This is a genomic window from Kitasatospora sp. NPDC030952, assembly GCF_055571335.1.
In genome coordinates this window covers 1-56034 of the sequence record NZ_JBVIFM010000006.1, presented here as the reverse complement: position 1 = coordinate 56034, position 56034 = coordinate 1, and the positions used below count along the sequence as shown (strand labels likewise).

The 56034-nt window shown below is 73.8% G+C and carries 49 protein-coding genes (1 of these 49 only partly in view); 25 read left to right on the top strand and 24 right to left on the bottom strand.

The features are described 5' to 3' along the window. The 4 genes from ACZ47G_RS13860 to ACZ47G_RS13845 all read left to right on the top strand — a co-directional run. Positions 1-2866, top strand: the 3' portion of a protein-coding gene (locus ACZ47G_RS13860) for a sensor histidine kinase (RefSeq protein WP_465742183.1). The gene continues 41 nt to the left of window position 1, outside the view; 2866 of the gene's 2907 nt are visible here — the last part of the coding sequence; its start codon lies off the left edge, out of view; the stop codon is at positions 2864-2866. Next, positions 2863-3273, top strand: a complete 411-nt coding sequence (locus tag ACZ47G_RS13855; RefSeq protein WP_465742181.1) for a roadblock/LC7 domain-containing protein — start codon at positions 2863-2865, stop codon at positions 3271-3273. Before ACZ47G_RS13860 ends, ACZ47G_RS13855 begins: the two co-directional genes overlap by 4 nt. A gap of 161 nt (positions 3274-3434) precedes the next feature. Beyond that, positions 3435-3782: a DUF742 domain-containing protein gene (locus tag ACZ47G_RS13850; RefSeq protein ID WP_465742639.1), complete on the top strand. Its 348-nt coding sequence runs from the start codon at positions 3435-3437 to the stop codon at positions 3780-3782. An 85-nt stretch (positions 3783-3867) separates the two neighbouring features. Next, positions 3868-4476, top strand: coding sequence for a GTP-binding protein (locus ACZ47G_RS13845; protein WP_465742179.1), 609 nt, complete (start codon positions 3868-3870; stop codon positions 4474-4476). A gap of 171 nt (positions 4477-4647) precedes the next feature. Here the strand turns inward: ACZ47G_RS13845 and ACZ47G_RS13840 are convergent, their stop codons facing one another. Further along, a complete protein-coding gene (locus ACZ47G_RS13840) occupies positions 4648-5019 on the bottom strand; it encodes a hypothetical protein (RefSeq protein ID WP_465742177.1) in 372 nt (123 codons plus the stop codon). Positions 5020-5247: 228 nt separating this feature from the next. Here ACZ47G_RS13840 and ACZ47G_RS13835 point away from each other — a divergent pair, with 228 nt between their 5' ends. Then, positions 5248-5841, top strand: a complete 594-nt coding sequence (locus tag ACZ47G_RS13835; RefSeq protein ID WP_465742175.1) for an RNA polymerase sigma factor — start codon at positions 5248-5250, stop codon at positions 5839-5841. Between the two features lie 165 nt (positions 5842-6006). Beyond that, the gene (locus ACZ47G_RS13830) at positions 6007-6972 is read left to right on the top strand and encodes a hypothetical protein (protein WP_380450986.1); all 966 of its coding nucleotides are present in this window, start codon (positions 6007-6009) and stop codon (positions 6970-6972) included. A gap of 204 nt (positions 6973-7176) precedes the next feature. Here the strand turns inward: ACZ47G_RS13830 and ACZ47G_RS13825 are convergent, their stop codons facing one another. Then, positions 7177-8586, bottom strand: a complete 1410-nt coding sequence (locus ACZ47G_RS13825) for a cation:dicarboxylate symporter family transporter (RefSeq protein WP_465742173.1) — start codon at positions 8584-8586, stop codon at positions 7177-7179. A 164-nt stretch (positions 8587-8750) separates the two neighbouring features. On the opposite strand from ACZ47G_RS13825, the gene ACZ47G_RS13820 reads away from it, so the two are divergent. The 4 genes from ACZ47G_RS13820 to ACZ47G_RS13805 all read left to right on the top strand — a co-directional run bounded on the left by ACZ47G_RS13820 (position 8751) and on the right by ACZ47G_RS13805 (position 14471). Beyond that, the gene (locus tag ACZ47G_RS13820) at positions 8751-10460 is read left to right on the top strand and encodes an ATP-binding protein (RefSeq protein ID WP_465742171.1); all 1710 of its coding nucleotides are present in this window, start codon (positions 8751-8753) and stop codon (positions 10458-10460) included. Next, on the top strand, positions 10457-11206 hold the full coding sequence (locus tag ACZ47G_RS13815; protein ID WP_465742169.1) for a response regulator: 750 nt from the start codon (positions 10457-10459) through the stop codon (positions 11204-11206). The genes ACZ47G_RS13820 and ACZ47G_RS13815 overlap by 4 nt, the downstream gene beginning before the upstream one ends. Before the next feature lie 284 nt (positions 11207-11490). Then, the gene (locus ACZ47G_RS13810) at positions 11491-12960 is read left to right on the top strand and encodes a diaminobutyrate--2-oxoglutarate transaminase (RefSeq protein ID WP_465742167.1); all 1470 of its coding nucleotides are present in this window, start codon (positions 11491-11493) and stop codon (positions 12958-12960) included. Beyond that, positions 12957-14471, top strand: a complete 1515-nt coding sequence (locus ACZ47G_RS13805; protein ID WP_465742165.1) for a pyridoxal phosphate-dependent decarboxylase family protein — start codon at positions 12957-12959, stop codon at positions 14469-14471. Before ACZ47G_RS13810 ends, ACZ47G_RS13805 begins: the two co-directional genes overlap by 4 nt. A 90-nt stretch (positions 14472-14561) precedes the next feature. Here ACZ47G_RS13805 and ACZ47G_RS13800 read toward each other — a convergent pair whose 3' ends face one another. The 10 genes from ACZ47G_RS13800 to ACZ47G_RS13755 form a co-directional block, all read right to left on the bottom strand. After that, complete coding sequence (locus ACZ47G_RS13800; RefSeq protein ID WP_465742637.1) at positions 14562-15359, bottom strand: inositol monophosphatase family protein; 798 nt, start codon at positions 15357-15359, stop codon at positions 14562-14564. A gap of 212 nt (positions 15360-15571) precedes the next feature. Beyond that, a complete protein-coding gene (locus ACZ47G_RS13795) occupies positions 15572-16789 on the bottom strand; it encodes a type III PLP-dependent enzyme (protein ID WP_465742163.1) in 1218 nt (405 codons plus the stop codon). Beyond that, positions 16786-18690, bottom strand: coding sequence for an IucA/IucC family protein (locus ACZ47G_RS13790; RefSeq protein ID WP_465742161.1), 1905 nt, complete (start codon positions 18688-18690; stop codon positions 16786-16788). Before ACZ47G_RS13790 ends, ACZ47G_RS13795 begins: the two co-directional genes overlap by 4 nt. Further along, positions 18687-19874 (bottom strand): MFS transporter, encoded by a 1188-nt coding sequence (locus tag ACZ47G_RS13785; RefSeq protein ID WP_465742159.1) that lies wholly within the window; start codon positions 19872-19874, stop codon positions 18687-18689. The genes ACZ47G_RS13790 and ACZ47G_RS13785 overlap by 4 nt, the downstream gene beginning before the upstream one ends. Then, complete coding sequence (locus ACZ47G_RS13780) at positions 19868-21625, bottom strand: IucA/IucC family protein (protein ID WP_465742157.1); 1758 nt, start codon at positions 21623-21625, stop codon at positions 19868-19870. Before ACZ47G_RS13780 ends, ACZ47G_RS13785 begins: the two co-directional genes overlap by 7 nt. Then, positions 21622-22821 carry an ATP-grasp domain-containing protein gene (locus ACZ47G_RS13775; protein WP_465742155.1) on the bottom strand — a complete coding sequence of 400 codons (1200 nt, stop codon included), beginning with the start codon at positions 22819-22821 and terminating at the stop codon, positions 21622-21624. Before ACZ47G_RS13775 ends, ACZ47G_RS13780 begins: the two co-directional genes overlap by 4 nt. 153 nt (positions 22822-22974) lie before the next feature. Further along, the gene (locus tag ACZ47G_RS13770) at positions 22975-23973 is read right to left on the bottom strand and encodes an ABC transporter substrate-binding protein (protein ID WP_465742153.1); all 999 of its coding nucleotides are present in this window, start codon (positions 23971-23973) and stop codon (positions 22975-22977) included. 51 nt (positions 23974-24024) lie between these two features. After that, a complete protein-coding gene (locus ACZ47G_RS13765) occupies positions 24025-24921 on the bottom strand; it encodes an ABC transporter ATP-binding protein (RefSeq protein WP_465742151.1) in 897 nt (298 codons plus the stop codon). Further along, positions 24921-25955 carry a FecCD family ABC transporter permease gene (locus tag ACZ47G_RS13760; RefSeq protein WP_465742149.1) on the bottom strand — a complete coding sequence of 345 codons (1035 nt, stop codon included), beginning with the start codon at positions 25953-25955 and terminating at the stop codon, positions 24921-24923. Before ACZ47G_RS13760 ends, ACZ47G_RS13765 begins: the two co-directional genes overlap by 1 nt. A gap of 89 nt (positions 25956-26044) precedes the next feature. After that, positions 26045-27076, bottom strand: coding sequence for a FecCD family ABC transporter permease (locus ACZ47G_RS13755; RefSeq protein WP_465742147.1), 1032 nt, complete (start codon positions 27074-27076; stop codon positions 26045-26047). Between the two features lie 150 nt (positions 27077-27226). On the opposite strand from ACZ47G_RS13755, the gene ACZ47G_RS13750 reads away from it, so the two are divergent. Next, positions 27227-28276: a (2Fe-2S)-binding protein gene (locus ACZ47G_RS13750; RefSeq protein WP_465742145.1), complete on the top strand. Its 1050-nt coding sequence runs from the start codon at positions 27227-27229 to the stop codon at positions 28274-28276. Between the two features lie 23 nt (positions 28277-28299). On the opposite strand, the gene ACZ47G_RS13745 is transcribed toward ACZ47G_RS13750, so the two are convergent. Beyond that, positions 28300-28626, bottom strand: coding sequence for a DUF6191 domain-containing protein (locus tag ACZ47G_RS13745; protein WP_465742143.1), 327 nt, complete (start codon positions 28624-28626; stop codon positions 28300-28302). A 93-nt stretch (positions 28627-28719) separates the two neighbouring features. On the opposite strand from ACZ47G_RS13745, the gene ACZ47G_RS13740 reads away from it, so the two are divergent. From ACZ47G_RS13740 to ACZ47G_RS13725, 4 genes are all read left to right on the top strand, one after another. After that, entirely contained in the window at positions 28720-29481 is a 762-nt protein-coding gene (locus ACZ47G_RS13740; RefSeq protein ID WP_465742141.1) for a dienelactone hydrolase family protein, read from the top strand. A 153-nt stretch (positions 29482-29634) separates the two neighbouring features. Then, the gene (locus ACZ47G_RS13735; RefSeq protein ID WP_465742139.1) at positions 29635-30099 is read left to right on the top strand and encodes an alpha/beta fold hydrolase; all 465 of its coding nucleotides are present in this window, start codon (positions 29635-29637) and stop codon (positions 30097-30099) included. Positions 30100-30191: 92 nt separating this feature from the next. Then, a complete protein-coding gene (locus tag ACZ47G_RS13730; protein WP_465742137.1) occupies positions 30192-32174 on the top strand; it encodes a protein kinase domain-containing protein in 1983 nt (660 codons plus the stop codon). A gap of 586 nt (positions 32175-32760) precedes the next feature. Continuing rightward, positions 32761-34362 carry a M4 family metallopeptidase gene (locus ACZ47G_RS13725; RefSeq protein ID WP_465742635.1) on the top strand — a complete coding sequence of 534 codons (1602 nt, stop codon included), beginning with the start codon at positions 32761-32763 and terminating at the stop codon, positions 34360-34362. A 277-nt stretch (positions 34363-34639) separates the two neighbouring features. On the opposite strand, the gene ACZ47G_RS13720 is transcribed toward ACZ47G_RS13725, so the two are convergent. Both ACZ47G_RS13720 and ACZ47G_RS13715 read right to left on the bottom strand, forming a co-directional pair. After that, a complete protein-coding gene (locus ACZ47G_RS13720; RefSeq protein WP_465742135.1) occupies positions 34640-35041 on the bottom strand; it encodes a VOC family protein in 402 nt (133 codons plus the stop codon). A gap of 72 nt (positions 35042-35113) precedes the next feature. Beyond that, on the bottom strand, positions 35114-35560 hold the full coding sequence (locus tag ACZ47G_RS13715; protein WP_465742133.1) for a winged helix-turn-helix transcriptional regulator: 447 nt from the start codon (positions 35558-35560) through the stop codon (positions 35114-35116). Positions 35561-35660: 100 nt separating this feature from the next. Here ACZ47G_RS13715 and ACZ47G_RS13710 point away from each other — a divergent pair, with 100 nt between their 5' ends. Further along, a complete protein-coding gene (locus tag ACZ47G_RS13710) occupies positions 35661-36326 on the top strand; it encodes an NADPH-dependent F420 reductase (RefSeq protein WP_465742131.1) in 666 nt (221 codons plus the stop codon). A 151-nt stretch (positions 36327-36477) separates the two neighbouring features. On the opposite strand, the gene ACZ47G_RS13705 is transcribed toward ACZ47G_RS13710, so the two are convergent. Both ACZ47G_RS13705 and ACZ47G_RS13700 read right to left on the bottom strand, forming a co-directional pair. After that, positions 36478-37443, bottom strand: a complete 966-nt coding sequence (locus ACZ47G_RS13705; RefSeq protein ID WP_465742129.1) for an ABC transporter substrate-binding protein — start codon at positions 37441-37443, stop codon at positions 36478-36480. A gap of 223 nt (positions 37444-37666) precedes the next feature. Further along, positions 37667-38455, bottom strand: coding sequence for a MerR family transcriptional regulator (locus ACZ47G_RS13700; protein WP_465742127.1), 789 nt, complete (start codon positions 38453-38455; stop codon positions 37667-37669). 223 nt (positions 38456-38678) lie between these two features. On the opposite strand from ACZ47G_RS13700, the gene ACZ47G_RS13695 reads away from it, so the two are divergent. Genes ACZ47G_RS13695 through ACZ47G_RS13685 form a run of 3 tightly spaced genes read left to right on the top strand, consistent with a single transcriptional unit; the run spans position 38679 to position 42327 of the window. Further along, positions 38679-40382, top strand: coding sequence for a flavin-containing monooxygenase (locus ACZ47G_RS13695; protein ID WP_465742125.1), 1704 nt, complete (start codon positions 38679-38681; stop codon positions 40380-40382). Next, positions 40379-41425: an alpha/beta fold hydrolase gene (locus ACZ47G_RS13690; RefSeq protein ID WP_465742123.1), complete on the top strand. Its 1047-nt coding sequence runs from the start codon at positions 40379-40381 to the stop codon at positions 41423-41425. The genes ACZ47G_RS13695 and ACZ47G_RS13690 overlap by 4 nt, the downstream gene beginning before the upstream one ends. After that, on the top strand, positions 41422-42327 hold the full coding sequence (locus ACZ47G_RS13685) for an SDR family oxidoreductase (protein ID WP_465742121.1): 906 nt from the start codon (positions 41422-41424) through the stop codon (positions 42325-42327). Before ACZ47G_RS13690 ends, ACZ47G_RS13685 begins: the two co-directional genes overlap by 4 nt. Before the next feature lie 93 nt (positions 42328-42420). On the opposite strand, the gene ACZ47G_RS13680 is transcribed toward ACZ47G_RS13685, so the two are convergent. Continuing rightward, entirely contained in the window at positions 42421-43779 is a 1359-nt protein-coding gene (locus ACZ47G_RS13680; RefSeq protein ID WP_465742119.1) for an aminotransferase-like domain-containing protein, read from the bottom strand. Between the two features lie 89 nt (positions 43780-43868). Between ACZ47G_RS13680 and ACZ47G_RS13675 the strand changes: the two genes are divergently transcribed. Further along, positions 43869-44540, top strand: a complete 672-nt coding sequence (locus ACZ47G_RS13675; RefSeq protein WP_465742117.1) for a LysE family translocator — start codon at positions 43869-43871, stop codon at positions 44538-44540. 80 nt (positions 44541-44620) lie between these two features. On the opposite strand, the gene ACZ47G_RS13670 is transcribed toward ACZ47G_RS13675, so the two are convergent. The 4 genes from ACZ47G_RS13670 to ACZ47G_RS13655 form a co-directional block, all read right to left on the bottom strand. Further along, a complete protein-coding gene (locus ACZ47G_RS13670; protein ID WP_465742115.1) occupies positions 44621-45643 on the bottom strand; it encodes a serine hydrolase domain-containing protein in 1023 nt (340 codons plus the stop codon). Then, positions 45640-46575, bottom strand: a complete 936-nt coding sequence (locus ACZ47G_RS13665) for a DUF6895 family protein (RefSeq protein WP_465742113.1) — start codon at positions 46573-46575, stop codon at positions 45640-45642. Before ACZ47G_RS13665 ends, ACZ47G_RS13670 begins: the two co-directional genes overlap by 4 nt. After that, positions 46572-47291: a hypothetical protein gene (locus ACZ47G_RS13660; protein WP_465742111.1), complete on the bottom strand. Its 720-nt coding sequence runs from the start codon at positions 47289-47291 to the stop codon at positions 46572-46574. The genes ACZ47G_RS13665 and ACZ47G_RS13660 overlap by 4 nt, the downstream gene beginning before the upstream one ends. Before the next feature lie 81 nt (positions 47292-47372). Further along, entirely contained in the window at positions 47373-47579 is a 207-nt protein-coding gene (locus ACZ47G_RS13655; protein WP_465742109.1) for a hypothetical protein, read from the bottom strand. A gap of 155 nt (positions 47580-47734) precedes the next feature. Between ACZ47G_RS13655 and ACZ47G_RS13650 the strand changes: the two genes are divergently transcribed. Both ACZ47G_RS13650 and ACZ47G_RS13645 read left to right on the top strand, forming a co-directional pair. Then, complete coding sequence (locus tag ACZ47G_RS13650; protein ID WP_465742107.1) at positions 47735-48508, top strand: SDR family NAD(P)-dependent oxidoreductase; 774 nt, start codon at positions 47735-47737, stop codon at positions 48506-48508. Between the two features lie 181 nt (positions 48509-48689). Continuing rightward, entirely contained in the window at positions 48690-50540 is a 1851-nt protein-coding gene (locus ACZ47G_RS13645; protein WP_465742105.1) for an ABC transporter ATP-binding protein, read from the top strand. A gap of 121 nt (positions 50541-50661) precedes the next feature. Here the strand turns inward: ACZ47G_RS13645 and ACZ47G_RS13640 are convergent, their stop codons facing one another. Next, positions 50662-51330 (bottom strand): lysophospholipid acyltransferase family protein, encoded by a 669-nt coding sequence (locus tag ACZ47G_RS13640; RefSeq protein ID WP_380450915.1) that lies wholly within the window; start codon positions 51328-51330, stop codon positions 50662-50664. Between the two features lie 177 nt (positions 51331-51507). Between ACZ47G_RS13640 and ACZ47G_RS13635 the strand changes: the two genes are divergently transcribed. Beyond that, complete coding sequence (locus ACZ47G_RS13635) at positions 51508-51720, top strand: EF-hand domain-containing protein (RefSeq protein WP_188304199.1); 213 nt, start codon at positions 51508-51510, stop codon at positions 51718-51720. A gap of 63 nt (positions 51721-51783) precedes the next feature. Here ACZ47G_RS13635 and ACZ47G_RS13630 read toward each other — a convergent pair whose 3' ends face one another. Further along, on the bottom strand, positions 51784-54114 hold the full coding sequence (locus ACZ47G_RS13630) for a bifunctional glycosyltransferase/CDP-glycerol:glycerophosphate glycerophosphotransferase (protein WP_465742102.1): 2331 nt from the start codon (positions 54112-54114) through the stop codon (positions 51784-51786). Between the two features lie 888 nt (positions 54115-55002). Between ACZ47G_RS13630 and ACZ47G_RS13625 the strand changes: the two genes are divergently transcribed. Beyond that, complete coding sequence (locus ACZ47G_RS13625) at positions 55003-55272, top strand: hypothetical protein (RefSeq protein ID WP_465742100.1); 270 nt, start codon at positions 55003-55005, stop codon at positions 55270-55272. A 226-nt stretch (positions 55273-55498) separates the two neighbouring features. Further along, positions 55499-55945 carry a YjbQ family protein gene (locus ACZ47G_RS13620; protein WP_465742098.1) on the top strand — a complete coding sequence of 149 codons (447 nt, stop codon included), beginning with the start codon at positions 55499-55501 and terminating at the stop codon, positions 55943-55945. Positions 55946-56034 lie beyond the last annotated feature (89 nt).

Genomic DNA, 56034 nt, shown 5'->3' with positions numbered 1-56034 from the left:
TGCCCACGCCGGCCCGCCCGCCCGTTCGCCGCTGCCCGGCCCCTGGCTGCGCGGGCTGCGCCCCCGGACCGTCCGCGCCCGGATCATCGCGCTGCTGATGGTCCCGGTGGTCTCCGTGATCGCCCTCTGGGGCTTCGCCACCGTGACCACGGCCCAGGGCGTCTGGGACCTGCTGCGCCTTCGCGGCACCCAGCGCAGTCTGCTCACCCCCGTCGCCGACACCATTGCCGGCCTGCAGGCCGAACGCGCCGCCGCCGGACAGCTGTTGGCCGGCCCGGGGCTCGTCCCGGGGACCGTCCCCGCCGCTGGGCGGGAGAGCGCCCTGCGCGAGGCCGCCGCGACCACCGACCGGGCGTTCGCCCCGCTGTTCCCCGACCCCCGACACCTCGGCCAGGGCTACAACCGCGCCGACGCCCAGGGGTTGGGCACCGACGCGGCCGCCCGGCTGGACGCCCTGGGCGCCTCGCTCGCCGCGCTGCCCGAGCTGCGCGGCCGGGTGCTGACCCGGAGCGTGGGCTGGCCCGAGGCGTACGCCGCCTACGGCGCGGCCGTGGACCAGGCGCTGGCGGTGTCCGGCGCCGCCGCCCCGCCGCAGGGCGGCCGGGCCGGAGTCGACGTCCGGGTGCCGCCCGAGCTGGACCGTTCCCGTGAACTCCTCGCCCGGGAGGACGCGTTGCTGCGCGCCGCCCAGCTCTCCGGTGGGCTCGGCGACGACCAGCTGCGCGAGTTCGCCGGTACGGCCTTCGCCCGGCGCGCGTTCGAGCAGGGCGCGGCCGCCGACCTGCGCCCCGCCGACCGGGACGCGCTGCTCGCCGTCACCGACGGGGCGGACCACCGGGAGCTGGGCGTCTACGAGGACAAGGTCCGTACCGCTGTCGACGGTCGGGCCGCCGTCGCCGCGGTGCCGCCCGACCGCTGGGCGATGGTGGCCGGGAACGTCGCCGACGGGCTGCGCGGCGTCGAGGACCGGGTCGGGCGGATCGCCTCCGAGGCCCAGAACCCTTACGCCCTGGGCCTGTTCACCCCTGCGGGGATCGCGGTGCTGCTCGGTCTGCTCGGGGTGGTCGCCTCGCTGGTGATCTCGGTGCGGATCGGGCGCGGCCTGGTCGCCGAGCTGACCGGCCTGCGCAACTCGGCACTTGACCTGGCCGGTCGCAAACTCCCGGCCACGATCAGGAAGTTGCGTGCGGGTGAGGAGGTGGACATCGATGCCGAGGCGCCCCGGCCCAGCGGCCGCGACGACGAGATCGGCCAAGTCCACCGGGCGCTCGGCACCGTGCAGCGGGCGGCCGTCACGGCGGCGGTGGAACGGGCCGAGGTGCTGTCCGGGGTGTCCGGGGTGTTCGTCAACCTCGCCCGCCGCAGCCAGGTGCTGGTGCACCGCCAACTCACCCTGCTGGACACGATGGAGCGCCGCACCGAGGATCCGTCCGAGCTGGCCGACCTGTTCCGGCTGGACCACCTCACCACCCGGATGCGCCGCCACGCCGAGGGCCTGATCATCCTCTCCGGCGCGGCCCCCGGCCGGGCCTGGCGCCGGCCCGTCCCGCTGGTGGACGTGGTGCGGGCGGCCGTCTCGGAGGTCGAGGAGTACGCCCGGGTCGAGGTGCACCCGCTGCCGCGCGCCGCCGTCGTCGGCCACGCCGTCGCCGACCTCACCCACCTGGTGGCCGAACTGGTCGAGAACGCCACCGGGTTCTCCCCGCCGCATACCAGGGTGCACATCCGCGGTGAACAGGTCGGCAACGGCTACGCGTTGGAGATCGAGGACCGCGGCCTCGGCATGGGCCCGGCCGCCCTGGCCGCCGCCAACCGGCGGATCGCCGCCGCCGAACAGAGCGACCTGTTCGACAGCGACCGGCTCGGCCTGTTCGTGGTCAGCCGGCTGGCCCGGCGGCACGGCGTCCGGGTCTCGCTGGTGACCTCCGCGTACGGCGGCACCACCGCCGTGGTGCTGCTGCCCACCGGACTGCTGGCCGACGGGCGGGAGGGGCTCGGGCAGGACGCGGACGCCGTACCGGAGTTGGACGCCGTACCGGAGTTGGACATCGTGCCGGTTCCGGACGGTACGGGCGGGGCCCCGGAGCCGGATGCCGACTGGTGGCCGCAGCCTTGGCCGGTTTCGGCACCGGCACCGGCACCGGCGGCGGCGGCGAAACCGGAACCGGTCCCGACCGCGGCACCGACCGCGACCGCGACCCCGGCCACCGGATTCCCGGGCGGCGGGGCGGCGGAGATCGAGCTTCCGGCGGCGGGTGGGCCGCTGCCGGAGGGCGGGGCGCTGCTGCCCTTCGGCGTCCGGGGCGGAGACCCCGGGCCGGTGCGGCGCACCCCCGTCCGGGCCGCCGCTGCCCGGACGGCCGGACCGGCTGCGGACGGGGGCCCGGGTGCCGCCTCCCGTCCGCAGCCCGGTCCGCCGCAGTCCCACCGCGTGGCCACCGCGGCTCCGGCGGGCGAGCGGCAAGTCGCCGACGTTCCTGCGGAGTTGCCGCGCCGGGTGCGTCAGGCGAGCCTGGTGCCGCAGCTGCGGGAGACGCCGAGCGCCGCCGCCCCGCGCAGCCGTCGCGCTGCGGACCGCAGGTTCGGGGAGGGTGGGTCCGGGGAGGGCGCCGGGGGAGGCGTGGGGCCGGTGACCCGCAGCCCGGAGGCGGCGCAGGCGGCGATGTCGGCCTTCCAGAACGGCTGGGCGCGCGGCCTGCGGTCCGGCCGGTGGCCCGAGGAGCCGTCGGCAGCCGGACCGGACCTCCGGCAGGACATCCGACCGGAAGAGCGATCCCAAAAGCGATCCCAAAAGCGATCCCAAGCGCGACCCCAAGCGCGACCCGAAGAGCGACTCGACATCCGACCCGAAGGAGACCGGCCGTGATCGGCACCACTCACCGCGCGGGGGAACTGAACTGGCTCCTCGACGAGTTGGTCCAGCGCGCCCCCGAGGTCCGGTTCACCGTGATGCTCTCCGCCGACGGCCTGGCGGTGGGCAGCTCGGCCGGTCTGGCCCGCGAGGACGGCGAGCACCTGGCCGCCGTCGCCTCCGGCTTCCACAGCCTCGCCAAGGGCGCCGGGCGGCACTTCGGTGCGGGTGAAGTCCGGCAGACCATGGTCGAGTTGGAGGGCGGCTACCTGCTGGTGGCGGCGGCCGGGGAAGGCACCTGCCTGGCCGTGTTCGCCACCGCCAGGGCCGATCTCGGGCTGGTCGCCTACGAGATGGCGAGACTGGTCCGCCGGGTCGGCGAGCACCTGAGCGCCCCGCCCCGCGCGGTGCACGGAGGATGAGCACGGTGACCCACCCGGACCGCCCGGACCAGGCGGAGCATGCGTTCCACCCGTACCACCAACGACATCCGGAGCATCCCCGGTCCGATCCCGGCCGACCGCCGCGCAACCCGCTCGCCGCCGCCCACCGGGCCCGCTGGTACGACGACGAGGCCGGGCCGCTGGTCCGCCCGTACGCCATGACCGGAGGCCGGACCGGGGTCGGCGAGCAGCAGTTCGACCTGATCGCCGTGGTCGTGTCCGACCTGCCCGACCCGCTGCTCGCCCCGGACCTGCCCGAGCCGCCGGTCGGCCCCGAGCAGGCGCGCATCCTCGGACTGTGCCGGGGCAACCCGCTGTCCGTGGCCGAGCTGGCCGCCGACCTCGACCTGCCGGTGGGCGTCGTGCGGGTGCTGCTCGGCGATCTGCTGGCGGCCGGGCTCATCCGGGTCAGCCGCCCCGTCCCGCCCGCCCTGCTCCCCGACGAGCGCATCCTCCAGGAGGTCATCCATGGGCTCCGCGCACTCTGACCACCCGTCCCAACGGCATCGGTCCGACCGGCACCCGTCCGACCGGCGTCCGGCCGGGCGTTGGCCGTCCGATCCGGTGGGTCCCGTGGATCCGGGGGATCCCGGGGACTCCGTGCTCGCCCTCAAGATCCTGGTCGCGGGCGGCTTCGGGGTCGGCAAGACGACGCTGGTCGGCGCGGTCAGCGAGATCCGCCCGCTGTGCACCGAGGAGCGGCTGACCGAGGCTGGGCGCGCGGTGGACGACCTGGACGGGGTGGAGCGCAAGACCACCACGACGGTGGCGATGGACTTCGGCCGGATCACCATCCGCGAGGGGCTGGCCGTCTACCTGTTCGGGACCCCGGGGCAGGACCGGTTCTGGTTCCTGTGGGACGAGTTGGCGCAGGGGGCGCTCGGTGCGGTGGTGCTCGCCGACACCCGCCGACTGACCGACTGCTTCCCGGCCGTCGACTTCTTCGAGCACCGGGGCATCCCGTTCGTCGTCGCGGTGAACCGTTTCGCCGGGACGCGCGAGTACGGCCCTGAGGAGGTCGCCCGCGCGCTGGACCTGGACTCCGGTACGCCGGTGGTGCTCTGCGACGCCCGGCGGCGCGCCTCGGGCAAGGAGGTGCTGATCAACCTGGTCGAACACGCGGGCCGGGTGCACTCCGCCCGGCTGCTGGCGGAGGTCTCGCCGGTGACGACCGGCGGCTGACGGCCGGGTGCACTCCGCCCGGCAGCTGCCGGCCGTCAGCCGTCGGACGCGGGAGAACAGATGACAGCGAACAGAAAACAGCGAACAGAAAACAGCTGACAGCTGACAGATAACAGATTTCGAAATCCGTCAGCTGTCAGCCGTCATCCGTTCCGCACAGCCGTTACCCGCTCAGCTGTGCCACTGGAACACGACCTTGGTCCAGGTCGACCCGGGGCAGTTGCCCCAGACGTCCCACGCCTGCGGTCGGGCGCCGATCCACAGTCCGACGGACGACGTGCCGTTGGCGCAGTAGGTGATGGTGCGCAGCTGGCCGGAGTAGACGTTGCAGCGCCCCTCCCAGCGCCAGCCGTAGTTGGCCGTGATGACGCAGTGGTAGCCGGTGGCGGTCACCTCCGGCGACGTCGCGGCCGCGCCGGAGGTGATGGTCTGGTCGGCGGCCGGCGCCGCGGCGGCCGGCAGGGTGGCGGTCCCGAGCATGCCCAGGGCGGCCGCTCCGGCCATCCCGAACATGGCGATCTTCCTGGCGATGCAGCCTCGCATGGTGGTTCTCCTCGCTCAGCGGTTCCCATCGGGTGGGGTGCCCCGGCCGGCGTGGCGCTGGGAGAGGGGTGAACTCCCGCACTCCGTCCGGTCGATGACGAATTGCACACGAATGACTGCGCTGTGTGGGAGGACGGCTTATGATGTGACCTGTGTCACAACATGTCCGATGGGGCTGGGGACAGTTCCAACTGGGCGGTCGGGATGCCGATTTCCGGGGAGAACGGCATGGCGGAATGCAGCGGACGGTACACGGGCGGTCAGCGCAAGGACTTCGGTCCGGAGCCGCCGGAGCGCCAACCCGCCGACTTCAACCGGGTGTTCACTGAGCTGCTGCCCAGGCTCCAGCAGGCGGCCACGATGCTGGCCGGCAGCCCGCTCGCCGCTGGTGACGTCGTCCACGACGCGTACCTGCGGATAGCCCGCAGTCCGGAGCGTTTCCTCAGCCATCCGCAGCCGTACGCCTACGTGTTCACCACGATGACGAACATCCTGCGCGACCAGTGGCGCCGGGAGCGGCGCCGGGTGGCCCTGCCCGAGGTGCCGGAGTCGGGCGAAGCGGCGGGCTGCGGCCGGTCGGCGCTCGCCCCACCGACCGGCGGGATGGCCGAGTTGCAGGCGCGCTGGGAGGTGGTCCGGCTGCTCGGCTTCCTGACCGTCAAGCAGGCCCGGGTGGTGGTGCTGGTGGACCTCGACGGCTATTCCGTCGACGAGGCCGCCGAACTGCTCGGCCTGCACCGCAGCACCCTGGCCGTCACCCGTCGCCGCGCCCACCGTCGGCTGCGCGCCGTCCTGGAGCGGGAGCGCCGGCACGAGCCCTGACAGCCCGAGGGTCCCGGCCGGGCCCCGCCGCACCGGGCCGCCCCCGACGCACCGGACGGCTCCCGGCCGCATCGGACCGGGCCCCGCCGCACCGGGCCCGTCCCCGACGCACCGAACCGACGGCAAGTCGGCTGATGCGTCACCCCGGCCCGTACGCTGCAAATCGTGATCACGTACGAGGACCACAGTCTCCACGCCCTGGCCGAGGACGGCCGCTGGCCCGAGCTGCTCGCCGCCTACCGGCAGGGCCGGGCGGTCGCCGTCGCGCAGGCCGGGGAGGAGGCCGCGGTGGTTCTGACCGCGCCGCTCGGCCACCTGATCGCCTACGCGGCGCCGCCCGAACTGGCCGTCCGGCTGTTCGACGCGGACGGCGGCGAGGGGACGGTCGCCGGCGTCGGCGACCATGACGCCGGTCCGCTCTGGGAGGTGTTGGCGACCCGCCACTCCTGGCTGCGGCTGGCCCCGTTGCTCGGTCCGGCCCGGGTGCGCCGGCTGGTCGCGCACACCCGGGTGCTGCTCGGGGAGGACCTCTCGTACGGGGCCGAGCCCGACCCGGAGGGCGTGCCGCTGCGCCTGGAGCCCTGGGAGAAGGCGGGCTGGGACGAGGCCTCCCGGGTGCGCGAGTACCTGCCCGGCGGTGGAGCGCGCAGCGCGGTGCTGACCCTGCCGGCCAGCCGCGAGGGCCTGGGCGAGGTCGAGCTGCCGCAGCCGGTGGCCCGGCCGGGCGGGCAGCGGGTCACCCGGGGGCTGGGCGAGCTGGCCGCGCTGGTGCCCTGGGCGGAGGTGGTGTGCGTGCGCGGTCCGGCCCCGCTGGCGGCCGCCGTGCTGGCCCGGCGGCGGCGGGTGGTCGGCGGGTTCCTGCCGTTCGCGCTCGCCTATCCGGCGCTGGTGCAGGCCGCCGTGGTGGGCCGGACGCACGGCTGCGCGCACGGGCGGCTGAGGCTCTGGCGGGCGCTGGGCGCGATGGCCGGCGCGGACGGGCCGGGCCGCGCCGAGGTGGGCGCGCTGGTGGCCCGGATGCGCTGCTTCACCTGGCAGGAGCCGGCCGCCGGGCTGCGCCATCTGCACCTCGCGCTGGAGGATCCGGCCAGCGGGGTGGCCTGGGCGGTCAGCGGCTCGCAGGACTTCTGAGCGGTCTCCCTGAGCACTCCTGCGGGCTCCTGCGGGCTGCTCCTGAAGGCTCCTGAGGGCTGCTCCTGCGGGCTCCCGAGGGCCGCTCCCGAGGGCTCCCTCCGCGCGATCCCCGCTGGTGGCGGGAAAACGGGAACCCCCGGCCCGGCGCCGTTTCCGGGGGATGGTGTGAGGCGCCGGACCGGGGGAGTGCGGGGTGCTCGCTCAGCCGACGGCGGTCCCGGCTCCGGCGCCGGCCCCGACGGGGACGGTCTCCGGTGCGGGGCCCGAGGGGTCGGCGGCACCGGTGCCGCCGTGGCTGTCGACCAGCGTCAGCTCGTCGAACGGCAGCTCGCCGCCCAGCACCCGCTGGGCGCGCTCGGCGTCCAGTTCGCCGGTCCAGTGCCCGATCAGCACGGTCGCGACGGCGTTGCCGGCGAAGTTGGTGAGCGCCCGGGCCTCCGACATGAACCGGTCGATGCCGACGATCAGACCGACCCCGTCCACCAGCGCCGGCTTGTGCGACTGCAGTCCGCCGGCGAGGGTGGCCAGTCCGGCGCCGGTGACCCCGGCGGCGCCCTTGCTCGCGATCACCATGAACACCAGCAGCGAGAGCTGCTCGCCGATCGACATCGGCTTGTCCATCGCCTCGGAGATGAAGATCGAGGACATGGTGAGGTAGATCGCGGTGCCGTCGAGGTTGAAGCTGTAGCCGGTCGGCACGGTGATGCCGACGACCGGGCGGCTGACGCCCAGGTGCTCCATCTTGGCGATCAGGCGGGGCAGCGCGCTCTCGGAGGAGGAGGTGGAGAGGATCAGCAGGAACTCGCGCCCGAGGTACTTGAGCAGCGCGAACACATTGACCCCGGCGACCAGGCGGAGCAGTGCGCCGAGCACCACGACGACGAACAGCACGCAGGTCACGTAGAAGCCGATCATGATCACGGCGAGGCTCTTCAGCGCGTCGACGCCGGTCGCTCCGACCACCGCGGCCATCGCCCCGAAGGCGCCGACCGGCGCGACCCACATGATCATCGACATGATCCGGAAGACCAGCCGCTGGAGGTGCTCGATCCCGCGCAGCACCGGGGCGCCGGCCGTCCCCATCGCCTGCAGGGCGAAGCCGGCCAGCAGCGCGATCAGCAGGGTCTGCAGCACCTTGCCCTGGGTGAGGGCCGAGAACAGGGTGTCGGGGATCATCCCGAGCAGGAAGTCGGTGGTCGACTGGGCGCCGCCGGCGGTCGCCTGGGCGTGGCCGGACTTGGCGAGGGCGGCGGTCAGGTGGAGGCCGCCGCCGGGCTCCAGCAGGTTGCCGACGGCCATGCCGATGGCCAGGGCGATGGTCGACATGACGAGGAAGTAGCCGATGGCGAGGCCGCCGACCTTGCCGACCTTCGCGGCCTTGGTGACCGAGCCGATGCCCAGCACGATGGTGCAGAAGATCACCGGGCTGATCATCATCTTGATCAGGTTGACGAACCCGGTGCCGATCGGCTTCAGCTCCACGGCGAAGCCGGGGGCGACCAGTCCGACCACCACGCCCGCGATCACCGCGGCGATCACCGCGAGGTAGAGGTAGTGGGTCCGGTCCTTGCGTCTGGGTCCCCCCGCCGTGGCGGACTCGGTGATCGACATCTGCGGCTCCTTCGCCCTGCAGTCCTGGCGGCCCCGGGTGGTGGGCCGCTTTGACTATGGGGTTCCGGCGTGACGGAGGTCACGTTTGCGTTCATAGAGTTCACGGTGGGCGGGAACCGTCGGGCCACTGGGGGTGTCCGGGGCCGTGGTGCACACTGGCAGGCATGTCCGTGAGCACCACCCCCACCCGCTCGCGTCGCCGGTGGTTCCCCCTGTCGCGCCGGCTGGTCCGCAGCCTGGCCGGGCAGCTGTTCGTCGTCCAGGTGGTCATCGTCGCCGCCGTGGTCGCCGGCGGCGCGGTGCTCGCGTACCTGTTCACCGCCGAGCGCACCGAGGACGCGGCCCGCCGCGAGGTCACCTCGATCGCCCACGCCGTCGCCGACTCCCCCGCGGTGCGTTCCGCCGTCGCCGGGCCCGACCCGACCGCGGTGCTCCAGCCGTACGTCGAGCAGGTGCGCCAGGACTCCAGGGTCTCCTTCATCACCGTCATGGACACCGACGGGGTGCGCTGGACCCACCCGCTGCCCGAGCAGATCGGCAAGCGCTACCTCGGGCACATCGACTGGGCACTGGCCGGCGAGACCCGCAGCGAGACGTACACCGGCACGCTCGGCCCGTCCGTGCGGGTGGTCACCCCGGTGCTGGACGACCGGCACCGGGTGGTCGCGCTGGTCAGCGTCGGGCTGACGCTGGAGTCGATCTCCGACCAGCTGAGCGGCCCGCTGCTCGCCCTGGTCGGGGTCGCGGTCGCCGCTCTCGCGCTCGGCGGGGTGGGCACCTACCTCGCCAACTCCCGGCTGCGGCGGCACACCCACGGCATGCGGCCGGACGAACTCAGCCACCTCTACGAGTACCACCAGGCGACCCTGCGCTCGGTGCGGGAGGGGCTGATCCTGCTCGACCGTGCGCACCGGGTGGTGCTCTGCAACGACGCGGCCCGCGAACTGCTCGGGCTCGAAGGTGAGTTGGACGGGCGCCCGGTAGCGGAACTGGAACTGCCGGAGGCGCTGGTGGCCGCCGTCCTCGGTGAGGAGCCGGCACGGGACGAGGTGCACCTGACCGCCGAGCGGGTCGTGGTGCTCAACACCTCCACCATCGGCACCGGCCTCGGCCGGGTGGTGACCCTCCGCGACCACACCGAACTTCAGTCGCTGAGCGGCGAGCTGGACTCCGTCCGCGGCTTCACCGAGGCGCTCGGGGCACAGGCGCACGAGGCCGCCAACCGGCTGCACGCGGTGGTCTCGCTGATCGAACTCGGGCGCCACGAACAGGCGGTGGAGTTCGCCACCGCAGAACTCGCGCTCGCCCAGCAGCTCACCGACCGGGTGGTCGCGGCGGTCAGCGAGCCGGTGCTGGCCGCGCTGCTGCTCGGCAAGGCGGCCCAGGCGGCCGAGCGGGGCGTGGAGTTGACCCTCACCGAGGACAGCCGGATCGACGACGGGGTGCTCCCGCCCGGGCTCTCCGCCCGGGACCTGATCACCGTCCTCGGCAACCTGATCGACAACGCGGTGGACGCCGCGATCGCCGGGTCCGCCCAGAGCCCGTACGCGCCGGAGGTGACCGTCACGGCCCGGATCGACCCGGGCGGCGCGGCGGCCGGCCCGGGCGCCCGGGCCGCCTGCCTGCTGCTGCGGGTCGCCGACACCGGCGCGGGCATCGACCCGGCCGCCGTCGAGGACGTGTTCCGGCGCGGCTGGAGCACCAAGCAGGACGGCCACGGGCACGGCCTCGGGCTGGCGCTGGTCGCCCAGGCCGCCCGGCGCAACGGCGGAACCGTCGAGGTCGCGCGCGAACGCGGCGCGGTGCTCACCGTACGGTTGCCGCTGACCGGGGGCCCGGTCCGCTCCGACGAGTGCGAAGGGGTCCCGGCGTGACTGGCGTGACTGGCGTGAGCGACGGGGCGGGCGGAGTAGGCGGGGCGGGCGGCGGGATCTCCGTGCTGGTGGTGGAGGACGACCCGGTGGCCGCCGCCGCGCACACCCTCTACGTGGAGCGTGAGCCCGGCTTCCGCGCCGTCGGCACCGTGCACAGTTGCGCCGACGCGCTGCGCTTCCTGGAGCGGGCGCGGTCCGCCGGAACGCCCGTCGACCTCACCCTGCTCGACCTCTACCTGCCGGACGGCCACGGCCTCCAGCTGTGCCGCACGCTGCGCGCCGCCGGGCACGGCACCGACGTCATCGCGGTCACCTCGGCCCGCGACCTCGCGATGGTGCGCCAGGCGGTCTCGGCGGGGGTGGTGCAGTACCTGCTGAAACCGTTCAGCGCGGCGGCCCTGCACGACCGGCTGGAGCGCTACGCCCGCTACCGCGACAGCCTCGGGCGCACCGGCGAGGCCACCGGCCAGGACGAGGTCGACCAGGCGCTCGCCCTGCTCCGCACGCCCGAGCGCAACTCGCTGCCCAAGGGGCTGAGTGCGCCCACCCTGGACGCCGTGGCCTCGGTGTTGCGGGAGACCGCGACCGGACTGTCGGCGGCCGCGGCCGGTGCTGCCGCCGGGGTGTCCCGGATCACCGCGCGGCGCTACCTGGAACACCTGGTGGACACCGGGCGGGCGGTGCGCGAGCCGCAGTACGGGAGTGTCGGGCGGCCGGAGCTCTGCTACCGCTGGAAGGGGCGGTGAGGATCCCCGGCCACCGGTGGGGCGCGGGTGGATCCGGTCGACTCCGGCTGGGATCGGGCGGATTCGACGGGATCCGGTCGATGGCGGCCGGTTGCGGTCGGTTGTGGTCGGGGGCGGCCGGTGGCGTGTCGTCCCGGCGCGTCACTCGTTGAGCTCGGTCGGGGGTGGCGTACGCGAAACCGGGGGAGGTTCACTCACTCGGGTGGTTCTCGGTGCCCCCGAGGCATCCCGCCAGGTCGTCGGCGATAAAGTTAGGCTTACCTAACTTTTTCTGGGGGTTCGCCTTGTCGCTCGCCGCCGTACCCGCCCAGGCCGCTTCGGATGCCGCCGGGGCCCCGCCCTCCGGTGAGGCCATCCTGCGCCGCCAGCGCGTCCGCGAGTCCGCCGCCCGGACGTACGCCCGCTCCTTCCCGATCGTCCCTGTCCGGGCCCACGGCATGACCGTCGAGGGCGCCGACGGCCGCCGCTACCTGGACTGCCTCTCCGGCGCCGGAACGCTCGCCCTCGGACACAACCACCCCGTCGTGCTGCAGGCGATCCGCCGCACCCTCGACAGCGGCGCCCCGCTGCACCTGCTCGACCTCGCCACCGCCGAGAAGGACGACTTCACCAGCGCGCTGTTCGACAGCCTGCCCGCCGAGTTCGCGGCCCGCGCCCGGGTGCACTTCTGCGGACCGGCCGGGACGGACGCCGTCGAGGCCGCCCTCAAGCTGATGCAGACCGCCACCGGGCGCCCCGGCGCACTCGCCTTCACCGGCGCCTACCACGGCATGACGGCCGGCGCGCTCGCGCTCTCCGGCAACGTCGCCGTCAAGGAACCGCTGCCCAGCGGCGGCGAGGTGGTCCGGCTGCCCTACCCGTACGGCTACCGCTGCCCGTTCGGGGTCGGCGGCGAGGCGGGCGCCGAACTCGGCGTGACCTATGTGGAACGGCTGCTGGACGACCCCTCGGGCGGGGTGGTGCCGCCCGCCGCGATGATCCTGGAGGCCGTCCAGGGCGAGGGCGGGGTCGTCCCCGCGCCCGACGGCTGGCTGCGCGAGATGCGCCGGATCACCGCCGAACGCGGCATCCCGCTGATCGTCGACGAGGTGCAGACCGGCGTCGGGCGCACCGGCGCGATGTGGGCCGTCGAGCACAGCGGCATCGTGCCGGACGCCATGGTGCTCTCCAAGGCCATCGGCGGCAGCCTGCCGCTCGCCGTGGTCGTCTACCGCGAGGACTACGACGGCTGGCGGCCCGGCGCCCACACCGGCACCTTCCGCGGCAACACCCTCGCCATGGCCGCCGGCGCCGCGACCCTGCGGTACGTCGCCGCGCACGGGCTGGCCGAGCGGGCAGCCGTGGCCGGCGCCCGGATGACCGACCGGCTGCGAGAACTCGCCGCCGAACTGCCGGCGATCGGCGACGTGCGCGGGCGCGGACTGATGATCGGCGTCGAACTGGTCGACCCGACCGCCGAACCCGACGCCTGCGGCGCCCGGCCCGCCGATCCGGCGCTCGCCGTACGGGTCCGGGAGGCGTGCCTGGAGCGCGGGCTGATCGTCGAACTCGGCGGGCGGCACGACGCGGTGCTGCGGCTGCTGCCTCCGCTCACCATCACCGACGAGCAGATCGCGGCCGTCCTGGAGCGGCTGGCGGAGGCGATCGCGGCGGCCTCGGCGGCCTCGGCCTCGGCCCGGACCTCGGCGGCGGCCCCGGCGGTTGCTCCGGCCGCAGCCTCGGCCGCCGCTTCGGCCGCCCGGGGTGGGGCATGACCGACGACTCCGGGGCGGTGCCCGAACTGTCCGACGAGAGCGGCGACTTGGCCGCCCTCGCCGGTGGAGCGCGCGGACCGGGGGCGCTCGGCCCGCTGCTGGCCACCGTCCTCGACGCTCTGGATACCGGCACCGCGCTGCGCTCCGGACCGGTGCCCGCCGGCAGCCCGGCCGAGATCGCCGCCCTGGTCGCGGACGGGCTCTCCGGCGCCGGCGGGCGCGGCGCGCTGGCCCGGCTCACCGAACTGCTCGCCCACGGCGCCGCCGACCCCGCCGATCCGGCCTGCGCCGCCCACCTGCACTGCCCGCCGCTCGCCGTCGCGGCCGCCGCCGACCTCGCGGTCAGCGTGCTCAACCCCTCCCAGGACTCCTGGGACCAGGCCCCCGCCGCCACGGCCCTGGAGACCGCACTGCTCGCCGAACTCGCCGCCCTGGTCGGCTACGACCCGGCGCGCGCGGCCGGGGTGCTCACCTCCGGCGGCACCGAGTCCAACCTGATGGGGCTGATGCTGGCGCGGGACCAGAAGCTCGACGGCATCGTGGAGTTGGACGGCATCCCGGTCGGCGCCCGGCCGTGCATCCTCGCCTCCGAAGCGGCCCATTTCTCCGTCCAGCGCGCGGCCGCCCTGCTCGGGCTCGGCGAACGGTCCGTCCTCGCCGTCCCCGTCGACCGCCAACTGCGGATGCCCCCGCAGGAGTTGGAACGATCCCTGGCCGAGGCCAGCTGGGCCGGACGCACCCCGATCGCCGTCGTCGCCACCGCCGGCACCACCGACACCGGCGCCATCGACCCGCTGGACGCCGCCGCCGACCTGGCCGGCCGCTACGGCGCCTGGCTGCACGTCGACGCCGCGTACGGCGGCGGCGCGCTGCTCTCCGACCGGCTCGCCCCGCTGCTCGACGGCATCGCCCGCGCCGACTCCGTCTCCCTCGACTGGCACAAGCTCGGCTGGCAGCCCGCGGCCGCCGGGGTGTTCCTGGTCCGGCGGGCGGAGACGTACGTCTCGCTGGCGCGGCGCGCCGAGTACCTCAACCCGGTCGACGACGAGCAGGCCGGCTACCCCAGCCTGCTCGGCCGTTCGCTGCGCACCACCCGGCGGGCCGACGCCTTCAAACTCGCCGTCACCCTGCGCACCCTCGGCCGCGAGGGGCTCGGCCGGCTCGTCGACGCCTGCCACGACCTGGCGCTGGCGGCGGCGGCCGCCGTCCGGGCCGAACCCTCGCTCGAACTGCACGCCGAACCGGTCCTCACTGTGCTGCTGTTCCGCTACCGCCCGCCCGGGCTGACGGACGAGGCCGCCGTGGACGAGCTGAACGGGCAGCTGCGCCGGCTCCTGCTGCGCACCGGGCGCGCGGTGGTCGGGCGCACCGAACTGCCCGGGGACGGGCCGGGGCGGGTGCGGCTCAAGCTCACCCTGCTCAACCCGCACACCACGGCGGGGGAGGTGGGCGCGCTGCTGCGGGAGGTGGTTGGCGCGGGGCGCAAGGTCGCGGGGGAGCGGGCGGGGTAGCGGCGTCGTGGGGCGGGCGCCGGTGCGGGTCCGGCGTCGGCGTGGGTCGGCGTGGGGCGGGGGCGGGGGCGGGAGTCGGGCGGGCGGCCGTCAGGTGTTCAGCAGGATGCCGCGGGTCAGCTCCCAGGTGTCCGCGTCGGCGGCGATCAGGAGGCCGTCCTCGCAGCCCGGGGCCTCCGGGCGGTACGGGCTGCCGTCCATGCGGGCCGCGACGCCGCCGGCCTCGGTGAGCAGCAGCGAACCCGGGGCGTGGTCCCAGGGGAGGGTGCGCCAGTAGAAGATGAAGTCGACCCGGCCCTCGACGACCTCCGGGTACTCGATCCCGGCGGCGCTCCGGCCGGGGTCGATCTCGCCGAAGACCGAGCAGTTGGCCTCCATCCGGCGGCGGTCGGCCGGGTCGAGGAAGCGGCTCTTCAGGATGCCGGTCAGCTTCCGGGCGTCGGCGGGGGCCGGCGGGCGGGTGAGGCGTTCGCCGTCGCGCCAGGCGCCGGCGCCCAGTTCGGCGCGGTAGGCGGTCGCGGCGGCGGGCTGCCAGATCCAGGAGGCGACGGTCAGGCCGCCACGGACCAGCGAGCACATCACGGCGTAGTCGGGGCGGCCCGCGACGAAGTTGGAGGTGCCGTCCACCGGGTCGACCAGCCAGACGGCGGGCTCGTCGTGGATGGCCTGGGCGAGCGACGGATCGGCGGCCACGGCCTCCTCGCCGACCACCGGGACGGGCAGCAGCTCGTGCAGCCGGCGGGCGATGATCGCCTCGGCCTCGCGGTCGGCGATCGTCACGATCTCGCCGGGCGCCTTCTCCATCACCTCGCCGGCGCGGAGCGCCCGGAAACGCGGCTCCACCGCCTCGGCCGACGCCTCGGCGAGTATCTCCGCCACCTTGTCCATCAGCACGTTCGCGCTCCCTTCGCCGGTTACCACTTTCGCACGAGTGCGCGGAGCCGGTGTCGGCGGACGGGTGGCGGGGATCGGCCGGCGGGAGCGGGGAGGAGCGGCGAACAGATGACAGATGATGAAAGCTGTTATCTGTTATCTGAAATCTGTTCGCTGTCGGCTGGTGCCCGTCGTCTGTCCGCCGACCCCCGGTGAACCGATCGCCGTCAGCCGCCCAGGTAGTGGAACCCCGGGCGGGGGTGCATCAGGAACTCGTGGTGCGAGATGTTCCACCCGTACGCGCCCGCCATCGCGAACAGCACCCGGTCCCCGGCCCGCAGGCCGGCCGCGCCGTCCGCCGCCCGGGCCAGCACGTCCTTCGGGGTGCACAGCTGTCCGGCCAGGGTGGCCCGGCCGGTGCCGACCGCGGGGCGGGGCCACGGGTGCGGCCAGGCGTCCACCGGGAGCACCGCGAAGGGCTGGGAGTGCCCGCGGGTGGCGGGGGTGCGCAGGTGGTGGGTGCCGCCGCGGACCACCGCGAAGTCCTCGCCGTGGCTGCGCTTCACGTCCAGCACCTCGGTCGCGTACCAGCCGCAGTAGGCGGTCAGCGCTCGCCCGGGCTCGATCCGCAGGGTCAGCCCGGGGTGGGCGTCCAGCAGCTTGGCCAGGCCCTCACCGAAGGCTGTCCAGTCGAAGCGCCGCTCCGGGTCCTCGTAGTCCACCGCCATCCCGCCGCCGATGTTGACCTCGGTGAGCGGGAGGCCGTGCCGTGCGGCCAGGTCGGCCGACCAGGTGACGATCTGCTCGGCGACCGACAGCTGTTCCGCCGCCGCCAGCCCGCTGGCCAGGTGGGCGTGCACTCCGCGCAGGCGCAGCCGGTGTCCGAGCGGTCCACCGTCGGTGAGCAGCCGGACGCACTCCTCGGCCCGGTCCGGGTCGAGGCCGAACGGGGTGGGCCGTCCGCCCATCGCCAGCGGCACCGCGTCCAGGGCGTCGGTGGCCACCGGCAGGTTGACCCGCAGCAGGACGTCCACGCTCGCCCCGGGCCGCTCCGCCAGTACGGCGGCCAGCCGGTGCAGTTCCTGCTCGCTCTCGACGTGCCAGCGGTGCACCCCCGCGTCCACGGCGGCGGCGATTTCGGCCGGGGTCTTGCCCGGCCCGCCGAAGGCCAGCGGAGCGTCCGGTACGGCGGCCCGTACGTGCGCCAACTCCCCGCCGCTGGAGACCTCGTAGCCGTCGACGGCGGCACGCAGCGCGGTCAGTAGCGGCGCCTCCGGGTTGGCCTTGGCGGCGTAGTACAGCTCGACCCGGTCGGGCAGCGCGGCCCGGACGGCGGCGGCGTGCTCGCGCAGCGCGGCCAGGTCGTAGACGTAGGCGGGCAGTTCGTCGGGCGCGAGGTCGGCGACCCGCTGCTGGACGGTGTCGCGGTGCGCGGTGCTGCTCATCGAGGGGTGCTCCCGGTGGGAAGGTCGGCGGTCGTCGGGGTGATCGTCTGGGCGGTCGTCCGGCTGGTCGTCCGGCTGGTCGTCCGGGTGGTCATCCGGGCGGCCTCGGCGAGCACCGAGCCGGCCAGTGGGGAGGGCAGCCGGACGTACCCGGCCTCGCGGTCGGCCTTGCGCTCCCAGCGGGTCAGCAGGTTGGCCTTGGCGGGCAGCGGGACGCCGGCCAGCAGCGCCCGCAGCCGGGGCGGGCGTCCGTGCGCGGCGGCGTACTCCTCCAGGGTGTCCCGGACGGTCTGCCAGAGCGCGCCCTCCAGCTCGGGGTGGCGGTCCGCGAGGGCGGCGAGCAGCTCGGCGACGTGGTTGACCAGCAGGCAGTAGACCACCCGGTCCCAGCCGCGTTCGGCGTCGTAGGTCATCGGGCCGGCCACCTCGGGCGGCAGGGCGGCCAGCAGCTCGGCGTTCTGCTCGGGGACCAGCTTGGTGCCCTCCAGGTCGCGGAAGAGCACCTGTGCCGGACGGCCGTCCGGGTCGACGCCGATCAGTACGTTCTGCAGGTGCGGCTCCAGCACCACGCCGTGGTCGAAGTAGGCGGCCAGTACCGGCGGGAGGAGCAGTCGCAGGTAGTCGCGCCACCAGTCGAGGGCCCGGGCGTTGTCCGAACTACCGCCCAGCAGGCGGGAGATGTGCGCCGAGCTGGTCGGGTGCTCGTCGGCGACGGCGGCCGCGAGCAGCGGGGTGACGCCGGGGCGCAGCACGCCGCCGAGGCCCTCGCGCAGGATCAGGCCGAAGCCCTCGTAGAGCGCCTGGTCGGGGCGGCCGTCGGGGCCTGGCAGGGCGAGGGTGCGGAAGGCGGGCTCGCGAAGCATCGCCGCGTCCGGGAAGCGCCGGGCGAGGTCGGTGAGCACCGGGTCCAGCAGCCGGGTGAGTTCGACGGCGCCGGTGAGCTCGTAGGCGGCGTTCTTGCGCAGGCAGTTGGTGATGCGGACGTTGAGGCTGAACTTGAGGAAGGCGTCCGCGCCGTACAGGGTGCGCACCGAGGCGGTGGCGGCGAAGCTCTCGCCGCGCGGGCCGAGGTCGAGGACATCGCCGCGGGCCAGGGCGGCGCGCAACAGCGGGTGGTCGCCGATGAGTTGGTGCTGCCAGGGGTGGACGGGCAGCAGCCGGTAGCCGTCCGGCACCTCGCCGAGGCCGTCCAGTGCGGCGCTCGCTTCGGCGTCCAGGGACTGTTCGGCGAGCAGTTCGGCGCGGACGGCGAAGTGGCGCAGCGGGAAGGCCGCGCGGGACTCGGGGGCGTAGTGCCGCCAGTCGCCGCGGGCGGCGGAACGGGACTTGGGGGCCGGGTGGAAGCGGTGGCCGAACAGCAGGGCCTGCTCGGACTCCAGGTAGCGGTCCGTTCCGGCGGCCGGGCGGGCGACCAGGCCCGCGTCGACGCCCCGGTGGCTGGATGCCACCTGGTCGAGGAACTCCTCGTTCACCGTGCCGGTGCGCAACTCCAGTTCGTCCTGGGCGTACCCGGCGAGTTCGCGCCAGCCCAACTCGCGCCAGCCGTCCGGGGTTTCCTCGTACACCGGTCCGGTGAACCGGTGGGCGCCGAGCAGCGAGGTGCGGCGCAGGGCGACCCGCAGCAAGGTGCCGCGGCGCGGCAGGCGCAGCAGCAGCCGGCCGTCGTCGACGGCGGTCTGGTGCTCGGGCGCGGACACCTCGCGCAGCAGGCAGTTGAGCAGGGTGTGGGCCACCGCGTCGTCGGCGCCGGGCAGTTCGGCGTCGAGCGGTTCGGCGTCGAGCGGTTCGGCGCCGGGGCGTCCGTCGTCGAGCAGTTCGGATCCGGTCAGTTCGGATCCGGTCAGTCCGGTGGGGGCGGTGGGCGACGGGCTGGCGGGGAGGGTGGTGGGCCGGGCGGTCATCGGGGGCTCCTACGGGTCAGGAGGGTGAGCAGGGCGGCGGCCAGTGCGGCGACGGTGCCGGTGACGACCGGGGCGGCCGGTCCGCTGCTGCTGTTGGCGAGCGCGGCGGCCAGTCCGGCGGCGACGGCACCGCACTTGGAGACGGTTTCGCGGGTGCCGAACATCCGGCCCGGCGCGCGGCCGCGGGCGGCTTCGGCGGCGAGGACGGCGAGGCAGACCAGGCCGAAGGTCATGCCGAGGCCGAGCACCGCCCGGGTGAGGGCGAAGGTGAGCAGGGAGTGGGCCGGGGCGTGGCCGGCCAGTCCGACGGCGACCAGGGCGAAGCCCAGGGCGAGCCCGCTGCGGGGGCGCGCCTCGACGGCGGCGTGCACCCGCCCGGCACCGATCAGGTAGACCAGGTGCGGCAGCGCGAACAGCAGGCCCGCGACCGTGCCGTTGACGCCCGGCAGCCGCTGCTGGACCAGGGTGATCAGGTACGGGAAGGAGATGATGGTGGCGAAGACGAAGGCGAACTCGAAGGTGTAGAGCAGCCTGAGCGAGCCCGGCGGGTCGGCCGGCGCGGTGTCGCGGCCCGTCCGGGCGGCGGCCGGACGGGCGCGCTCCGGCAGGGAGTTGAGCAGGACCGCGGCCGTGAGCGGCAGCACCGCCATCACCAGGTACTGCCGGTGCGGGTCGATCCACGGCGACAGCGCGCCCACCAGGATCGGCGCGGCGACCAGCGCGGCCCGGGCGCTGCCCTGCATCAGGGTCAGCGCCTTGGACAGCTGGGAGCCGTCCAGGGCCGCGGCGAGGTAGCCGTTGGTGGCGGAGAAGGTGCCGCCGAGGAAGCCCTGGAGCACCAGCGCGATGGTGAACGCGGGCAGGCTGTCGGCCGCACCGGCGAGCAGGAAGGAGACCGCGAGGCCGAGTTGGGCGCGCAGCAGCAGCCGCTTCTGGCCGAAGCGGTCGGCCAGCCGGCCCCACAGCGGTGCGCCGAGGGCGGTGAAGACGGTCGGCACGATGTAGAGCAGCCCGGCCCAGTGCCCGCTGTGGTCGCCGAGGCCGGGCAGGATCTCGGTGAGGTAGGGCGGCAGGCCGAGGGCGGCGAAGGAGGCGACGAAGTAGCAGGCCGCCACCGCGTGCACCTGGCGCCGGTCCAGTCCGACGGCGTCGGCCGCGCGCGGCAGCGGCTCGGCGGTCACCATGAACGGTCCTTCGGCAGAAGGTAGTTGGGTCCGTCGGTGTAGTGCTTGTTGATGTCGGCGGCGCCGCTGCGCTCCTTGCTGAGCAGGGTGCCGGCGCTCACCATGGCCTTGACCGGCAGCCGTTCGGCGTCCAGCAGGGCGGTGCGCAGCGGCTGCCCGGCCGGGCCGAGGCGGTCGAGCGCCTCGGTGAGGACGGCGCGCAGCAGCTCCAGGCTCCGCTCCAGCGGCACCCGGCCGTGCTCGGCCAGGCCGAAGGCGAGCGAGGCCGTGCACAGGTGGCCGGTGATCGTGGTGAACAGGTCGGTGAGAGCCCCGTCCTGCTCGCCGAGGATCCGCGGGTCGCGGAACTCGGCGACCAGTGCCGCCAGTTCGGCGATCGGGGAGGCGGCCGTCCGGGCGGTGTTGACCCGGGGGCCGTCGTTGTCCTTGTAGAGCAGCCGCAGGCCGGAGCCGTCCAGGACCAGCGAGGTGTTCTGCTGGTGCGACTCCAGGGCGATGCCGTGGCCGAACAGGGTGGTCTGCCAGTCGACCAGCAGCCGCAGCAGGTCCTCGAACAGCGCGGGGACGGAACCGTGGTGGAAGCGGTCGGCCAGGTGGTCGATCACCAGCCGCCCGTCCGGCGCCCCGGCCAGCAGGGCGGCCAACGGGACGGTGACCGCCCCGTCCAGGCCGTCCGGGTAGCGGCGCAGCAGGACGGCGAGCAACTCGTCCTCGGCGTGGGCGTAGTGCTGCTCGTCGGCGTGCAGCACCCGGCCGGCGAAGCGCGGCTCCCCGGCGGCCACCGTCTCCACCAGCCGCTGTCCGACCGCGCCGTTGACCAGGGTGACCGGCTTGATGGTGCGCCGGTTGCGCAGGCCCAGGGTGGCGGTGGCGAGCGGCAGTTTGAGGTGGCAGGAAGGATCCTGGGCGACGGCGACAGTACGCATGGACAGCGTCGGCAGCACCTCGAGGTACGGCTCGGGGGCGAGCACCGCGCCGGGCGCGATCCGCGCGAAGTCCTCGCCGGCGGTGAGCGGGTGGACCGGGACGGTCTCGAACTCTCCCGGCACGCCCAGCTGTTCGGCGCTCGGCCACCAGGATGGCAGCGGCCCGTCGCCGTGCACGGTCAGCCGCCCGGCCGGCACGGCGAGCCAGCGCAGTTCGAAGCTGGGGTGGAACTCAGGTGCGTACGACCGCAGTTGGGGTTCGGTGAGACCGGAGCGGCCGCGCGCGGTGGGGTAGACCGGGTGGTCCAGGAAGGCGGCGAGTGCCTCGAAGCCCAGCGCGCCGCTCGGGCCGGTCCAGCCGGACACGTCCACGCCGTACCGCTCGGCGAGCCGGTCGAGCACCTCGGGCCGGACCCGCTCGTGCAGTTCCATGGTGGCGAGGGTCTGCCGGCACTCCTCGGCGAAGGCCAGGTGACCGGGGCGGTCCTGCGGGTGGGCGCGCTCCGCCAGCCGGGCGAGGACGGCGGTCAGGTCGGTGAGACGGGTGCCGTCCACCTCCAGGACCGGCAGCCGGGCGGCGTGGTCGCCCTGGAAGCCGTCGGGGGCGACCGGGAGGGCGAGTGTGCCGTCGGTCAGCCAGGGGCCGTCGGACCGCTGCTCCAGGACGCCGCCGGTGCGGAGGCCGAGCACGTCCTCGCGCAGCAGTGCGGACAGCACGCGCAGGGTGAGCTGTTCGGCGGGGGCGGGGGCAGGGGCGGGTGCGGGAGCCGGGGCCGGGTGCGGGGCCGGGGGTGCGGCGGTCAGCGTCGGCTCGGTCGGGGTCATGGGGTGATCTCCCAGCGGTTGGCGGCGATGAACTCCGCCACGGCGGTGTCCACCGCGCCCTGGTCCGGGCCGACCGCCCAGACGATGCCCAGGTAGTCGCGGTTGGTGCGGTAGAGCTCGTGCCGGGCGCCGAGCTCGCGCACCGGCAGGTAGGAGAGGGTGACGCCGTCGGCTCGTCGCTCGAAGTGCGGTTCGGGTGCGGCGGTCAGGGTGCCGGCCCGCTCCGCGCAGACCCGCTCGTGGCGGGCCCGACGGTCGGTACGGGCGCCGAGGTCGGCGGGCAGCCGCTCGCCGAGGTGGGCGCGCAGCACCAGCTCGAAGTAGGGGATCCCGAGGATCTCGGCGAGCATCAGGTCGCACTGGTCGCCGATGGCGCGGTAGTTGACCTCGATGATGCGGGCGCGGCCGTCCGGCTGGAGGACGAACTCGGTGTGGCAGGCGCCGAGTCCGACGCCGAGGGCGTCGAGTTGGGCGAGGACCTGGTCGACCACCGGCCGGGGGTGCGCCGGGGTGAAGGTCAGCACCTCCTCGATGAAGTCCGGCGGCGGGGAGAGCCGGGTGCGAAAGCCGCCGAGGACGTGCCGGGCCCGGCCGTCGCCGAGGGTCTCCAGGGTGCACAGCTCGCCGGCCAGGAACTCCTCGACCACCAGGGTGGCGCCGGGGCGGCGCTGCTGGATCTCCTTGACCCGCTGGGCGAGTTCGGCGGCGTCGGCGACCAGCGTGACGTCCTCGCTGGCGACGCCCTCGCGGGGCTTGACGATGCACGGGAACGGCGGGTTGAGGCCGGCCGGGTCCTGCCCGGGGGCCAGCTCGGCGGAGCTGACCTGGTCCAGCCCGGACTCGGCCAGGTGGCGGCGCAGTTCACCCTTGTTCTTGGCCCGCAGGGCGGCCTTCCAGTCCTTGCCGGCCAGGCCGAAGTACTCGGCGACCAGGGCGGTCTGGGTCTGCAGGTGGTCGCTGTTGCTGAACACCGCGTCGGGGGTGTGGTGCTGCGATATCAGCCCGATCACCTCGCGGAAGTCCTGGACGTCGCACTCCACCACCTCGCACGCCAACCCTGCTCTGGTGTAGGCGCGTTGGTGGTCCTCGACGTGGTCGGTGAGGACCGTGACGTCGAGTCCGAGCCGGGCGGCGGCGGGCAGGAAGCCGCGGGTGACCGAGTCTGTGGTGTTGAGGGCGAGCAGGTAGAGCCGCATGGGGGGTGTCCTCGGGGGGCGTGGTGACGGACGAGGGACGGCGAACAGATGACAGAGTCCGAAATCTGTTATCTGTGATCTGTTGGCTGACATCTGTCAGCTGAACTCTGAAATCTGTTCGCCATCAGCTGTTCGTGGAGGGCGAAGCGACGGCTACTTCGGCGCGTCCACGCCCGCCGCCTTGGCGATGTCGACGAGCATCGCGTCCGCGGCCTGCACGCCGATGCCGGACATCCAGGTCTCGTCCGGCACGGTGAACACCTTGTCGTTCTTGACGGCGTTCAGGCCCTTCCAGACCGGGGTCTGCTGGACCTCGCTCTCCTTGGTCTTGGTCGGGTCGTCGGCCGTGGTGACGAACACCAGGTCGGCGTCGGCCTGGCTGATCTGCTCGGCGCTGACCTCGATGATGTTCTTGTCCACGTCCTGCGAGGCCGGGCGGGTCAGGCCGACGTCCTTGAGCACCACACCGCTGTAGGAGGCCTTGGCGTACAGCCGGGTCGGGCCGGCCACGAAGCGGACCACCGAGGCGGTCGGCATCGTCCCGTTGTACTTCGCCTTGATCGCCTCGCCCAGCTTGTGCGCCCGCTCCTCGTAGTCGGCCAGCGCCTTCTTCGCCTCGTCCTCCTTGCCGAGCGCCTGGGCGTACAGCGCCAGGTTCTCCTTCCACGGGAAGCCGGTGGTCTCGGCCAGCACGGTCGGCGCGATCGCGTTCAGCTGGTCGTACACCTTGGCGTGCCGGACCTTGGAGGAGAGGATCAGGTCGGGCTTGAGGGAGGCGATCAGCTCCAGGTTCGGCTCGTTCATCGGGCCGACGTCCTTGGTGTCCTTGATCTTGTCCTTGAGGTAGTTCGGGAACCCGCCCTCGGTCTTCATGTGCGGGGACACCGCGCCGACCGGGGTGATGCCGAGCAGCGTGACGTCGTCCAGCTCGCCGCTGTCCAGCACCACGACGCGCTTGGGCTGCGCCTTGATCTGGGCGGTCCCGGCGGCGTGCTTGACGCTGCGCGGGAACCCGGCGGCGGTGCCGGCCGAGGCGCCGGCGGAGGCGGAGTCGCCGCCCGACTTGGCGCTGTCACCGGTGCTGCCGCAGGCGGCGAGGAGCGTGGCGGACAGCGTGACGGCGAGGACGGCGACGGGGAGTCGGCGGTTCATCGGAGTTCCTTGGATCGGGTCGAACGGGGGGACGGGAGAAGGGGGTTCGGGTCAGACGGCGGTGGCGGCGACAGCGGTGGACGCGGCAGGCGCGGTGCCGGTGGTCGCGGTGCCTGCGGGCGAGGTGGCGGCGGGCGCAGTGGCGGCGCGGACCCGGGCACGCGGCACGACCAGCGGGGTGCCGGTCTCCGGGTCGGGCACCACCCGGCACGGCACGCCGAACACGGCCTCCACCAGCTCGGCCGTCAGCACCTCGGCGGGCGGACCGGCCGCGGCGAGCCGCCCGTCCTTGAGCACCACCAGGTGGTCGGCGTACCGCGCGGCCTGCCCGAGGTCGTGCAGCACCATGACGACGGTGCGTCCGGCCTCGGCGTGCAGGTCGGCGACCAGGTCCAGCACGTCGAGCTGGTGCCGCAGGTCGAGGAAGGTGGTCGGCTCGTCGAGCAGCAGCAGGTCGGTCTCCTGGGCGAGGGCGAGGGCGATCCAGACCCGCTGGCGCTGACCGCCGGAGAGCCGGTCGACCTGCCGGTCGCGCAGTTCGGCGGTGCCGGTGCGCGCCAGCGCCTCCTCGACCGCCGTCTGGTCGGCCTTGGACCACGGGCTGAGCATCCGCTGGTGCGGGTAGCGGCCGAGCCGTACCAGCGCCTCGACGGTGACCGCCTCGGGCGTGACCGGCTGCTGCGGCAGCAGGCCCATCCGCTTGGCGAGGGTGCGGGCGGGCATCCGGTGGATGTCGGCGCCGTCCAGGGTGACGGTGCCGGCGGCCGGGTCGAGCAGTCGGACGAGGCCGCGCAGCAGGGTCGACTTGCCGCAGGCGTTCGGTCCGACGATCGCGGTGACGGCGCCGCCGGGCAGTTCGAGATCGAGCCCGTCCACGATGGTGCGGTCGCCGTAGCGCAGGGCGAGGCCGTGGGCGGCGAGCCGGTTGGACTCCGTGGGGCTGGTCATCAGCTGCTCCTCTGGGGAAGCCGGCCCTGGCGGATCATCAGCACCAGGAGCCAGGGCGCGCCGAGGGTGGCGGTGACGGCACCGACCGGCAGGCCGTGGACGGGGATCACGTGCAGGACGAGGAGGTCGGCGGAGAGCAGCAGCACGGCGCCGGTGAGCGCGGTGAGGCCGAGGGTGCCGGGGGTGGGCGGTCCGGCGAGCAGCCGGACCAGGTGGGGGACGGCGAGCGCGACGAAGGCGACCGGCCCGGTGAGGGCGGCGGCCAGCGAGGCGAGGGTGATGGTGAGCAGCAGCAGCCAGAGCCGGTCCCGGGCGGCGTCGAGGCCGAGGCCGCCGGCCGAGTCGTCGCCGAGGTCGAGGACGGCGACCCGCCGCTGGCAGAGCACCACGGCCCCGGCGGTCAGCGCGATGGCGGTGCCGCCGATCCACACCTCGGTCCAGTTGCGCCCGTACAGCGAGCCGGTGGTCCACTGCATCGCGGAGGAGGCCAGCTCGGCCGGGAACCGTACGATCATCAGGTTCACGGCGGCGGCCAGGCCCTGCTGGACCGCCAGACCGACCAGCACCAACCGGGTCACGGCCATCCGGGAGCGCCAGGCGAAGCCGCCCAGCAGCAGCGCGGCGAGCAGTCCGCCGCCGACCGCGGCCAGCGGGATGAACTGCTGGGAGGCGCCGGTGGCGAGCATCAGCACCGCGCCGAAGGAGGCGCCGCCGGTGATGCCGATGGTGTCGGGGGCGGCCAGCGGGTTGCGGAACAGCCGCTGCAGCATCGAGCCGGCCATCGCCAGTCCGGCGCCCGCGATCAGCGCCGACACCACCCGCGGCGCCCGGAACCGCTGCACCACCAGGACGTCGCCGGGCTCGCCCTGACCGAACAGGGCGCGCAGCGCGTCCCAGGCGGAGATGTTCACCTGGCCGGTGCCGAGCGCGATGCCGGTGAGCAGCACCAGCAGGGCGACGGCCAGCAGCGACCAGGCGGCGGTACGGGCCCGGCGGCGCGCGATCGCGCTCAGCGGGGCGGCGAGCGGGCTCATGCGCCCACCGCGCTCCGCTCGTCCGACGCTTCGCTCGACGGGGGCTTCGCTCACGGTGCCCCTCTGGACGGTTCGCTCGTTCCGCGCGCTCACTTGGCCACCTTCCGGGCCAGCACCGCGAGCAGCGGCGCGCCGAGGAAGGCGGTCACGATGCCGACCTCGATCTCGGAGGGCCGCACCACGAGCCGGCCGAGCACGTCGGCGGCGAGCAGCAGCAGCGGGCCGGTGATCAGACAGCCGGGCAGCAGCCAGCGGTGGTCGTTGCCGAGCAGCGCGCGGACCAGGTGCGGCGCGGCCAGTCCGATGAACGCCACCGGGCCGGAGACGGCGACCGCGCTGCCCGCGAGCAGGACCACGGCGAGTCCGCCGACCACCCGGATCCGGGCCACCGGCACGCCCAGCGCCTGGGCGGTCTCGTCGCCCAGGGCCAGCGCGTTGAGCGCGGGGGAGATCGCGAAGGCGGCCACCAGGCCGAGCACCAGGAACGGCAGCACGGGGGTGAGGGTGTCCAGGTGCCGCCCGGCGATCGAGCCGGCCAGCCAGAACCGGGCCTCGTCCAGGGTGCGGTGACTGGCCAGCATCAGCGCGGAGGTCCAGGAGGTGAGCACCACGGTGAGCACCGTGCCGCCGAGCGCCAGCCGGACCGGGTCGAGGTCCCCGCCGCGGCGGGACATGGTGTACGCGGCGACGGCGGCGACGGCCGCCCCGGCGAAGGCGAACCAGACGTACTGGGACGGCCGGGACAGTCCCAGCGCGTAGATCGCGGCGACCACGGCGAGGCTCGCGCCGGCGTTGATGCCGAGGGTGACCGGGGAGGCCAGCGGATTGCGGGTGACGCCCTGGGCGACCGCCCCGGCGACGCCGAGCGCGGCCCCGACGGCCAGTCCGATGAGTGTGCGCGGGACCCGAAGGCCCGTCACCACATCGGCGTCCCCGCCGTGGGCGGCGCCGGTGAGGGCGTCGACGACGGTGGACAGCGGGATGGCTCGGGAGCCCAGCGCGAGGCTCAGAGCGGCGCACAGGACGAGCGCGCACGCTCCGGCGATCAGCAGCAGGGGCCGCCGGATCGCCGGGGAACGGGGCGTCGCCGGGGCCGTGGTGGCCGGCGGGTCGGTTCTCAACACGAGTCGATATCTTAGGTTAGGTTTGCCTAAGTTCGTCAAGGTCGAGTCGATGGGCGGGCGAGGGCGACCGTTGGGGTGGCCGGGCGGTTGGTGCACCCCCTGAGGCATTGTAAGGTGAGGCTCACCTTAATCGATCACTCGGAGTCGATGTCGATCTCGGGAGCGCCGATGGTCCCCGGAACACCCCTGCCCGTCGCGCCGGGCCCCGTCCACACGGTCGCGCCGGCTTCTGTCCCGACTGTTGCGTCGGCTGCCGCCCCGCCCGTCGCGTCGGCTGCCACGCGGCCTGACGCTCCGGCTGCCGCCCCGCCCGGCGCTCCGGCTGCCACGCTGCCTGGTGCTCCGGCTGCCACGCTGGTCCGCGACTACGAGCGGCTGCGCGAACTCTGCCCCGTCCTGCGGCTGCACCTGCTCGACCCCGCCGAGCCCGACCCGTCGGCCGCCGACGGCTGGTACTCCGGCGCCCGACTGGCCACCGACGAACGGGCGTTGGCCGCCGTCCTGGCCGGCCAGGAGGCCCGCATCGCCGCCGAACACGGCTGCGCGCCCCGCCCGCACGTCACCGCCTCCCGGCTGCTCCACCACTACGCCTGGACCGCCTGCCTGCTGATCGCCGGTCCCTGGCACCTGGCCCGGCGGGTCCCCGCCGTCGACCCCGCCGACCTCTGGCTGCACGCCCCCACCGGCGAGCTCGCACTGCGCCCGCGCGGCCACGCCACCCACCCCGGCGACGACGAACTGCGCGCCGAACTGCGAGCCGCCGTGGTCGCCCACCTCGAACCGGTGCTCGCCGCCTTCGCCGGCCCGACCCGGCGCCGCGACCGCGCGCTCTGGGGCATGGTGACCGACGACCTCGCCTCCGCCGTCTGGTACCTCGGTCGGATGCTCGACGCCGCTCGGATGCTCGACGCCGCCGCCCCCGGGAACGCCGAGGGCGCAGGGGACGAGCCGGACTCCGGGGCCGGTGGAACCGCGGGCGAGGACGCCGCCGTGGCCGCCGCCGCAGCCCTGCTGCCCGGCGGCACCCGACCGCTGGCCGGAGCCGCCGACTTCCGCCGGCTGCGCACCCCGGACGGCCGCGAGCACCACACCCGGACCCGGCTCGGCTGCTGCCTCTACTACGCCGTCAAGCCGGAGGCCGTCGCCTGTCTGACCTGCCCGCGCACCGGCGACGAGGAGCGGCTGCGCCGGTTCTGACGGCGGGAGTTCGAAGACACGCCCTACCGCTGTGCGCCCTCGTCGCCCTCGGGCTGTCGCCGCAGCACCGCCACGCCCCGGTCCAGGTCCACCCCGAAGTGCGGCGGCGCCCCGGCCTCGGTGTCGTCCCGGCGCGAGGCCTGCTCCCGCCGCTGCTCGACCTGGATCCGCTTGCCCGGGCTGAACATCGCGTGCAACTCGTCCAGCAGACCGCCACCGCCACCGCCGACCCCGACCCCGGGCCTGCTCCGGCGGTGCGGCGAGGACTCGTCCCGGACCTGCAAGCCGGCCAGCACCACCAGCCCGACCAGTACCGCCACCACGCACACCACGCCCACGATCAACCCCATGTCCGGTCCAACGCGCGACCGTCGCAACGGCGTTCCCGCTTCCGGGCATCCACGGGTTACGCTGCCCACGGATCCTAAGGAGAGCTCTCACCCATGACCGTGCGCGGAACCCTCGTGGACATCCCGACGGCGGACGGCCCCGCCGACGCCTACCTCACCCACCCCGACGACGGCCGGCCCCACCCCGGCGTCCTGCTCTACCAGGACGCCTTCGGGCTCCGGCCCCACCTGAAGGCCATGGCCGACCGGATCGCCGAGGCCGGTTACACCGTCCTCGTCCCCAACGTGTACTACCGCAGCGGCCGGGCGCCGCTGGTCGAACTGCCCGAGTTGATCGACGTCGAGCAGTGCGATGAGGTCTTCGCCCAGATCGGCCCGCTGCTCCTGCCCGCCACCGCCCCGGACGTGGTGCTCCGCGACGCGGACGCCTACCTGGCCTGGTTCGCCGGCTCCCCGCTGGTCACGGACGGCCCGATCGGCGTCACCGGCTACTGCCTCGGCGCCTACCTCGCCCTGCGCACCGCCATCGGCCACCCGGACCGGGTCGCCGCCGCGGCCGGCTTCCACGGCGGCCGCCTCGTCACCGACCGCCCGGACAGCCCGCACCTGGAGGTCGGACGGGTCACCGCCGAGCTGTACTTCGGCCACGCCGACCAGGACGAGTCGATGACGCCCGAGCAGATCACCCGGCTCGACGAGGCCCTCACGGCGGCCGGCGTCCGCCACCGGTCGGAGGTGTACGAGGGCGCCGGGCACGGCTACACCCAGGCCGACACCACCCGCTACGACGCGGTCGGCGACGCCCGGCACTGGTCGGCGCTGTTCGACCTGCTGAAGCGCAACCTGCCGGCCTGATCGCGGGACCGGCGCCCGGTCGGGTCGACCCCGGCCGGGCGCCGGTCTGTCGGCCCCCGATCCGCCGGTCGTAGAGTGGGCGCTGGGGGCAGGGCGCGGTCGGTCGGGCCGCGCGGATGGCGGGCCCCGTCGACGAACTCACGGGGGCCGTACGTGCCGAACGGATGGAACACGCGAACCGGCCTGCGCCTCGACGGAGTTCAGGAAGCCGTCGCCGAGGTGCTGGCCGAGCACACGCCTGGCGGGCTCCGAGCAGGTGAACTCGACCGCGGCGGACGGGCGTTGCGCTGGCTGGAGGCCGGGCCGGTCGCCGCTGCACCGATCGTCCTGGTCGCGGGCAACGGCACGTCCTCGCTCACCTGGGCCCCGCTGCTGCCCGAACTCGCCGAACTGGGCCGGATCGTGGCGTACGACCGGGCCGGCCTCGGCGCGAGCGACCCCGACCGCGCCCCGGTCCTGACCCTCGCGGCGCAGGTCGGCGACCTCGCCGCCCGGGGTGTGCACAGGATGGTGCCCGGTGTCGGGCACGCCGTCCACGAGGACCGGCCGGGGGTGGTCGCCGCGGCCGTCCGGGAGGTGTCCGAGCAGGTCCGAATCGCCCGGGAGGCCGGATTTTGAGGCCTGGTGGCCCCTGCTGAGCCGAGGGCACCCTCTGGCACACTGAGTGCCGACGACCCGGGGGAGGGTCATGACACCTGGGGGCAGGGGAGATGAGTAGCGCGGGCACCGTGCTCGGCGGGCGGTACACGCTGGTCGAGAAGATCGGCGGCGGGGGGATGGGCTCGGTCTGGCGGGCCGAGGACCAGGTGCTGGCCCGGTCGGTGGCCGTCAAGATCCTCCGGGCGGACCTGTTCGAGGACGGTACCGCCGTGCAACGGTTCCGCCGCGAGGCCCAGTTGGTCGCGGCGATCGACCACCCCGGCATCGTGGGCGTGCACGACTACGGCGAGAGCGGCGAGAGCGGTGAGGACCGCGAGGACCGCGAGGGTGCCGAGGGCGGCGACGAGCACTGCGCCTACATCGTGATGGACCTGATCGAGGGCCGGCCGCTGGACCGGGTGCTCAAGGAGGACGGTCCGCTGAGCGCCCAGCGCGCCCTGCGCCTGCTCGCCGAAGCCCTGGACGCGCTGCACGCCGCCCACCGGCGGGGCATCGTGCACCGCGACCTCAAGCCCTCCAACCTGATGGTGCGCGAGGACGGCGGGGTGGTCGTCACCGACTTCGGCATCGCCCGGGCCGTCGCCAGCACCAAGCTCACCGCGCCCTACGCGATCATCGGCACCGCGGCCTACATGTCCCCCGAGCAGGCCTCCGGGGAGGCCACCGGCCCGGCCTCCGACCTCTACTCGATCGGCGTGGTCTGCTACGAACTGCTGGTCGGCCGGGTGCCGTACCAGGGGGAGGGGCCGCTGCAGGTCGCGCTCAAGCACGTCAACCAGCCGGTGCCGGAGCTGCCGGAGACCTTCCCGGCGGCGGTGCGGGCGCTGGTCGCCACCGCGCTGGCCAAGAGCCCCGAGGACCGTTTCGAGAGCGCCGCCGGGATGGCGGCGGCGGCCCGGGTGGCGATCGGCCTGCCGGGCGCGGCGCGGAAGGCGGCGGACACCGCGACGATCGACCTGCGGGAGGGGGCGGCGGCGGTACCGGCGGTGGTCCCGGGCGGGGCCGCCGCACCGGCCGGACCGGAGCAGGTGGTGAAGGTGGACCCGCGGGCGGAGACCGAGGCGGGCCGGCGCCGTTCGCGCCGCACCCTGCTGCTGCCGGTCGTCGTCCCGATCGTCATCTCGGTGGGCACGGCGACCGCGCTGTTCGTCGATCGCGGCCCCGGCAGTGCCGACGCGGCCGCGCCGCCGGCCGCCCTGCCCACCGTGGTGGTGACCGTCCCGGCCGCCCCGGGCACCACCAGCGAGGCCGCCACCACCTCCGCGCCCGCCACCCCGCAGCCGACCGACACCCCGTCGGGCACCCCCGCAGCGGGCCAGCCGTCGGCGGGCGCCCAACTGCCCGTCACGGCACCGGCCCAGGGCGGGAACAGCGGCGGGAACGGCGGCGGGAACGGCGGCGGGAACGGCGGCGGACCGGGGCACGGCGGCCGTACCAACCCCGGCGGGGGCACGAACCCGGGCGGTGGTGCGAACCCCGGTGGCTCGGCGCCCGGCGGCTCCGCCGGCGGCCAGGCCAACCAGCCCGCCGGCGGGGGCGGTACGGCCGACCAGCCTCCCGCCAAGCCCGGCAACTCGACCTCGCAGGGCGGCGGTTCGGGTAGCGCGTCGACCGGTGGCAACCCTCGGCCGCCGTCCTGCGGCGGCGGCAACTGGAGCTCCATCGTCAGCGTCCGGGACGGCCGTCCGATCGGGATGCGTGACGACAACCTGAACGGGGACAACCCGCTCGTCCTCGGCGGCGCCTCGCAGTACGGCTGGGTGCGTTCCACCGATCCGGGCAACTGGATCGTGTTCAACGCCTGCAACAGCGGCGGCCCCCAGTTGGTCCAGACCATGGATGGCAAGGTGGTGCTGAGCAACGGCTTCAGCTTCCTCACCCGGTGGACGGTCCGGGCCGGCAGTACCGCGGGGTCGTACACCCTGGCCGACTACCAGAACCAGTCCTGCATGACGGACAACGGGCCGGGCAACGCCGTCACCATGGTCACCTGCACGCCCGGGAACACGGCCCAGGAATGGCGGCTGCAGTGACGCACCGCCATGGCGGTGCGGTGCTCTGCCCGGTGCACCGGTCGAGTCTCTAGCAGACCGCCGTTCGGCGGGCAAGGGTGGTCGGTGGCGGGACCTCGCCACCCGGGTGTCAAGGGTATGTATGGAAAGTTCTACAGAGATGTAAAAGTCGATCGGCCTGTGATCAACAATGATCAACAGCGATCGCCGGATTGACGGTCGACGGGCGACCGGCCGTCGACGCAGGCGGTTCGGCGCTGGTTCGATCCGGGACCCTCTGCAAGACGCCGTGGATTGCCCCGATTTGACCGTCCTTTGAATTCCTTTGCCAACTGGCGGGACCTGGCCAATAACTGAGGCAGACCTGTCAATTCACCTGCTGGATTGTCATGCTTCTGGTCATCCCCCAGCGGTAGCCCCCACCCCCACCCCTCGGTGGCGAGCCGCTCGACCGTACGGGGTTTCAGCACGTCAGCGCCCGTTCCGCCCCACAGGTGCCGACCCCGGCCCCCGGGACGTGGTGCGACCGCGCCCACACGCGGTTTCCCGGAAGGACTCGCACGTGAAGCGAAAGCTCGCCGCTGTAGCCGTACTCTCGGCCACGGCCATGTTGACCGGTGTCGTCCAGGTGACCACCACCGCCGTCGCCCAGGCCACCCCCGCGGCCCCCTCGCTGCAGGCGCAGGCCGCCCAGCAGCACGAGGCCGTGCTCGCGGTGGCCAGCGGCCAGTCCGCGCCGCTCGCCAAGACGCTCGGCCTGGGCTCCCAGGAGAAGCTGGTCGCCAAGGACGCCGTCGTCGACAAGGACGGCACCCGGCACCTGCGCTTCGAGCGCACCTACGCCGGCCTCCCGGTGATCGGCGGCGACCTGGTCGTCCACCAGAAGGCCGACGGTGCCGTGAAGTCGGTCGACAAGGCGGTCGCCGCTCAGATCGCGCTGCCGAGCCTGAGCCCGAAGATCCCGGCCGACAAGGCCGCCGACCAGGCCTCCGGCACGGTCAAGGCCACCATCGGGCAGACCATCGACGCCGACGAGTCCCCGCTGGCCGACGTCCACCAGGTCGGCAAGGCCCAGCTGGTCGTGTGGGCCACCGACGGCACCCCGCGGCTCGCCTACCGCACCACCGTGGAGGGCGTGCGCGCCGACGGCACCCCGAGCGCCCAGATCCTGGTCACCGACGCGGCCGACGGCAAGGTCCTCTCCACCCACGAGAAGATCGAGACCGCCGCCGGCACCGGCACCGGCATCTTCGTCGGCAAGGTCGGGCTGAACACCAACCAGAACGGCTCGCAGTACGAGCTCAAGGACACCAGCCGCGGCGGCCAGTCCACCGTCGACATGAGCAACAGCGAGTCGGGCAGCGGGTCGCTGTTCGCGAACACCAGCAACAGCTTCGGCGACGGCACCAACAGCAACCGCGAATCCGCCGCCGTGGACGCCCAGTTCGGCGCCGCCACCACCTGGGACTTCTACAAGAACACCTTCGGTCGCAACGGCATCCGCAACGACGGCGTCGGCGCCCTCAGCCGGGTCCACTACGGCTCCAACTACGTCAACGCGTTCTGGAGCGACGACTGCTTCTGCATGTCGTACGGCGACGGCAGCGGCGACGCCGCCCCGCTCACCGAGATCGACGTGGCCGGCCACGAGATGAGCCACGGCGTCACCGCGGCCACCGCCAACCTGAACTACTCGGGCGAGTCCGGCGGCCTCAACGAGGCCACCTCCGACATCATGGGCACCATGGTGGAGTGGTACGCCAACCTGCCCTCCAACCCGCCGAACTACTGGATCGGCGAGCTGATCAACCTGCGCGGCGACGGCAGCCCGCTCCGCTACATGGACCAGCCCAGCAAGGACGGCTCCTCGGCCGACTCCTGGGACGCCAACGTCGGCAACCTGGACGTGCACTACTCGTCCGGTGTGGCGAACCACTTCTTCTACCTGCTGTCCGAGGGCAGCGGCGCGAAGACGATCAACGGGTTCAGCTACAACAGCCCGACGGCCGACGGCTCTTCGCTGGCGGGCATCGGCCGCGACAAGGCCGCGCAGATCTGGTACAAGGCGCTGACGGCGTACTTCACCTCGACGACCGACTACGCGGGCGCCCGTGCGGCCACCCTCAGCGCGGCGTCGGACCTGTATGGCGCGAACAGCGCCGAGTACAACGCGGTCGCGGCCACCTGGACCGCGGTCAACGTCAACTGACTCGGGTGTGAACCGGGTTCGGGCCTGAGTTGGGCAGGCCCGGCCCGGGGCACGCCCGAGCGGGGTCCGGCCGGACTGTGGGTGCCGAACGGCCGGACCTGACGGCGGGGGCGACGGTGTGCGGACCACCGTCGCCCCCGCCGTCGTCCGTGCTCGACTGCCCTGTGTGGCCGTGGTTTCGGGTGGCTGACGGCGGGGCGGCTGACAGCTGGCTGGTGGCCGGCCGGCTGGCGGCAGGTGGAGGTGGTGGGTCGAGGGGGTGGGTCGAGGTGGCGGGTCAGGCGAGATCCTGGGCGACCTCCCACACGTGTCCCGCCGGGTCGGCGAAGGCCGCCGTCCGCCGGCCCCACGGCCGGTCCACCGGCCCGTTCAGCAACGCGACGCCGCGCTCGGCCAGTTGGGCGCAGACCGCGTCCACGTCCGGCACCCGAACCGTGAGCAGCGCCCGCACCCCCGTGGCGGGCGCTGCCACCGGGGCCGGCTCGACCAGTTCGGGCGCCTGGTCCGCCGCGAGCAGGTTGACCAGCAGGTTGCGCAGCCGGACGACGGCCGAGGCGTCGTCCTCGTAGACCACCGGGAGGCCGAAGACCTCCTGGTAGAAGGCCTTCGTGGCGGGGACGTCCGCCGCGAAGAGCGTGATGGCTTCCAGTTCGTCCAGATCGGTGTGATCGGTGTGCACGGGTGCCTCCGGTCGTCGCGGGTTCACGACGAGGGTGGCACGGGGGACTGACAGTTCTCCGATGACGCTGCGTCAGTTCGCTGCTGTGGTACCGATGTGGCGGTCCTGGGCGGTGAGGACGGCGTCGGCGTGGACATCGGCCCAGGCGCCGAGCGCGCGGATCGGACCGAGCAGCGCGACGCCCGCCCCGGTCAGGGTGTAGTCGACGCGGGGCGGGGCCTCGGCGTAACGGCGGTGCTCCACCAGGCCGTTGTACTCCAGCCGGCGCAGCGTTTCGTTGAGCACCTTCGGGCTGAGTCCGCCGATCCGGTCCAGCAGCGCGCGGGGGCGCATCGGGCCCTGTTCGCCGAGGACGTACACCACCACGCTGTCCCAGCGGTTGGCGATCACCTCGAAGGCCAGCCGGGCGCGGCAGTCCGCGGCGAACACCCTGCCGCCCGGGTCGCCGCCGGGGGTGCCGTCGAGGGCGTCGTCGGGGGCGCCGTCCGGCCGGTCTTCGCTCGCGTCCTCGGTCCGCATGCCGTCATCCTGCCCGATCCGTTGCACACCCAGCGGTGTGCATCGACCCCTCTAGCGTCCGGAGTACGGCACAGGACGTGATGTGAGGAGTGGATGGGCCATGCGGATCGGCATACTCGGGACGGGATCCATGGCGGCCGCGCTCGGCCGCGCCTGGGTGTGGGCCGGGCACGAGGTCCTGGTGGGCGGGCGGGACGCGGACGCGGCCCGGAAGCTCGCCGGGGCGATCGGCGCCTCGGGCGGCGGTGACCCAGCGGAGGCGGCGCGGTTCGGGCAGGCGGTGCTGGTCGCGCTGCCGGCCGGCGTGGCGGAGCAGGTGGTCGCCTCGCTGGCCGACCAGCTGGCCGGGCGGGTCCTGCTGGACTGCACCGTGCCGATGGCTCCGGGCGCGGGCGGGCCGACCCTGACCACGGAGGGCGGCACGGACTCCATCGCCCGGAGGCTCGCCTCGGCAGCTCCGGCGGCGCGTGTGGCCAAGGTGTTCGGGATCTGCCACGAGAGCATCTGGTCGCTGCCGCGGCCGAGCTTCGAGGGCGCACCGCTCGGCGTCCCGTACTGCGCGGACGATCCGGCGGCCGGTGCACTGACGGCGGAGCTGGTGGGCTCGATGGGTTGCACGCCGGTGCCCTGTGGCGGGCTCGACCGGGCCGGGCTGCTGGAGGCAGCGGCGGTGTTCGCGATCGGGGTGTGGTGGTCCGGCGGCGAGGCCCGGGGGGTGTTCCCGGCGCCCGCGCTGGCCCCGGGGGCGGTGGACGACGTCGCGTAGCGGGGGAGGGGCGGGAGCTGGGGGACGGCCGACGGGAAACAGGGAACGGATGGCAGAGAACGGATGACAGATAACAGGGAACGGATAACAGATGTTGAAATCTGTCATCTGTCATCTGTCATCTGTTCTCCGTTCGGTGGTCGTCCCGCCGTCAGGCCAGGTCCTTGCGGATCTGGTCCAGGATCAGCCCGGCCCCGGTGTAGCCGATGCCGAGCATCCACAGGTTGTCGTCCACCGCGAACACCCGGCCGTTGCGGACGGCGTCCAGGTTCTTCCACAGCGCGCCCTCGGTGATCCTGGTGTGGTCGGACTTCGCCGGGTCCCCGTACACCGAGTAGAAGATGACGTCGGCCGCGGCCTGGTCCACCTGCTCGGGGCTGATCTCCAGTGAGAACCCGGGCTTGTCCTGGTTGGCCGGGCGGCCGAGCCCGAGGTCCTTGAACAGCGAGCCGACGAAGGTGTCGTCGAGGTAGAGCCGGGTAGGGGCGCCGGCCAGGAAGCGGGCCATCTCGACCCGGGTGGCCGCCGCCTTGGCCGGCCCGCCGAGCGCGGTGACCACGTCCCGCAGTTTCGTCCGGTACGCCGCGTCCGCCGCCTCGGCCTCGGTCTGCCGGCCCAGCGCCTCGGCGTGCAGCCGGGCGTTCTCCTGCCAGGTCGGCCCGGTGGTCCTGGACAGCACGGTGGGCGCGATCTTGGACAACTGGTCGTACCGCTTGTCGTCGCGGACCTGGTTGCTCAGGATGAGGTCCGGCCGCAGCGCGGCGATCGCCTCCAGGTTGGGCTGGCCGATCGCGCCGACCGGCTTCGTCCCGGCCAGCCGCTCGGCGGGCAGGTACCCGGGGAAGGGCGCGCCCGCGCTGACCGTGGTGGCGCCGACCGGGCTCAGGCCGAGGGTGACCACCGAGTCCAGGGCGTCGGTGTCCAGCACCACCACCCGGCTCGCCCGGGCCGGTACGGCGCTCTCGCCGCGCGCGTGCCGGACCGTCCGGGTGCCGCCGGAGCCGGACGAACCGCCGCCCGGCGCGGGGGAGCCTGACCCGCAGGCGGTGAGCGCCAGGCCCGGGGCGAGCCCGGCGGCGAGGCCGAGCGCGGCGCGGCGGCTGAGGGTTCGGGGCATCAGCGGCTCCTCCAACGGGCTGGCCTCCAACGGGCTGGCCTCCAACGGGCTGGCCTTCAACGGGCTGGCCTCCATCGAGCGGGCTTCAACGAGCGGGCTTCAACGAGCGGGCTTCAAGGAGCCGCCTCCAACGAGTGGGCCCCCGTCGGGCAGAACCCCCCACCGGTCGGCTCCCCCAAGTGGCGTACGGGGCCCGGGAATCCCTGCCCGCCCGATGGTCCCGTTACGCCTCGGAGCCGTACTCCCGTCGCTGGCGCAGCAGTTCGTGGTACTCGGCGCGCACCCGGCGGTCCATCGCGAGGGTGAACTGGGCGTCGGCGACGGTACGGGCGAGCGGTCGCACCCGCAGGATGCGCTCGGTGAGCCGGGCCGCCTCGCCGGGTGCCAGCGGGGTGTCGCCGGAGAGCACGCTGAGCAGGTGCTCGCTGACCACCTCGATGAAGATCTCGGCGATGGCGTCGACGTGCTCCCGGGTGCGCCGGCTGGCGTCGAGGACGGCGGAGAGCGGCACGCCCTCGGCGACCAGCTCGGTGGTGGCGTCCATCAGTCGGCGGCTGACGTGGGTGATCCCGTCGTCCTCCACCGTGATGTAGCCCTGGGCGATGGACTCGGCGGTGTTCTCCTCGGTGAGCTGGTCCCCGAAGGCGGCCTTGAGCTCGTCCCACTCCAGTCGGACCGGGGTCTCGTCCGACCAGGGGGCGACGATGGCGGCCTCGAGGCCGATCAACTCGGCGACGTCCCGCCCGCTCTCGCCGGCGCCGATCAGTTCGGCGATCCCGCCCAGGGTGTGGCCGCGTTCGAGCAGTTCGCCGATCATTCGCAGCCGGGCCAGGTGCTCCTCGCCGTACCAGGCGATCCGGCCCTCCTTGCGGGGCGGTTGGAGCAGTTTGCGCTCGCGGTAGAAGCGCAGGGTGCGGGTGGTGATCCCGGCCGCTTCGGCCAGTTCCTCCACCCGGTACTCGCGTTTTCTGTCGTCCGCAGCAGCTCTGACCTTGTCCACGGCGATCAGCATAGGTCCGTCGGGTCGGCCCGGGAGCGTGCGGGAGCTTCGGGAACTTCCGGTGAATCCGGGCCGTCGCGCTTCTTCCATCCGGTGTCAGCAAGGGCTACCCTGCCAACCATGCCAGTGATTACTGGCGCGATTGGCAGGGTTCCGGGGCGCGACCCCGGAGGTTCCGGGGTGCCATCCCCGGAAGAGCGTGACGACCACCGCCCCACCCTCAGGAGGAGGCCGCATGGCATCCAGCAGCAAGCGCCCACGCCCCGGTGCGTCCGGTGCGTCCGGTGCGTCCGGTGCGTCCGGCACATCCGATGTGTCCGGTGCGTCCGGCGCCACGGGCGCGTCCGGAGGCCCCGACGCGACCGACCCCGATGCTGCGGCGGAGGCCGTACCGCACGTACGGGTGGCCGTGATCGGCTCCGGCTTCGGCGGCCTCGGTGCCGCCGTCCGGCTGCGCCGCGCCGGGATCACCGACTTCGTCGTGCTGGAGCGCGCGGACTCCGTCGGCGGCACCTGGCGCGACAACAGCTACCCCGGCTGCGCCTGCGACGTGCCCTCGCACCTCTACTCCTTCTCCTTCGCGCCCAACCCCGACTGGCCGCGCAGCTTCTCCGGCCAGCCGGACATCCGCGCCTACCTGGAGAAGGTCGCCACCGTCTTCGGCCTCCGCCCCCACCTGCGCTTCAACACCGAGGTGCTGGAGGCGCGTTGGGAGGGCGAGCGGACCCGCTGGCGGATCACCACCTCGGCCGGCCAGTGGACCGCCGACGCCATCGTCTCCGCCGCCGGACCGCTCGCCGACCCGCAGATCCCCGACCTGCCCGGCCTGAGCACCTTCCCCGGCAAGGTGTTCCACTCCTCCCGCTGGGACCACGACTTCGACCTGGCCGGCAAGCGCGTCGCGATGGTCGGCACCGGTGCCTCCGCCGCCCAGATCATCCCGTCGATCCAGCCGAAGGTCGGCAAGCTGACCGTCTTCCAGCGCACTCCGGCCTGGGTGCTGCCGCGCCGCGACCGCGAGATCAGCCAGCTGGAGAAGTGGCTGCACGACCGCCTCCCGGTCACCGCCAAGATCCGCCGGGGAACCCTGTTCGCCCTCCGCGAGATCCAGGTGGACGCCTTCGTGCGCCGCCCCGGACTGCTGCGCGTCGTCCAGCGGATCGCCGAACGCCACATCGCCCAGGGCGTCGCCGACCCGGCGCTGCGCGCGAGGCTCACCCCGGACTACCGGATCGGCTGCAAGCGCATCCTGCTCAGCAACACCTACTACCCGGCGCTCGCCGCCGCCAACACCGAGGTGGTCTCCTCAGGCCTGCGCGAACTGCGCGGCTCCACCCTGGTGGCCGCCGACGGCGGCGAGCACGAGGTGGACGCCATCGTCTTCGGCACCGGCTTCCACGTCACCGACATGCCCATCGGCGCCCGGGTGTTCGGGGCGAACGGGACGAGCCTGGCCGAGGAGTGGAAGGACGGCATGGAGGCGCTGCGCGGCTCGACCGTGCGCGGCTTCCCGAACCTGTTCTTCGTGATCGGCCCCAACACCGGCCTCGGCAACAGCTCGATGATCCTCATGATCGAGTCCCAACTGAACTACATGATCGACGCGTTGACGACGCTCGACACGGTCGGCGCGACCGCGATGCAGCCCACCGTCCGCGCCCAGCGGCAGTGGAACCTGGAACTCCAGCACCGGATGGACCGCACCGTCTGGACCACTGGCGGCTGCCGCAGCTGGTACCTGGACCCGAGCGGCAGGAACACCGTGCTCTGGCCCGGTTCCACCACCTCCTTCCGCCGGGCCACCCGCAAGGTCGACCTCGGCGAGTACGAGCTGATCATGCGCACCACCCCGAGCGCCGCCCGTCCCGCCGCCGGAACCGCTTCCGGATCCACTGCCGGAACCGCCGCCGGAACCGCCGTCCAGGAGGCCACCGCATGACCGCCGTCCACCTGCCCGCCGAGTACGTACCGCCCACGCCCGTCGAGGAGTTGAGCGTCCGATCGGCGGACGGGATCCGGCTGCACGTCGAGGTGCACGGCCAGCCCGGCGCGCCCACCGTGGTGCTCTCCCACGGCTGGACCTGCTCGACCGCCTTCTGGGCCCCGGTGATCCGCGAACTCGCCGACCGCTACCGGGTGGTGGCCTACGACCAGCGCGGCCACGGCCACAGCGAGATCCCGCCCAGCCGGGCCCGCTACTCCACCCGGGCGCTCGCCGAGGACCTGGCGGCCGTGCTGGCGCGGACCGTCCCGGCGGGGGAGCGTGCGGTGCTGGCCGGGCACAGCATGGGCGGGATGACCGTCATGGCCGCCGGCGGCCGGCCCGAGGTCGCCGAGCGCATCGCCGCCAACGTGCTGATCTCCACCGGTCCGGCCGAGCTGCTCGCCGAGCTCACCGTCCTGCCGAAGGGCGTCCGCGCCCCGGGCCTGCGGCGCTTCCTGCACCGGCAACTGCTGCGCTCCCGGATGCCGCTCGGACCGGTCTCGGGCGTCAGTCGGGCCGCGCTCAAGTACGCGATCATGGGGCCGGGTTCGACCCCCGGACAGGTCGAGGCGACGGCCCGGATCGTGCACGCCTGCCCGACCGGGGTCCGCTTCCACTGGGCCGGAGTGCTGGAACGGCTGGACGTGCGCGCCGGTCTCGGGCGGATCACCGCCCCCACCGCCGTGGTGGTGGGCACCGCGGACCGACTGACCCCGCCGGTGCACGCCCACCGGATGGTCGCCGAACTCGCCGACCCGCAGGGCCTGTTGCTGCTGCCCGGGGTCGGGCACATGGCGCCGCTGGAGCGGCCGGTGGAGATCGCCGCCGAGATCGACCGGATGGCCTCCGCCTACCTGAGCCCCGGCCGCGCCGCCGACGCGGCCGTTCCCGCTACCGTTCCCGCTACCGTTCCCACTGTCGTTCCCGCGCCCGCTTCCGCTGTTGACGCGCCCGCTTCCGCCTCCGCTTCCGCTGTCGAGAGGACCACCGTCGCATGAACGCCATCCCGCCGTTGTCCGCGCAGGTCGTGGTGGTCACCGGGGCCGCCCGTGGAGTCGGAGCCTCGCTGGCCCGCAAACTGGCCCGGCGCGGGGCCAAGGTCGCGCTGCTCGGCCTGGAGCCGGAGGAGCTGAAGGCCGTCGCGGCCCAGTGCGGCGCGGCCGCCACCGCGTGGGAGGTGGACGTCACCGATCTGGAGGCGCTCAGCGACGCCGCCGACCGGATCAAGGAGCACTACGGGCGGATCGACACCGTGGTCGCCAACGCCGGGATCGCGATCGGCGGACCGCTGGCCGACAGCGACCACCGGGCCTTCAGCCGGGTGATCGAGGTCAACCTGCTGGGCAGCGTCGCCACCGCTCGGGCCTTCCTGCCGGCGCTCACCGAGAGCCGGGGCTACCTGCTGCAGATCGCCTCGCTCGCCGCGCTGACGCCCGCACCGTTGATGAGCGCCTACTGCGCCAGCAAGTCCGGGGTGGAGGCCTTCGCCCACTCGATCCGCGCCGAGGTCGCCTACCAGGGAGTCAAGGTCGGTGTGGGGTACCTGAGTTGGACCGACACCGACATGGTGCGCGGCGCCGACGAGGACGCCGTACTGAAGCAGATGCGCAGTCGGCTGCCATGGCCGGCCAACAAGACCTATCCGCTGGAGCCGGCGGTGGAGCGGATCGTCGCCGGGATCGCCCGGCGCTCCGCCCATGTGTACGCCCAGGCCTGGCTGCGAGGGATGCAGCCGATGCGTTGGCTGCTGCCCGGCCTGATCGCGGTGGTGGGCTCCCGTGACGTCGCCAGGCTCGCTCCGCAGCTCGCTGCCACCGCCGCCTCCCGGCTGCGCGCCGTCGGGGCCGGTGGCGCTGCGGACACGGCGGTGCGAGGGGGCCGGGCGGGGGCGGGGGACTGACGAGCGACAGCTGACAGCTGACAGCTGACGGAGAACGGATAACAGATGACAGATAACAGATTTCGAAATCTGTAACCTGTCATCTGTTACCTGTCATCTGTTATCCGTCGCCCCGCGAGTCGTCCCCGCCGCGATCCCCGCCAGCACGCGCAGGGCCCACCCCAGCACCGGCAGCGGCGGCGAGGCCAGCCCCACCCGCACCGCCGACGGCGTGCTCCGCGGATCCACCGCGAAGGCCGTCGCGGGCGTCACCGAGATCCCCGCCCGCCTCGCCGCCGCGACGAAGGTCTCCGCCCGCCAGGCCCCGGGCAGCTCCCACCACAGGTAGAACGAGCAAGGGTCCGCCCGCAGCCGCTGCCCCGCGAGCGCCTCCCGGGCCAGCGCCTGCCGCGCCGCCGCGTCCGCCCGCTTCGCCGCCGCCACCGCGGCCGCCGTCCCGTCCCCGATCCAGCGCACCGCCGCCTCCAGCGCGAACCCGCTCGGCGCCCACCCGCCGGTCCGCAGCGCACCGGCGACCTGGTCGCGCAGCCCGTCCGGGACGACCGCGAACCCGGTGGTCAGCCCGGGGGCGAGCCGCTTGGAGAGGCTGTCGACCAGCACCGTTCGCTCGGGTGCGAGCGCGGCGAGCGGGGCCAGTTCGGGGCGCAGGAAGGACCAGATGCCGTCCTCGACCACCGGCAGGTCCAGCCGGCGCAGCTCCCCGGCCAGCGCGACCGCCCGCTCCGGCGGCAGGCTCGCGCCGAGCGGGTTCTGCAGCCGGGGCTGGACGTACACCGCGCGCAGCGGCGCCGTACGGTGGGCCGCCGCCACGGCGTCGGGCAGCAGCCCGTGTTCGTCGACGGCGAGCGGCACCAGCCGGATGCCGAGCCGTTCGGCCACGGCCCTGACCACCGGGTAGGTGAGTGCCTCGACCCCCAGTCGCTGCCCTGGCGGTACCAGTGCGGCGAGCGCCCCCGCGACGGCCTGCCGTCCGTTGCCCGCGAACAGCAGCTGCCGGGGGTCGGCGGCCCAGTCGCCCGCCCCCGTCGACAGCAGCTGCGCGAAGGCCCGCCGGGCCGGCTCCGTCCCGGTCGCGCCGACCGGCCGCAGCGCCTCGCCGAGTGCGTCGGCCCGCAGCAGTGGTGCCATCGCACCGGCCAGCAGTTCGGCTTGTCCGGGCACGGTGGGGTAGTTGAGCTCCAGGTCGATCGGCGCGTCGGCGGGCTCGGCGAGGGCGATCCGGCCGCCGTCCGCCTCGTTGGCCCGCCCGGCCCGGACGAAGGTGCCGCGCCCGACCTCGCCGACGGTCAGTCCGCGCCGGACCAGTTCGCGGTAGACCCGCCCCGCCGTCGAGGCGGCGATGCCCCGTCCGCGGGCGAAGGCCCGCAGGGTGGGCAGCTGTTGGCCGGGCCGCAGCCGTCCGTCGGTGATGTCGGCGGCGAGCTCGTCCGCGATCCGCCGGTAGTCGTCCATCGGTCTCCAATCCCTTCGCCCCCGGAGGCATTGCACCGAGTGCAAAGTCATCATTGCATCGAGCCGACTCCGCACCCTAGCCTCCTCGCATGGACGACTTGGACAGGTTGACATCCGCCGTGGACGGCCACGCGGTGCTCGGCATCGCCGCCGTGGCCCTGGGCATGGTGCTGTCGCCGGGGCCGAACATGATCTACCTGGTGTCGCGCTCGATATCCCAGGGCCGCCGCGCCGGGCTGGTGTCGCTGACCGGCGTCGCCACCGGATTCCTGGTCTACCTGGTCGCGGTGACGGCCGGGGTGGCGGCGGTGTTCTCGGTCGTCCCGGCGCTGTACACCGCGATCAAGCTGGCCGGCGCGGGCTATCTGCTCTGGCTGGCCTGGAAGGCGGTCAAGCCGGGCGGTACGGCGGTCTTCGCCCCGCAGCAGCTGCCGCCGGACTCGCCGCGCCGCCTGTTCGCGATGGGCTTCCTGACCTGCCTGCTCAACCCCAAGATCGCCATCATCTACATCTCGCTGCTGCCCCAGTTCGTGGCGCCCGAGCGTGGCCATGTCGCGCTGCAGAGCCTGGTGCTGGGCCTGACCCAGATCGTCATCGCGGTCAGCGTGAACGGCCTGATCGCGATGAGCGCGGGCAGCATCGCGGGCTTCCTGAACCGCCGCCCGGTCTGGCTGCGCGTGCAGCGCTATGTGATGGGCACCGTCCTGGCGGGCCTCGCCCTGAACATCGCCGCCGACCGCGCCGAGGCCGTCGCCGTCTAGAGCCTGCCCGGCAGGTCGTGCGCTCGGCAGGTCGTGCGCCCGGCAAGGTCCGCCGGCACCCCCCACCAGCCCCGGCCGCGCTAGCCCCGGCTCGCGGCCCGCAGCACCTCGTAACCCGCCTGGATGAAACGCCCGTTGAGCGAGGGCGCGGTGTTGGCCAGGGCGGCCACAGCGGTCGGTCCCTCCGGCGAGAAGCCCACGAAGGCGGTGAACCCCCGGGTGCCGCCGGCGTGGAAGTAGAGGTCCCGGCCGCCTGAATCCCGGTGCTGCCAGACCAGGCCGAGCCGGTCCGTCGAGTGCGGCAGTCGCAGCCGTAGTCGCTGGACGTCCCGCAGGGCGGCTCCCAACTGCCCGTTCCCACCGTCGAGATGGGCACGCAGGTAGCGCAGCAGGTCGGCCCCGCTGGAGCGGACCGCGCCCGCCCCGGGCAGGCCGGGGATGAGCCATGGCGGCAGTGCCCGTCCGCGCCGGTACCCGACGGCGCGTTCCGGCGCGTCCGGTGCGCAGGTCGTGGCGTGGAGCCCCAGTGGCCGGCAGATCCGCTCGGCGAGCAGTTCCGGGTACGGCGCCCCGCCGGTCTCGGCGAGCAGCCGGCCGAGCAGTCCGACCCCGTAGTTGGAGTACCGGTACCGGCTGCCTGGCTGGCACCGTACGGCGGTTCGGGCCACCGACGTGCGCAACTGGTCATCGCCGAAGGCGGCGTACGGGTTGCCGGTCCAGTTCGGGACGGCCGCCGCGAGCAGTCCGGGCGGCAGTCGCGGCAGGCCCGAGGTGTGGGTGGCCAGGTGCAGCAGCCGGATCGGCGCGCCGGAACTCGCCCGCACCGGGCGCCAGTCGGGCGGAAGGCGGCTCTCCACCGGTTCTTCCAGGGCGAGTTCACCGCGCGCGGCCAGCTCGGCGAGCAGCAGCGCGGTGAACGTCTTGCTGACCGAGCCGAGTTCGAAGACGCTGTCCGGCGTGCACGGCGCCGACCGTTCGCGGTCGAGGTGCCCGTCGCAGTGGACCTCCTCCCGCCCCGCGTGCGCCACCGCCACCGTGACGGCGGTGGCGTACGGTTCGGCGGCCCGCAGCGTCGCCGCGACCGCCGCGTCCAGCCCGCTCAAGTGGCCACCGGTGTGCCGCCGAGCGCACGCGAGAGCGCGACGGTGGCGGCCACCACCCCGACCACGGCGGTGTGTCCGTGATCGCGGAAGGCGTCCTCCGGGTCCTCGTACTCGGGCGCCGACCCCTCGCACGGGATCAGTCCGTCCGGCTGCTGGACCGCGGCCAGGGCCTCCCAGCCGACCCGACCGGTGACGGGCTCCCCGATGCACGAGTCGACGATCAGCAGTTCGCCGGCGAGGTCCCACTGCTCGATCTCCAGCCAGATGTCGAGCCAGACCGGCAGCCAGTCGCGCAGGTAGTCGCGCATCGGTTCGGGCAGGCACTCGGGCCGGGCGCCCCAGTCGGTGACGTGGAAGACGGTGTGGGTGACGTGGTAGGCGATCAGCCAGGCGATGGTCCACGGCTCGGGGAGGGCGCCGAGCCAGGTGGCCCCGGCGAGCGCGTTCCAGTCCGGCCGGGGTTCGAGGCCCGCGATCCGCCGGGCGTTGGCCAGGGCGAGCCGGCGGTTGCCGGGGATCTCGACGGCGTGCACGGAGCGGAGGCGGCCGAGCGAGTTGAGGAGGTCCTCCAGCGCGGCGTGGCGGTAGCCGGCCCGGGCGAAGTGGCCGTACGTCTCCAGCGGGTCGATGACCGTGACGTGCCGCAGTTGCCGTTCGTACAGCAGGTCGCCGTCCCGGAGTTGGGCCCAGGCGGCTTCGAGGAGCGCGCGGGCGAGCTCGGTGTCGTGCGGGCCGGTGATGCCGTCGCGCAGCACCAGCGAGGAGGCCAGGGCGACTTCGCAGAGCGGTTTGTAGACGTCGTTCGGTTCGGCGAGGTCGATGACCGTGTTGTCCTCCAGCCGGCCGTAGCCGCTCTGGTAGCCGGCGTGCAGCCAGGCCAGTGACCGGGAGCCGAGCTGTTGGGCGGTGCTGAGCACCTGGGTGTCGGTCATCTCGGAGCCCCGTTCAACAAGGCCCGGGCAATGGCGAGTTCGAGCCCGGATCGGTCCGTGCCGTCGTTGACCTGATCGATCCGGTCCAGGACGGGTTCGATCTCCAGGCGCAGCGGTCGCCCGTCGGCGTGCGCCCAGGCGAGCCAGCGGGCGAGCCGGGCGGAGGTGGTGGCGTCGCGCCGCAGCACGGCCCGGACGGTGCCGCGGGCGAGGTCCAGGGTGCCCGTACGTACGGTGTCGTGCAGCGGGCCGTCCAGTCCGGGCAGGGCGAGGACGGATAGTTGCGCCATCCGGGCCGACCAGAGCCGCCAGCCGAGGCGTTCCCGGTCGGGCGGCGGCGTGGGCGGCCGGGCGGAGGCCGGGGTGCCGTCCCCGAACGGCGTGCGGGAGAGCAGCCGGTCGGCCGCCCAGTCCTGCCACCCGATCACGACTGCCGCGCCCTCGGAGGCGGGCGCCGGCGCCGGGAGCGTGCGTCGCGCCTCGGCCAGGAGCGCGGCGGTGGCGGTGTCGGGCTCGGCGCCGGAGATCAGCTGCGGGGCGAACAGGTCGGCGCCCAGCACCCGTACGGCGGCCAGCAGCGGCCGGGGTACGGCGGTGTCGGGGTCCGTGAGCACGGCCGCGCCCCCGCCGTCCCGGAGGGCGTCGAGGGTACGGCCCGCCACTCGCTCGACTGCCGCGGCGTACTCGTCACGGAGAGGAGTCTCGGCGAACGGCATGGTGAGGTGCTTCTCCTTCAGGGGACTGGAGAGGACGGAGAGGCCGGGCGCGGGCGCGGGGCCCGGGGGCCCGGGACCCGACTACCGGGTCGGCTTCTCCTTGGGGCCCTTCGGCGACAGCAGCAGCAGGCCGGCCAGCAGTGCGGCACCGGCGGCCTCGGGCAGGTACGTGGGCGCGTCGGACACGACGGCCTCGTCCTCCACCATCAGGCTCGCGAGTGTCTCGGCCTCGGCGAGCGTCGCGCTGGGTGACGCCGAGGCGGTTTCGGTGTGGAACTGAGTAAGCATCAGATGTGCCTCCTCGTCTGGCTTTCACCGCCCGGTCGGGCGATGCCCCTGTTCGACACTACGAGCACGATCCGATGCCTGCATCCGCAACCCGCTGAGCTGGGGCGTTGCCCTGGGTGTGGGCGCGGATGCGGTGAGTCGGTACGGTCTTGGGCATGACCACAGCCTTGATCACCGGCGCGACCGCCGGCATCGGAGCCGCTTTCGCCCGCCGGCTCGCCCGCAGCGGCTACCAGCTCGTCCTGGTGGCCCGGGACACCGGGCGCCTGGAGCGCGCGAGCGCTGACCTGCACGCCGAGTACGGCATCGAGGCGGAGGTGCTGACCGCCGACCTCGCCACCGAGGAGGGCATCGCGGCCGTCGAGGCCCGGCTGTCCGACGCCGAGCGCCCGGTGGACCTCCTCGTCAACAACGCAGGCTTCGGCAACAAGGGCGCCTTCGGGACCGTCCCGCTCCAGGACGAGCTGGACATGCTGAAGGTGCACATCGAGGCGATCCTGCGGCTGACCACCGCCGCCCTGCCGGGGATGCGCGAGCGCGGCCGGGGCGCGGTCGTGAACGTCGCCTCGGTGGCGGCCTTCCTGCCGCGCGGTACGTACGGCGCGAGCAAGGCGTGGGTGGTGAGCTTCACCCAGGGCGTGCTGCGGGACCTCGGCGGAACGGGCGTGCGGATGATGGCGCTGTGCCCGGGCTTCACCCGGACCGAGTTCCACCAGCGGGCGGGCATGGGCACCGGCAACATCCCCTCCTGGTCCTGGCTGTCGGCCGAGCGGGTGGTGAACGAGGCGATGCGTGACCTCGCCCGCGGCCGCTCGGTGTCCGTGCCGGGCAAGCGCTACAAGCTGGCGGTGGCGATCGCCCGGGTGCTGCCGTCCGGCAGGCTCGGCGGCCTGTCCTCCAAGGCGGCGCGCACCTACCGGACCAACTGAGGCGCGGGGCGGTCGGGCGGCGCGGCTGAGACGGGCGGTCGGGCCCGGCGGTCGGGCGGCCGTCGGTGGTGGGTCATGGCGAGGGAATAGAGAGAACCTCACTATTAGCTTGTCTAACTATGAGCTAACCCCGCTATGCTGATGAAGCCCGCCCGACCGTCCTACCCAGGGAGGCCCGTACTTGAGGCCCGCCATCGACTGGACCCCGCCCGACCGCGCCGAGGGCGACCCCCGCCCGCCGGCCCAGTGGCGCCGCATCCTCGCGCTGTTCCGCCCCTACCGGGGCCGCCTGACCACCGTCGGCCTGCTGGTCGCCGCCTCCGCCGTGGTGTCGGTGGTCTCCCCGTTCCTGCTCAAGGCCGTGCTGGACACCGCCATCCCGCAGGGCCGCACCGGGCTGCTCAGCCTGCTCGCGCTCGGGATGATCCTCACCGCCGTGGTGAACAGCATCTTCAACGTGCTGCAGACGCTGATCTCCACCACCGTCGGCCAGCGCGTCATGCACGACCTGCGCACCTCCGTCTACGGCCACCTGCAGCGGCAGTCGCTGGCCTTCTTCACCCGCACCCGCACCGGCGAGGTGCAGTCCCGGATCGCCAACGACATCGGCGGCATGCAGTCCACGGTGACCTCCACCGCGACCAGCCTGGTCTCCAACCTCACCGCCGTGATCGCCTCGATCGTCGCCATGGTCGCCCTCGACTGGCGGCTGACCGTCGTCTCGCTGCTCCTGCTGCCGCTGTTCGTCTGGATCAGCCGCCGGGTCGGCCAGGAACGCAAGAAGATCACCACCGAGCGGCAGAAGCAGCTGGCCGCGATGAGTTCGGCGGTTCAGGAGTCGCTGTCGGTGAGTGGCATCCTGCTCGGCCGCACCATGGGCCGCTCCGACTCGCTGGCCCGGGAGTTCACCGGGCAGTCCGACCAGCTCGCCGACCTCGAGGTGCGGGCCAGCATGGCCGGGCGCTGGCGGATGAACACCATCATGATCGTGATGGCCGCGATGCCCGCGCTGATCTACTGGGCGGCCGGACTGACCTCCGCCGCCGGCGCGCCGATCGTCTCGGTCGGCACCCTGGTCGCCTTCGTCACCCTCCAGCAGGGCCTGTTCCGCCCGACCGTCAGCCTGCTGTCCACCGGAGTGGACGTGCAGACCTCGCTCGCGCTCTTCCAGCGCATCTTCGAGTACCTCGACCTGCCGGTGGAGATCGCCGAACCGGAGCACCCGGTCAGCCTGGCCGACATCCGGGGAGAGGTCCGCTTCGAGGGCGTCGACTTCCGCTACGACCCGGACCAGGAGCGCCCGACCCTGGACGGCGTCGAACTCAAGGTCCCGGCCGGGACGTCACTCGCCGTCGTCGGCGAGACCGGCTCGGGCAAGACCACCCTCAGCTACCTGGTGCCACGCCTGTACGACGTCACCGGCGGCCGGGTCACCCTGGACGGGGTGGACGTGCGCGAGCTGTCCTTCGACACCCTGGCCCGCGCGGTCGGCGTGGTCTCCCAGGAGACCTACCTCTTCCACGCCTCGGTCGCCGAGAACCTGCGCTTCGCCAAACCCGGTGCCAGCGACGACGAACTGGTCGAGGCCGCCCGGGCCGCGCAGATCCACGACACCATCGCCGCCCTCCCGGACGGCTACCAGACCCTGGTCGGCGAACGCGGCTACCGCTTCTCCGGCGGCGAGAAGCAGCGCCTGGCACTCGCCCGCACCATCCTGCGCAACCCGCCGGTGCTCATCCTGGACGAGGCCACCAGCGCGCTCGACAACCGCACCGAACGCGCCGTCCAGCAGGCCGTCGACACCCTGGCCGCCGGCCGCACCACCATCACCATCGCGCACCGGCTCTCCACCGTCCGCTCCGCCGACCAGATCGCGGTGCTGGACCACGGCCGGGTGGTCGAACTCGGCACCCACGAGGAGCTGGTGGAACTGGACGGCCGGTACGCGGCGCTGCTGCGCCGGGAGGTCCCGGAGGCTTCGGGGGCGGCCGGGACGGAGACCGTGCCGGCTGCCGCGCTCGGACACGCGTAGCACCAGGCGCGAGTGCGCGCGCGTGCGAGCGGCAGCGGCTCAGGCGGAACGGACGCGGTGCAGGCCGGACGGATGCGGTGCAGCCGGGACGGACGGCGGTGCGGCCGGGACGGGCCGCGGCTCAGGCCGCCTTCGGGACCTCGTTGTAGCTCTCCACGACCTCCTGGCCGGAGAGCCGCTGGATCGCCGCCATCACCTCGTCGGTCACCTGCCGACGGGCCTTCAGCGAACGGGCCTGCCCGTGCAGCTCGTCGAAGTGCAGCGGCTCGCCGAAGCGGACGGTCACCTTCTTGATCCGCGGCACCCGCTTGCCCACCGGCAGGATCTGCTCCGGGCCCTCCAGCGCCACCGGCACCACCGGGACGCCCGCGGTCAGCGCGAGCCAGGCGACGCCCGTCTTGCCCCGGTACAGCCGGCCGTCCAGCGACCGGGTGCCCTCCGGGTAGATGCCGAAGGCCTTGCCGGCCTCCAGGATCTCCAGCGCCGACTCCAGTGAGGCCTGAGCGGAGCGGTAGGTGCCGCGCTCGACCGGCACGGCGCCGATCGATTCGAAGAAGCCCTTGGAGAGCCGGCCCTTGAGCCCGGTGCCGGTGAAGTACTCGGCCTTGGCGAGGAAGTGGACCCGGCGCGGGGAGGTGAGCGGGATCACCACGCTGTCGATGAAGGACAGGTGGTTGCTGGCCAGGATCACCCCGCCCTTGCGCGGCACGTTCTCGACGCCCTCGATGGCCGGACGCCAGATCCCCCGTGAAACGGGTTTCAGCAGCAGCCTGGTGGCGAGGTCGAGCACGGGTTCCCTCCCTGGACGAACGACCGCCCCGGAGGAGTCCGGGTCAGCAATCAGACCCGCAGACTACGACACCGACCCCGCCGCCCGTCCACTCCCGGCGACCGTGGTGAACACCACGGCCGGGTAGGGTACGGCCGTCCGAACCGAGCAAGACCCCGCAGTACCCAGGAGGGAACGATGGAGAGCGTCGAGGCCATCAAGGAGATGTTCGACCGTTTCGACCAGAACGGCGACGGCAAGATCACTCCGGCCGAGTACGCGCTGGCCGCCAATGAGATGGGCGACCACAGCGTCACCATTTCGATGGCAGAGGCGCTGATCCACGCGATGGACACCCGCCACCAGGGCTACCTGGACTTCGAGGAGTTCCTGGCCGCCCGCCAGCGCTGAGTCGCGCGGACGGGGCCGGTCGCCGTACCGGCGGCACCCGCCCCGTCCGAAGGCCGCTACCGCCTACGCTCCGTCGGCCGGAGCCGCCGGAGCCGCCGTACCGGCCGGAGCCGCCGTACCCGTACCGGCTGTGCCCGTACCTGCTGAACTCGCCGTACCCGACGGCGCCACCGGGAACACCCGGCGCACCACCCGCTCCGCCGCCCCGCCGTCGTCCCAGACGCAGAACTTCGCCCGGAACCGCTCCCGCGCCGCCGGCTCCGGATCGCCCGCGCGCAGCGCCCGCGCCAGCCCGTCCACGTCGACCGTGACCGCGCCCGGCGGCTCCGCGAACAGGTCGAAGTACACGCCGCGTTCGCGCTGGTACTCCGCCCAGTCCGGAGCGAATATCACCACCGGCCGGTCCAGTACCGCGTAGTCGAACATCATCGACGAGTAGTCCGTCACCAGCGCGTCCGCCGCCAGGTAGAGGTCCTCGACCACCGGGTGCGCCGACACGTCCACGATCTCCGCCGCGTCCTCACCGGCCGTCAGGTCGCCCGGGCCGTCGGTGTGGAAGTAGTGGGTGCGCAGCAGCAGCGTGAACCGCGGGCCCAGCCGCCGGGCCAGCTCCGCCACGTCCAGCAGCGGCACGTAGCCGCCCTTCCCGCCGCGGTGGGTCGGCGCGTACAGCACCGCGGTGGTGCCGGGCCGCAGCCCCAACCGCTCGCGCATCGCCCGGACTTCCGCCGGGGTGGCGTTGGCCAGCCGGTCGTTGCGCGGGTATCCGGTGTCCAGCATCTCGTACCGGCCGGGGAAGGCCCGGGCGAAGTGCTCGCTGGTGTGCGGGTTGGAGGAGACCAGGAAGTCCCAGCGGTCGATGGCCTCCTGGAGCCGGTCGAAGTCCATCCCCTCGGCCGCCTCGGGCCGGCCCCGCAGGTCCATGCCCATCGCCTTGAGCGGGGTGCCGTGCTGGGTCTGGACGTGCACCGTGCCCTGGCGCTTGGCCATCGTGCGCGGGAAGTTGACGTTGTTGACGAAGTACTTGGCGGTGGCCATCGCCTTCAGGTACGCGGGGGTGTTGACCACCACGTACGGGACGCCGGGCGGCATCGCGTCGGCCTGCCGGCGGGTCTCCACCACCCACACGCCCCGGATCTGCGGGGCGAGTTCCTTCGCCTTCTCGTAGATCGCCGCCGGGCTGCACGCGTAACCCCGGTGCCAGTACGCGGCGTAGACCGCAAGGTGCTCGTCCAGCGGGAGGCGGCGGAAGGCGTTGTACGCGGTGAACCGGGCGCCGCTGCGCACCCCCTTCTTCACCGCCGGGGCCACCGCCCGTGCCCCGCGCTTGAGTTCGCGCGGCAGCCGGCCGGTGCGGCGCAGCTCGGCGTACGCGATCCGGGCGCCGCGGGCGGCCAGCCGGTACTGCACCCCGCGCACCCCGCCGGGGAAGCGGTAGCCCGCCGGGCGGTGGCGCTCGAAGTGCAGGGCGAGCCGGTGGAAGTAGTCCCGGCGCCGGTCCAGCGGGACGAGACCGGGGGTGTCGTAGACGTTCAGAGCCTGACGGACGGTCCGGTCGAAGACCAGGGTGCGCAGCGACTCCGGGACGGGTCGGCCGGGGCGGCCGGGTAGGTCCGGGCGCTCCGGGCTGTTCGGCTGGTTCGGGCGGTCCAGGAACGCGAAGATTGCGTCGTACTGGGCGAACACGTCGGCGTGCTTCGGGGAGGCGGTGGCGGTGATCGCGCCGTCCCGGCCGCGCCGGTAGAAGTAGCAGGGGCGGTCCAGGTAGCGCAGTCGCTCGGCGGCCAGCAGCGCCGGGTAGGTGACCGAGATGTCCTCGTAGTAGCCGCGGCCGAAGGCGACGTCCAGGCCCTCCAGGAAGGCGCGGCGGAACACCTTGTTCCACACCGACATCACGGTCTGGAACAGCGCCGGGTGCTCGGCCGCCGTGCAGCCCTCGACCAGCGGGGAGCCGACCAGCACGTGCCGCCAGGGGTTGGGCTCGCTCCCGCCGTCGGGGTAGACGTGGGTGAAGTCGGTGAGCAGCACGTCGGCCGGCACCTCGCGGCGGCTCTCCTGCGCCAGCTCGTCCAGGATCACGCCGACCGTCCGCTCGGGCAGCCAGTCGTCGCTGTCCACGAACCAGACGTACTCGCCGCGCAGCTGCGGCAGGGCGGCGGCCCGGGCGCCGCCGAGGCCCTGGTTCTCGGTGAGGTGCATCACGCGCAGCCGGGGGTCGCGGGCGGCGTAGGCGTCCAGGATCGCGCCGGAGCCGTCGGGGGAGAGGTCGTCGACCGCGATGACCTCGAAGCGGGTCTCGGCGGCGGGGGTCTCGCCGAGGATCGAGTCGAGGCAGCGCGGCAGGTACCGCTCCACGCCGTGGACCGGGAGCACGATGCTGAGGAGGAGGGACACGCTGGCCGAGTCTACCGACCCACACGGTGCGACCTGCGAGGACGTCCGGTCGGCGACGGTGGGCCGGAACGGCGGGTGCGGCGGGGCGGGAGCGGAGGGTGCGGCGGGCGGTGGGAAGCGGCGGGAACCGGCCCGGGACCGCCGGTGCCGGGCCCTGTGCGGGGCGGCACCGGCAGTCTGGTGGCGGCCTGGCCGACCCTCTACGGCCGGCCGCCGGTCCGGGCACCGCGCGGGCCTGGCCACCGCAGCGTCGAGGTGACCGGGCAGTGGCCCGCAGGGAGCCGGAGTCCTTCTCGAGCCATTCATGACTCGAACACACGACTGGGTGCGGTGCGGGCACCTGCGTGTTGTCTCAGATATTGCTTGGAGGAATCGGTGGAGTCAATCCCCCGAATGCGTTCACTTCATGAAGTCGCGCGGTGACGCGCTGATCCCGGCGGTCCCCGGGCTCGTCCGCGATCCCCTGCGACCCCCTGGTCCCGCGATGGCCCATTCGGCGATCCCTCTGGTGACCCCTTCGGTGACCCGTTCGGTGATCGCTTTGTCGATGTGACGGCTGTCCCCTATATGGGGAGCCCCGGCGGGAGGCCCCGGAGCGCCCCAGGGCGATTCGTCGACACGACCACCGCACCGGCCGTCCGCCCCCGTGCGCCCGGCGCATGCCGTCGGTGCGGGCGCCGGCCCCGCGCCTCCTGGCCCTGGTGACGGACGGCCGGTCGTGCACCATCATTGATGCCTAGTCGTGATCGCCCCGGGCGGCCCCTGGTGCACCGTCAGTTGACGTCGCACGGTACGGTGGCACAACACCAAGGACGGTTGCGCGAAGGCCGTCTCTCACGGATAGTCTTCGCCTCACGGCCCTGGCGCCTCGTAGGGGTGGGAAAACTGATGGAACACATGCAAGTGCGGACTCGGCCCCGTGTGCCGGCGGTCCAGTGCGGTGTCGGCGCGACCGGCCGCCGGATCGAGCGACACCTGGCCGTGCTCGGCGCGCCTGCGCTCCCGGCGGTGGACACCGCCGAGGCGCTCGGGCTGATAAGGGAACTGACGCCGCGCGGCGCCGACGCCCCGGCGGCGGCCCGTCGTCGCCACACCCGGGTGTCGCTGCTGGCACCGCTGCGTCGGCTGCGCCGGAGCCTCTTCGGCGGACGCGGCTGAGATCCCGGAGCCGCGCTCCGGGCCTCGGCCCGGGACCGGCTCCCGAACGACCCGACGGACCACCGGTCCGTCGGGTCGTCGGCGTATCCGGAGTCCGGACCCGCCACTTTGGTCTGAACCTCCCACCCCGGGTCTGAACCTCTCACCCTATGCGAGGCCGCCGCTCCGGCGCGGCCAGTCGGCGAGGCAGTACGCCCGACCCGCTGACCTGGGCCAGGATGGCGCCATGGCGGACACCAACCACTCCACGTCGACCGGGCCCTTCCACACCACCACCCTGGAGATCGTCACCGGCAACCGCGAGGTCGCACTCGACATCACCGACCGCTGCGCCGCGTTCCTCGACGAACGGGCCGCCGGACGCGACGGACTGCTCAACGTCTTCGTCCCGCACGCCACCGCCGGGATCGCCGTCCTGGAGACCGGCTCGGGCAGCGACGACGACTTCCTCGCCACCCTGCGCGACCTGCTCCCCGTCGACGACCGCTGGCGCCACCGGCACGGCAGCCCCGGCCACGGACGGGACCACGTGGTGCCCGGCCTGGTCGCCCCGCACGCCACCCTGCCTGTGCTCGGCGGCCAACTGGCGCTCGGCGTCTGGCAGTCCGTGGTGCTGATCGACACCAACGGGGACAACCCGCGCCGTACCGTCCGGCTGTCCTTCCTCGGCTAGGGCCTGTCTTCAAACTCCCGTCGTCCGCCCGGAGGGCGGGCGGGGCGGCGTTGGGGTGCGTGCATCGCAAGGCGGAGGTGGGGGCACCT

What these genes read in the sequence shown, in the direction of transcription:
- ACZ47G_RS13750 (WP_465742145.1), top strand. Translation starts at nt 27,227, where the DNA reads ATGTCGATCTCGGGAGCGCCGATGGTCCCCGGAACACCCCTGCCCGTC.
- ACZ47G_RS13705 (WP_465742129.1), bottom strand. Translation starts at nt 37,443, where the DNA reads ATGCCCCGAACCCTCAGCCGCCGCGCCGCGCTCGGCCTCGCCGCCGGG.
- ACZ47G_RS13725 (WP_465742635.1), top strand. Translation starts at nt 32,761, where the DNA reads ATGTTGACCGGTGTCGTCCAGGTGACCACCACCGCCGTCGCCCAGGCC.
- ACZ47G_RS13790 (WP_465742161.1), bottom strand. Translation starts at nt 18,690, where the DNA reads ATGACCGCCCGGCCCACCACCCTCCCCGCCAGCCCGTCGCCCACCGCC.
- ACZ47G_RS13650 (WP_465742107.1), top strand. Translation starts at nt 47,735, where the DNA reads ATGACCACAGCCTTGATCACCGGCGCGACCGCCGGCATCGGAGCCGCT.
- ACZ47G_RS13805 (WP_465742165.1), top strand. Translation starts at nt 12,957, where the DNA reads ATGACCGACGACTCCGGGGCGGTGCCCGAACTGTCCGACGAGAGCGGC.
- ACZ47G_RS13825 (WP_465742173.1), bottom strand. Translation starts at nt 8,586, where the DNA reads ATGTCGATCACCGAGTCCGCCACGGCGGGGGGACCCAGACGCAAGGAC.
- ACZ47G_RS13740 (WP_465742141.1), top strand. Translation starts at nt 28,720, where the DNA reads ATGACCGTGCGCGGAACCCTCGTGGACATCCCGACGGCGGACGGCCCC.
- ACZ47G_RS13690 (WP_465742123.1), top strand. Translation starts at nt 40,379, where the DNA reads ATGACCGCCGTCCACCTGCCCGCCGAGTACGTACCGCCCACGCCCGTC.
- ACZ47G_RS13655 (WP_465742109.1), bottom strand. Translation starts at nt 47,579, where the DNA reads ATGCTTACTCAGTTCCACACCGAAACCGCCTCGGCGTCACCCAGCGCG.
- ACZ47G_RS13675 (WP_465742117.1), top strand. Translation starts at nt 43,869, where the DNA reads ATGGACGACTTGGACAGGTTGACATCCGCCGTGGACGGCCACGCGGTG.
- ACZ47G_RS13715 (WP_465742133.1), bottom strand. Translation starts at nt 35,560, where the DNA reads ATGCGGACCGAGGACGCGAGCGAAGACCGGCCGGACGGCGCCCCCGAC.
- ACZ47G_RS13665 (WP_465742113.1), bottom strand. Translation starts at nt 46,575, where the DNA reads ATGACCGACACCCAGGTGCTCAGCACCGCCCAACAGCTCGGCTCCCGG.
- ACZ47G_RS13680 (WP_465742119.1), bottom strand. Translation starts at nt 43,779, where the DNA reads ATGGACGACTACCGGCGGATCGCGGACGAGCTCGCCGCCGACATCACC.
- ACZ47G_RS13730 (WP_465742137.1), top strand. Translation starts at nt 30,192, where the DNA reads ATGAGTAGCGCGGGCACCGTGCTCGGCGGGCGGTACACGCTGGTCGAG.
- ACZ47G_RS13660 (WP_465742111.1), bottom strand. Translation starts at nt 47,291, where the DNA reads ATGCCGTTCGCCGAGACTCCTCTCCGTGACGAGTACGCCGCGGCAGTC.
- ACZ47G_RS13840 (WP_465742177.1), bottom strand. Translation starts at nt 5,019, where the DNA reads ATGCGAGGCTGCATCGCCAGGAAGATCGCCATGTTCGGGATGGCCGGA.
- ACZ47G_RS13695 (WP_465742125.1), top strand. Translation starts at nt 38,679, where the DNA reads ATGGCATCCAGCAGCAAGCGCCCACGCCCCGGTGCGTCCGGTGCGTCC.
- ACZ47G_RS13785 (WP_465742159.1), bottom strand. Translation starts at nt 19,874, where the DNA reads ATGGTGACCGCCGAGCCGCTGCCGCGCGCGGCCGACGCCGTCGGACTG.
- ACZ47G_RS13835 (WP_465742175.1), top strand. Translation starts at nt 5,248, where the DNA reads ATGGCGGAATGCAGCGGACGGTACACGGGCGGTCAGCGCAAGGACTTC.
- ACZ47G_RS13760 (WP_465742149.1), bottom strand. Translation starts at nt 25,955, where the DNA reads ATGAGCCCGCTCGCCGCCCCGCTGAGCGCGATCGCGCGCCGCCGGGCC.
- ACZ47G_RS13745 (WP_465742143.1), bottom strand. Translation starts at nt 28,626, where the DNA reads ATGGGGTTGATCGTGGGCGTGGTGTGCGTGGTGGCGGTACTGGTCGGG.
- ACZ47G_RS13775 (WP_465742155.1), bottom strand. Translation starts at nt 22,821, where the DNA reads ATGCGGCTCTACCTGCTCGCCCTCAACACCACAGACTCGGTCACCCGC.
- ACZ47G_RS13700 (WP_465742127.1), bottom strand. Translation starts at nt 38,455, where the DNA reads ATGCTGATCGCCGTGGACAAGGTCAGAGCTGCTGCGGACGACAGAAAA.
- ACZ47G_RS13780 (WP_465742157.1), bottom strand. Translation starts at nt 21,625, where the DNA reads ATGACCCCGACCGAGCCGACGCTGACCGCCGCACCCCCGGCCCCGCAC.
- ACZ47G_RS13685 (WP_465742121.1), top strand. Translation starts at nt 41,422, where the DNA reads ATGAACGCCATCCCGCCGTTGTCCGCGCAGGTCGTGGTGGTCACCGGG.
- ACZ47G_RS13820 (WP_465742171.1), top strand. Translation starts at nt 8,751, where the DNA reads ATGTCCGTGAGCACCACCCCCACCCGCTCGCGTCGCCGGTGGTTCCCC.
- ACZ47G_RS13765 (WP_465742151.1), bottom strand. Translation starts at nt 24,921, where the DNA reads ATGACCAGCCCCACGGAGTCCAACCGGCTCGCCGCCCACGGCCTCGCC.
- ACZ47G_RS13770 (WP_465742153.1), bottom strand. Translation starts at nt 23,973, where the DNA reads ATGAACCGCCGACTCCCCGTCGCCGTCCTCGCCGTCACGCTGTCCGCC.
- ACZ47G_RS13620 (WP_465742098.1), top strand. Translation starts at nt 55,499, where the DNA reads ATGGCGGACACCAACCACTCCACGTCGACCGGGCCCTTCCACACCACC.
- ACZ47G_RS13800 (WP_465742637.1), bottom strand. Translation starts at nt 15,359, where the DNA reads ATGGACAAGGTGGCGGAGATACTCGCCGAGGCGTCGGCCGAGGCGGTG.
- ACZ47G_RS13625 (WP_465742100.1), top strand. Translation starts at nt 55,003, where the DNA reads ATGGAACACATGCAAGTGCGGACTCGGCCCCGTGTGCCGGCGGTCCAG.
- ACZ47G_RS13710 (WP_465742131.1), top strand. Translation starts at nt 35,661, where the DNA reads ATGCGGATCGGCATACTCGGGACGGGATCCATGGCGGCCGCGCTCGGC.
- ACZ47G_RS13635 (WP_188304199.1), top strand. Translation starts at nt 51,508, where the DNA reads ATGGAGAGCGTCGAGGCCATCAAGGAGATGTTCGACCGTTTCGACCAG.
- ACZ47G_RS13795 (WP_465742163.1), bottom strand. Translation starts at nt 16,789, where the DNA reads ATGAGCAGCACCGCGCACCGCGACACCGTCCAGCAGCGGGTCGCCGAC.